Genomic DNA, 55,636 nt, shown 5'->3' on the forward strand with positions numbered 1-55,636 from the left:
GATCACGGCCTCGGGAGCGGGCCTGCTGGGCACGCCCGGCGACGCGCCGTACTCGGTGACGAAACACGCGGCCGTCGGCCTCGCCGAATGGCTGGCCATCACCTACCGGCCGCGCGGGGTGCGGGTCAGCGCGCTGTGCCCGCTCGGCGTGCGGACCGCGCTGCTGGAACCGGGCATCGCCGCCGGGCATCCCGCCGCGCTCGCCATCGCCGCCGCCGCGCCGTTGCTGGAGCCGGAGGAAGTCGCGGAGTCCGTCGTGCGAGGCCTGGCGTCGGAGGAGTTCCTGATCCTGCCGCACGAATCGGTACGGGAGACCTACGCCCGCAAGGCGGCCGGTCTCGACGAATGGATCGACCGCACCATCCTCGAAACCGGCGCGCGGAAGAGGTGACCATGGAATACCGCAGGCTCGGCGCGAGCGGGCTCTCCGTCAGCGAAATCTCCTATGGCAACTGGCTCACGCACCGCGACGGCGCGGAATGCGTCCCGGCCGCGCTCGACGCGGGCATCACGACCTTCCACACCGCCGCGGCCTGGGGCGGCGGCGCCGCCGAAGAAAGCCTCGCCGCGGCACTGAGCCCCGCGCGCCGCGACGATCTCGTCCTCTGCACCGGTGTCTTCTGGCCGGAAGGCCCGGGTGTCAACGACGCCGGCCTCAGCCGCAAACACCTGACCACGTCCCTGCACGGATCGCTGCGGCGGCTGCGCACCGACTACATCGACGTCTACCAGTTGCTGCGGTTCGACTACCGCACACCGCTGGAGGAAACGTTCCTCGCGCTGTCGGATCTGGTGCGGCAGGGAAAGATCCTCTACGCGGGCACCGCGGAATGGACGGCGGAACAGCTGCTCGAGGCACGGCCGATCGCCGAACGGCACGGCGTCCCGCTCATCGCCAACCAACCGCACTACTCCATGCTCTGGCGGGTCGCCGAAGCGCAGGTGATGCCGGTCTGCGAACGCGCCGGGATCGGCCAGTTCGCCTCGATCCCCCTCGCGCAAGGCGTCCTGACCGGCAAGTACCGGCCGGGGGTGCTCCCACCGGACTCCCGGGCCGCCAAGTCCGCCGAAGCGCGGCCGCTGCTCCTGCCGGACCTCCTCGAACGCGTCGGCATGCTGCGCGGCGTCGCCGACGAGGCCGGGCTGACCATGGCCCAGCTGGCACTCGCCTGGACGTTGCAGCACGACACCGTCGCCTCGGTGGTGACCGGCGTGAGCAGCGCCGCCCAGGTGACCGAGAACGCGAAGGCGGCCGGGGTGGTGCTGGACCTCGACACGCTGACCCGGATCGACCAGCTGCTGGGCAGTTTCGTGCAGACGGATCCGCGGCTGACCTGGTCGCCGCCCGCGATCATCTGAGCCAGGGTCTGAGTGGCGATGGGGTTCCATCCGGCTGGACACGCGTGTCGTCCCTCCAGTCACCGATGTCGTCCGTCGAAACACACGTGCTGCCCGCAGGTAGCTATCCCAGGCCCGAATCGCCACGCACGACCACCTGGGCCTGCCGCGCACCTTCACCTCCTCCGGGGTTGGGGAAGCCCCTTTCACACCGCGCTCGCCCCCACTCACGACGCCAAGGCGGTCCGCAAGATGGCCTCGAACCGTTCCGCCGTCGGCGGTTCGTCGCGCAGCAAACCCTGCAGCAGCAACCCGTCCACCAGTCCGACCAGCATCTCGACCCGCACCGGATCGTCGGTGTGGCGGCGGGCGAAGTCCGCCAAGGCGGCCATCCAGCGATCGGTCGCTTCGCGGAGCTTCGGCTCGCGCGCCGCCAGGAGATACAGCTCGTACTCCGCCAGCAGATGTCCGGGCTTGGCGACGACTTCGGCCATCAAGGCGGCGAATCTCCGCAGCGCGTCCATGCCGCCGTCGGCCTCGGCGGCGAGGACGCGCATCCGCTCGGCGTCTTCGTCCATGCACTGGGTGAGCGCGGCCGTCAGCAGGGCTTCGATCCCCCGGAAGTGGTACGCGGCCGCTGTCGCGGGCAGCCCCGCCTCACGGGCGACGGTGCGATGACTGACCCCCGAAACCCCGTCCCGCGCGACGATGCGCAAGGTGGCCTCGATCAGTTCCCGTTTGCGGTGCTCGCCCTTGGCGAGACGGCCATCGGCGCTCGGCGCGTTCACCGTGCCGCCTCCTCACTGATCGTGGTCTTCCTGCTCAGCAGAGGATAGGAGAGCAAGGCGATCAAGATGATCAAGCCACCGGCGGCCACCGCGACGGCGAACCCGCCATCCGGCCCGAAGCGGTCGACGATCTCGCCCGACACCGCGGCGCCGAGCGCGACCCCGATGCTGAGACCGGTGATCGCCCACGTCATCCCCTCGGTCAGCTTCTCCGCCGGAACGATCTTCTCGATCATCCCCATGACGACGATCATCGTGGGAGAGAAGAAAAATCCGGCGACGAACACCACCGCGCACAGGCTCACGACACCGTCCACGACCAGCAACGGCATCACGCTCGCGGCCGTGCCCGCGGTGCCGATCAGCAGCAGCCGAGGCGGTGTCACGGCAAGCTTGAGCGTTCCGAAGACCAGTCCCGAGATCGCGGAACCCACCGCGTAGACCGAAACGACGATGCCCGCGGCCGACGGCGACCCGGCCTGCCGGGCGAACGCCACGCTGACGACGTCGACCGTGCCGACGATGACGCCGCCCGCCACCAGCGTCAGGACCAGCACCCGCACCGCACCCAACCGGATCGCCGAACTCCCGGAAGTTCCACTCGGCGGCAGCACGGGCGGCTCCGTCTCGCGTTGCGCGACGAACAACAGCACTCCGGCGACGAGGAACACCACGGCGACCAGCGGCCCCGCTTCCGGGAACACGGTGGTGCACAACGCGACCGAGAGAGCGGGACCGATGACGAAGGTCAGTTCGTCGACCACCGATTCCAGCGCGAAGGCCGTGTGCAGCCGAGGCGAGCCGCGGTACAGCCGCGACCACCGGGCCCGGACCATCGCCGCCATGCTGGGCATGAAGCCGGCGAGGACCGCGGACACGTACAGCGTCCAGACCGGCGCCCCGGACCGCGCGCAGAGCAGGAGCGCGCCGAGCGCCAGCACACTGATCCCGGTGACGGGCACCAGGATCCGGCTCTGCCCCCGGCGGTCCACCAGCCTCGAGACCTGCGGCCCGAGCAGCGCCGTGGACAGCGTGAACGCCGCCGAGACCAGTCCGGCGAGCCCGTAGTCCCCCCGTGTCTGCGCCAGCATCGTGATGATCCCGATCCCCATCATGGGGACCGGGATCCGCGCGACCAGCCCGGCGGCGGAGAAGGCGAGAGAGCCCTTGGCGGAAAACAGCTCTCGATATCGGCCCGGCACGGCACACCCCACAACTCGAACGATCGTTACATTTTGAACAATCGTTTCACTTTATACCCTCATGGCGCCCGTCCCGCAACGAGCGCGAGCGCTTCGGCCAGCCCTGCCGTCTCGCCGTCCTGCGCGGCCCAGGCGACGTAGCCGTCCGGCCGCATCAGAAAGGCCTGATCGGATTCGGCCTCGACGAACCGCACGCGGCCGTTCGCAACGGCACGGCACTCGTCCGCACGGGCCACCAGGAGCGCGCATCCGTCCTCCGACACCAGCGGCCGCGGGGCGAACCGGCCGACCAGCGGATGCGTGGCGTCCGGCGCGTAGTCGATGTCGTCCCCGTTGCTCATCGCGATGAAGTGCCGTTTGGCCGCCGGGATCGCCAGGGTCTCCGCCATCACCTCTCGGAGCGCGGCGACCTGCGGGCCGGGACGCAGCAACGCGACCTGTGCCCGAGTGTTGCGCAGGACGCGTTCCCCGACCGGATGCCGTTCCGCGGTGTAGGTGTCCAGCAAGGACTCCGGCGCCAGTCCGCGGACGACCAGGCCCAGTTTCCAGCCGAGGTTCATCGCGTCCTGCAACCCCAGGTTCAGCCCCTGTCCACCGATCGGCGAATGCACGTGGGCGGCATCGCCCGCCAGGAGGACACGGCCCCGCCGGTAGGTCGCGGCCTGACGCGTGTTGTCGCTGAAGCGGATCCCACCGTCGAACCGGACGAGTTCGACATCGACCCCCGCGACACGGCTGATGCTCGCCCGCATCTCGCCGGCTGTCAGCGGCGCGTTGCGGTCACCCGGTCCGCCGTCGAACTCCATGGTGGAGATCTCGCCCGGCACCAGTGACGTGTGCACCATCCCGCCGGGTCCGTGCATGGCCGAGTGCACCGCGCCGGGATCGGCCAGCTCCGCCGCGGCGACCCGGCCGGTCATCGTCGCGTCCGTGCCAGGGAACGCGAACCCGGTCCGTTTCCGCACGACACTGCGGCCTCCGTCGCAGCCCACCAGATAGGCGGCCCGCTCGGACCGGCCGTCGGCAAGCACGGCACGGACCCCCGAATGCTCCTGAACGAGGTCGACCACTTCGCGGCCTGTCCGGATCCGAACGCCGAGCTCGGTGGCCCATTCGGCGAGGATCCGTTCCAGGACGTGTTGGTTGAGCACGAACCCGCCAGCCGCTCCCGGAGGGACCTCGTCCTCGACGAGGGGCAAGCCGGCGAAATGCCCCCTAGCGCGGTTCCCTTTCAGCAGCCGGGAAAAGCCGGACGTCTCCTTCTGCGCCTTCGAGAACGCCTCGGTCAGGCCACGCAGCCGCAAGGACTGCGAAGTGCGGCCGTTGATCCCGCGCAGCCCGAAGCTCCGATTCCGGTGGGCCGCCCCGTCTGCCGCCTCCAGGACGAGCGGATCGGCTCCGGCCAGCCGGAGCTCGCCGGCCAGCAGCAGGCCGACCGGTCCCCCGCCCACGATGATCACGTCGTGCACAGCACCCCCTATTTACAGCGTATATTTACGCTGTAAATATGATAGATACACCGTAAACCTGTCAAGCGAAGGGAGCGAGATGACGCGGAGAGAACCGTTGAACCGAGAGAAGGTCTTGGACGCGGCCCTCGCCTTGGCCGGCGAGGAAGGCCTCAAGGGGCTGTCGATGCGCAAGCTCGCCAAGACGCTCGGCGTCGAAGCGATGGCGCTGTACAACCACGTTCGGAACAAGACCGACATCCTCGACGGCATCGCGGAGCGCGTCTACAGCGGAATCGAATCGGCCGACCCCGGCACGCCGTGGCCGGAACGGGTGCGGGTCACCGTGCTCAACCTCTACCGCGCGCTCGCCCGGCATCCGGTCGTGCCGATGGCATTGGCCACCGACGAGGCCAATCCGAATTCGCTGCGAGCCCTGCGGCCGGTCGAGGACCTCGTCGGCGCGCTCTACGAAGCCGGGTTCGAGGACGACGGCGTCCGTCAGACGCTGGGCGCTTTGAACAGCCTCGTCTTCGGCTCACTGCTGCTGACGACCGCCGGTTTCACCACGGCGCGCCGTGGTGAAACCGGGCAAGATCCTTACCTGCGGCGGATCGATCCGGTGGCACTGCCGAACTTCAGCCGCGCCTTACCGGCGCTGGCGGCCGTGGACCCCGAGCGGGACTTCACGCGGGCGCTGGACCTGCTGATCAGCGGCCTCGTCGCGGCCGCGCCGCAGAACGGGTCGTGAGTGGCGATTCAGGTTGGAACGCGATGCCATGCAGCTTGCGTCGATCATGAAGCCCTGTGTTTCACATAGTCTCGCGCGAGGATCGTGAGTGGCGAAGAGGGGTAATGAGAGGTAAGTCGCACCCGTCGTGCTTCAGGGCGTGTGGTCGCTCTCTGTAGGCGGTTTGCTGTTCGTGAAAGCCTCCGTGCCTGCTCTGCAGGCACGGAGGGAGATTCGCCCCCTTAAGATGTGTTCCCCGTTGACAGTGGGACGGCTGTGACGCCGGCGCCGGGTCGTGAAGTCCGCTTGCTCACGAGTGGCGGCGACGCCGGTGATCCCGCGGGCACTTCTCGCGCCTCGAGGCACGCGGCGTGCCGGGCGCGACCACCCGGGCCGATTCCTTCAGCTACCCCTCGGCGGCCTTGAACCACGCGCCGATTCCGGCGAGCGCGCCTGGACCGTAGTCACCCCTGACGTCGTCGGCCAGATTCGCGATGGAGACCGCGCGCAACGCCGCCCGCCACTGGGCTTCGGCGTTCGCCATCGCGCGGCTGATCGCGCACGGCGCGGCGCACACCTCGGGCGGGGTCGCCATCGGGCCGCGCTGCCGGATCTCCGTGCAGACGAAGGCGGGGCCGGGCCCGTCGATGGCCTCCACGACGTCGAGCACCGTGATCTCCGACGGGGGCCGGGTGAGGACGTATCCCCCGGCCTTTCCTTGCACCGAACGGATGAGATCGGCCCGCGAAAGCGCCTGAAGTTGCTTCGCGAGGTAGCTCGGGGAGACGTCGTGCAGCTGCGCCAGGCGCGCGGCGGGCGCGGGTTCGTCGACCGAGGTCAGGACGACGCAGCAGTGCAGGGCCCACTCGACCCCACCGGACATCTTCACCCGGATGACTCTAACCCGTCTCTTGACTCGGACACAATGTATCCGAGTATTATCTCGGACATGAGATGTCCGATTTAGCGGGCACCTACCGAGAAAGGGCGTTGGCTCATGAAATTCGCGATCATCGGCGGGACCGGACTGATCGGTTCGCAGGTCGTACGGAAGCTGAACGAGGCCGGGCACGAGGCGGTGCCGCATTCGCCGTCCACCGGCGTCGATCTCCTCACCGGCCAGGGGCTGGACTCCGCGCTCGACGGCGCCGACGTGGTCGTCAACCTCACGAACTCGCCGACCTTCGACGACGCCTCCCCCGCGTTCTTCCGGACGTCGATGGACAACCTCGTCGCCGCCGCGAAGAAGGCGGGCACCGGGCACTTCGTGATCCTGTCGATCGTCGGCGTCGACCAGGTGCCCGAACTCGACTACTACCAGGCAAAGACCCTGCAGGAAGACATCCTCGAGAACAGCGGCGTCCCCTACTCGATCGTCCGCGCCACCCAGTTCATGGAATTCGTCGACGCGGTGCTGTCCTGGACCGCCGACGAGACCACGGTCCGCCTGCCCAGTACGCCGATCCAGCCGATCGCCGCGGCGGACGTCGCCGCCGCGGTCTCCGAGATCTCGGCCGGGAAGCCGCTGAACGGGATCCTCGACGTGGGCGGCCCGGACGTGTACCCGCTGGCCGAACTGGGCCGGATCACCCTGGCCGCCAAGAAAGACACGCGTTCGGTGACCGCCGACGAGACAGCGGGCATGTTCGCCGCCGTCCAGGGGGACGTGCTCACCACCAAGGACGGTGCCCGCATCGCCGAGACCCGCTATCTCGACTGGCTGGAGTAGAGACAGGCAAGCCAATCTGTGAGGGCCCGTCCGCCGCGGTCCGAGGTCTCCGATGCCGCATCGGAGACCTCGCCCGCTCACGACCGCAGGAGCTCAGCTCGGCAGCAGCGCCGGAGCGGCGAGACGGCGGGCGTTCGCCGCTTCGTCGTCCGGCTGGGTCTGGGCGGAACGTTCCGCTTCGACCCGCGCGAGGTAGTGGGCGACCTCGCGGTCCCGTTCGTGCGAGTCCCAGCCCAGCAGCGGCGCCATCAGCTCCGCCACCACCGGCGCCGCCGTCACGCCGCGGTCACGCTCCTCGATGGAGATCCGCGTGCGCCGCGTCAGGACGTCCTCCAGGTGCAGCGCGCCCTCGTGCGAGACGGCGTAGACGACCTCCGCCTTCAGGTAGTCCGCCGTTCCCGGGATCGGCTCGCCCAGTCCGGGACGCTCCGAGATCGACTCCAGGATGTCCTCGATCGCGGTGCCGTAGCGCTGGAGCAGGTGCTCGATCCGGCCGATCGGCAGCCCCGCGCGCTGGGCGAGCGAATGCCGCGCACCCCACAGCTCGTGATAGCCCGTCGCGCCCACGATCGGCAGCCGCTCGGTCCACGAAGACGGCGCCGGGCGGCCGAGGTCGTCCACCGCGACGTCGACCGCGTCGGCGGCCATCACGCGGTACGTCGTGTACTTGCCACCGGCCACGATCACCAGACCGGGCACCGGATGCGCGACAGCGTGCTCCCGCGACAGTTTCGTCGTCGAGGTCGCCTTCGCCGCCAGGAGCGGCCGAAGCCCGGCGTACACGCCTTCGATGTCTTCGGCGGTGATCGGCGTGCGCAGGACCGCGTTGAGATGATCGAGCACGTAGTCGACGTCCGCCTGGCTGGCCGCCGGGTGTTCGCGGTCGAGGTCCCATTCGGTGTCGGTGGTGCCGACGATCCAGTGCCGTCCCCACGGGATGACGAACAGGACGCTCTTCTCGGTGCGCAGGATCAGCCCGGTGTCCAGGTCGATCTTCTCGCGCGGCACCACCAGGTGGACACCCTTCGACGCGCGCACGGTGAACGGCGCGGGGATGCCCGCCGCTTCGGCCATGTCGTCGCTCCACACGCCGGTGGCCGCGACGACCGTCTTCGCCCGGACCTCGATCTCCGCGCCGCTCTCGCGGTCGACGACCTTGGCGCCGACGACGCGTTCGCCGTCACGGATCAGCGACGTCACCCGAGCGCGGGTGAGGACGGAAGCGCCCTGCTCGGCCGCTGTCCGCGCGATCGTCATCGTGTGGCGGGCGTCGTCGACCTGGGCGTCGTAGTACTGGATGGCGCCGATCAGGGCGTCGTCCGCGAGGCCGGGAGCGACCCTGCCCGCGCCGCGTTTGGACAGATGCCGGTGCCGCGGCAGGGCACGCGCTCCACCGAGGGTGTCGTAGAGCGTGACACCCGCGCCGATGTAGCCGCGCTCCCAGACGCGGTGCTTGAGCGGCACCAGGAACTTCACCGGCCGGACCAGATGCGGCGCGAGAGTCTGCAGCAGCAGGCCCCGTTCCTTCAGCGCCTCACGGACCAGCTTGAAGTCCAGGTTCTCCAGGTAGCGCAGCCCGCCGTGGATCAGCTTCGAAGACCGGCTCGACGTTCCTGCGGCGAAGTCGCGGGCCTCGACGAGCGCGACGGAGAGCCCGCGCGAAGCCGCGTCGAGCGCGACGCCGGCACCGGTCACTCCCCCGCCGACGACGAGGACTTCGACCTCTTCACGAGCCAGCTTGCGCAGCGTCTCGGCACGGTAGACCGGGGAAAGCGGTACGGGTGTCACTGTGTTCCTCCTGTTCGTCGGGCTCACTCGACCTCGACCCAGTCCAGCGTGCGGCCGACGGCCTTCTGCCAGCCCGCGTAGCCCTCGGCACGCTGTTCGTCCGTCCACGACGGCTCCCAGCGCTTGTCCTCGTTCCAGTTCTGTTCCAGCTCGTCGGTGGATTTCCAGAACCCGACCGCCAGGCCCGCCGCGTAGGCGGCGCCGAGCGCGGTGGTCTCGGCGACCACCGGCTTCGACACCGGCACACCGAGGATGTCCGCCTGCAACTGCATGCACAGTTCGTTCGCGGTCACGCCACCGTCCACCCGCACCACGTCGAGCGTCACGCCCGAGTCGTTCTGCATGGCCTCGACGACGTCGCGGGTCTGGTAGCAGATCGCTTCGAGCGTCGCCCGCGCCAGATGCGCGTTGGTGGTCGCCCTGGTGAGCCCGACGATCGCGCCGCGCGCGTCCGAACGCCAGTACGGCGCGAACAGGCCCGAGAACGCGGGGACGAAATAGACGCCGCCGTTGTCCTCGACCTGACGGGCGAGGCTTTCACTCTGCGACGCCCCGCTGATGATGCCGAGCTGGTCGCGCAGCCACTGCACGGCCGAACCGGTGACGGCGATCGAACCTTCCAGCGCGTACACCGGTTTCTCGTCGCCGAACTGGTAAGCCAGCGTCGTGAGCAGACCGTGCTTCGAGCGCACGACCTCGTGGCCGGTGTTGAGGAGGAGGAAGTTGCCGGTGCCGTAGGTGTTCTTGGCTTCACCGGGCCGGAAGCACACCTGGCCGACGGTCGCCGCCTGCTGGTCGCCGAGCACACCGGTGATGGCGACCTCGCCGCCGAGTGGGCCATTCGCGCGGGTGACGCCGAAACGGCCGTCGTTCGACGACGGGGCGATCGACGGCAGCATCTGCTTGGGGATGTCGAAGAACGACAGCAGTTCGTCGTCCCACTCAAGGGTTTCGAGGTTCATCAGCATCGTGCGCGACGCGTTGGTCGGGTCGGTCACGTGCACACCGCCGTCGGGGCCGCCGGTGAGGTTCCAGATGAGCCAGGAGTCGGTGGTGCCGAAGAGCGCGTCGCCCTTTTCGGCGTCCTCGCGGACACCGTCGACGTTCTCCAGGATCCACTGCAGCTTGCCACCGGAGAAGTAGGTCGCGGGCGGCAGCCCGGCCTTCTGCCGGATGACGTCGCCCTTGCCCGCGCGCTCCAGCGCCGAGGCGATCCGGTCGGTGCGGGTGTCCTGCCACACGATGGCGTTGTGGTACGGGCGGCCGGTGCGGCGGTTCCACACGACGGTGGTCTCGCGCTGATTGGTGATGCCGAGCGAAGCGAGGTCGGCGGCGGTGAGCTTCGCCTTGTTGAGCGCGGTCGCGATGACCGAACGGGTCCGCTCCCAGATCTCGGTGGCGTCGTGCTCGACCCAGCCCGGTCTGGGCAGGATCTGCTCGTGCTCGAGCTGGTGGCGGGCGATCTCGCCGCCGCCGTGGTCGAAGATCATGAAGCGCGTGCTGGTGGTGCCCTGGTCGACGGCGCCGATGTAGTCAGGCATGGTTTCTTCCCTTCAGGAAACGCGCTCGACGTCTTGGGCGGGCAGGTGACGCTCGATGAAGAACTTGTAGATCGCGCCGCCGACGACCGCACCGATGACCGGGGCCACGATCGGAATCCACCAGTACGGATAGCCGTATTGATCGGTGAACGCGGTGTCGTAACCGGTGAGCCAGGACATCAGCCGCGGGCCGAAGTCGCGGGCGGGGTTGATCGCGTAGCCGGCGTTGGTGCCCCAGGCCATGCCGATCGCGACCACCAGGAAGCCGACGACGACCGGGGCGAGGTTCGCGGCGGGCGCGGTGTTGCGGAGGTCGGTGATGGCGAAGATCACCAGCGCGAGGATCGCGGTCCCGATGATCTGGTCACGGAAGGCACCCCAGTCACTTACCGGAAGGGTTCCGTTACCCGGAAGGGTGGAGAAGACACCTTGGGTCTTGATCGTCAGTCCGGGGTCGGCGGCGTTCAATACCTCGGTGTAGTTCCAGCGCACCAGCAACGCGGCGACGAACGCCCCGGCGGTCTGCGCCAAGGCGTACGGGGCGACCTTGCGCCACGAGAAGCCTTTGAACACCGCGAGCGCCACCGTGACGGCGGGGTTCAGATGCGCGCCGCTGATCCGTGAAGCCACGTAGATACCGAGCGTGACACCGATTCCCCAAGCCCACGCGATGCTGTCGTGGTCCCCGATGCCCGCGGCGGCGACTTGAGCCACCACCCCGCAGCCGAACAGGATGAGGATCATCGTCCCGACGAACTCCGCCGCCAGTTCGCCCGCCGGCCCGCGAGCTCTGAGGTTTCGCACCATTGCTTCCTCCACAAAGGACACCGTTGCCCTGTTGAGGCCGAAGTTAAGTTCGCGGGAACGCGGGGTCAACGGACGCCGGTCGGCATTGTCGAACGCGCGGAGACGACGTTCGACATTGTCGAATCAGGGCCGGTCGGGCTACGGTGGGGCCGTGCCCGGTCCGATCCAGTCCATCGAGCGCGCCGCCGCGATCCTGCGGTTGCTGGCGCGCGGTTCGGGACGTCTCGGGGTCGGTGAGATCGCCGATTCCCTCGAGCTCGCCAAGGGAACGGCGCACGGGATCCTGCGCACCCTGCAAGGGGTCGGCTTCGTCGAACAGGACCGTGACACCGGGAAATACCAACTGGGTGCGGCACTGCTGCACCTCGGCACCAGCTACCTCGACGTCAACGAACTCCGGTCCCGCGCGATCAACTGGGCCGACGCCCTGGCCGCGCGCAGCGGTGAGGCCGTCCGGATCGGCGCGCCGCTGGAAGGCCGGGTCCTAGTGGTGCACCACGTGTTCCGGCCCGACGACAGTCTGCAGACCCTGGACGTCGGCACGCTTCTGCCGTTGCACGCGACGGCGCTCGGAAAAGTACTCCTGGCCTACGACACCGGTCTCGTGGCATCGTTGCGCAGCGGCGGGCCGGAGGCCTACACCCGCCGGACCCTGGTCACCCAGACGGCGATCAAACGCGCCTGCGGCAAGGTGCGCGAGGCGGGCTGGGCGAGCGAGAACGGCGAGATGATCACCGGGGAGGCCGGGCTGGCGGCGCCGATCCGCGGTCAAGGCGGCATCGTGGTCGGCGCGATCGGGGTGTCCGGCGCGGCGGACCGGATCTGTGAAGCCGACGGCAGCCCGATCCCGCGGCTGCTCGGCCACGTACGCGACGCGGCACGGGCGGTCTCCCGCGATCTCGGCGCGTCCCGATGGTGATGGAGGTGCGCGCGTGGTCCAGCGCTACGTGATGTCGATCGACCAGGGCACCACCTCGACACGGTGCATCCTGTTCGACGCGCGCGGCAGGCTGGTCTCGGTCGCGCAGCGCGAGCACCAGCAGCACTTCCCCCGGCCGGGCTGGGTCGAGCACGACGCGACGGAGATCTGGCGCAACGTCGGCCGGATCGTGCCGCAGGCGCTGGCCGACGCCGGCGTCGAACCGGCGCAGGTGGTCGGCCTCGGCATCGCCAACCAGCGCGAGACGACGGTGCTGTGGGACCGGCACACCGGCAACCCGGTCGGCCGCGCGATCGTCTGGCAGGACACCCGCACCGACGCGATGCTCGAACACCTCGCCCGCGAGCCGGGCGCCGACCGTGTCCGGCGCCTGTGCGGGCTGCCGCTGGCCACGTACTTCTCCGCACCGCGTATCCGGTGGATGCTGGAAAGGACCCCCGGCCTGCGGGAACGCGCCGAACGCGGCGACGTGCTGTTCGGGACGGTCGAGAGCTGGCTGATCTGGAATCTGACCGGCGGCCCCGAGGACGGCGTCCACATCACCGACGTCACCAACGCCTCGCGCACCCTGTTGATGAACCTGCGGACGCTGTCCTGGGACGACGAGCTGCTGGAGTTCTTCGACGTCCCGCGCGCGATGCTGCCGGAGATCCGCCCGTCGGCCGAGGTGTACGGGACGACGTCACGGGTGGTGCCGGGGATTCGGATCGCGGCGGCGCTCGGTGACCAGCAGGCGGCCTTGTTCGGTCAGACCTGCTTCGCGCCCGGCGAGGCGAAGTGCACGTACGGCACGGGAAGCTTCCTGTTGCTGAACACCGGCCCGACGCCGGTGCTCTCGGCGCACGGCATGCTGACCACCGTCGGGTTCAAGATCGGCGACGAGCCCGCCGTGTACGCCCTCGAAGGATCGATCGCGGTCACCGGATCGCTGGTGCAGTGGTTCCGGGACGGGCTGGAGCTGATCGGCAGCGCGCCCGAGATCGAGACGCTGGCGCGCACGGTCGAGGACAACGGCGGCTGCTACATCGTGCCCGCCTTCTCCGGTTTGTTCGCACCGCACTGGCACAGCGAGGCGCGCGGCGTGATCGCCGGGCTGACCTCGTACATCACCAAGGGGCATCTCGCGAGGGCCGTCCTGGAGGCGACGGGCTGGCAGACCCGCGAGGTCGTCGACGCGATGAACGCCGATTCCGGGCTCGCGCTGTCGACGCTCAAAGTGGACGGTGGGATGACCGCCGACAACCTGCTGATGCAGTTCGTCGCCGACGTCCTCGACGTGCCCGTGGTCCGCCCGATGGTCGCCGAGACGGTGTCATTGGGCGCGGCGTACGCGGCCGGATTGTCGGTCGGGTACTGGCCGGATCTGGAGGGGCTGCGCCGGAACTGGCACCGCGCCGGCCAGTGGCTGCCGACGATGGACCCGGCCCGCCGCGACAGCGAATACGGGCACTGGCGGCAGGCCGTGGAACTGACCTTCGGGTGGACGCGCCCGGGTCCGGCGGCCGCTCCCCCCGGCTCCGACCTGGTCGAGGTCGTCCTGGCCGAGCACCGCCGGATCGAGCAACTCTTTCGCGACCTCCGCAACGACGAGGCCGACCGTCCGGCGCTGATCGCGGAACTCTGCGCGGCGCTGGTCGCCCATGCCACCGCGACGGAGCGGATAGTCCGTCCCGATGTGACCGAGAGCGGGCTGGCCGCCGAACTGCTGGCCGTGCTGGATTCCACCGACTCCGAGAAAGCATTGGCGGCACTGGAGAATTCGGTGGACGCGCATATCCGCGCGGAGGAACGCGGCCTGCTGAACGAACTCCGGCGCACACTGTCCACTTCGGACCGTACCGGCCTCGGCCGGGCGTTCGTGGCCGAACGGCAGCGGCAGCTGGATCTCGGCTGCGGCTCGGCCGCGCACATCCGCGAGCAGGGCTCCCGGTTGCGGCTCTCGTGACTGGCGGGTAGGTCGTGCTAGCCTGACGCCGTGCGCCGCTGGACTCGACTGGTAGTCAAGCGCGCCGGCTGAAACCAGGTCGCCGGCGCGCATTCCGGCGACCCCTCGGCACGGGGCATCTCCCGGGACCTGGCCCGCCACGGCCTGCACGTTTCCCGCCCTTGGAGCCCACGATGTCCGCTATCGCGGTTCAGCTTCCCGCACCTCGTACGTCCATGCTGGTCCGCCGCCGGATCGCGACCTACTTCGTCGGCGGCGTCGACCAGATCCCCGGCCTGGTCGAAGCGCTCGGCTGCCTGGTCCACGACCTGTCCGTCGACGTGCGCGACGGAGTCCGCGAAAGCACCATGACCTGCGCCGTGCTGATCGACGCCGCCGAGGTCGAGCCGCTGCTGGAGCGGCTGCGCGGGCTGCCCTCGGTCGTCTCTTCGGAGCTGGTCTGACGCCGGATGCGCGTGGCGATTCGGGTCTGGTGAGGGCAGGACACCTGTGACGTGACCCGCAACGTCGACGACCAGCCCGCCTGGCTCGACGACCGCACCGTCGCCCACACCGAATCACCCGCCGCGCTGCCCTAGGCTGCCGGACATGAAGGCCGCGCTGCTGATCGTCGACCTGCAGGACATGCTCGTTCCCCTGGTGTGGCGCGGCGAGGAACTGGCGGCCCGGATCGCCGCGCTGGCGCGCCGGGCCCGGGCGGCAGGCGTTCCGGTGATCGCCCTGCGGCAGATCGGCGCCCCCGGCACCGACTTCGATCCCGCGTCACCGGCCACCCGGGTCAGCGCGCTGCTCGGTCTCGAACCGGTCGACCTGGTGGTCGACAAGACGGCCACGGATTCGTTCTACCGCACCGGGCTGGCGGGGCTGCTCGCCGACCGGGGCGTCGACACCGTGGTGCTGACCGGGCTGGCCACCGACTACTGCGTCGACGCGACCGCCCGGTCCGCGCAGAGCCACGGTCTGGACGTCGTGCTGGTCGGCGACGGCCACGCGCCGTCCGCCGACGGCGATCCCATCACCGGCCTGACCGCCGAGCAGGTCGTCGCCCGGCACAACCTGCTCCTGAGCACCGCGATCCACCCGGGTGGCAGGCTGCGCGTGGTGCCCTCGGCGGAGGTCGAGTTCACCGGCTGAGTGAGCCCGCTCGTACGATCGGCTCGCCATGATCACGAACTTCCTGCTCGACCACTCCGCCCTCGTGCCGGCGGCGATCGCCCTGGTCGCGCTCGTCTGTGCCGTCCTGGGTCACCTGTTCGCGGGCAGGCGGCGGATCCTGTGGGCCCTCACCGGCGTGTCCTTGGTGCCGGTCTTCGCGCTGACGCTGGTGCCCACCGCGCGCACGATCGACGGGACTTCGTGCACCGTCCAGTTCTCGCTGCCCACGCTCGGTGCGGTGGAACTGCTGGCCAACGTCGCCCTGTTCCTCCCACCGGTGTATTTCGCCACGCTGGCGGCGAAGCGGCCGCTGACCCTGCTCGCGGCGGGCTCGGGACTGTCCGCGGTGATCGAGACACTTCAGGCGTTCGTCCCCGCCGTCGGCCGCGCCTGTGACACCAACGACTGGCTGATGAACACCGTCGGCGCGGTGCTCGGCATGCTCCTCGCGCTCGGCACCGCGTGGCTGGTGAAGCGCCGCGTTCAGTCCGGCAGCTCGATGGGCGCGATGTCGTCGTAGACGTCGCCCGGGCCCGGGTTCGCCGGATCCGTCGTGCCGCCGAAGTGGTGCAGCACGCCCCACACCGCGTTGAGCGCCGTCTGGACGGCGCCTTCGGCCCAGCCCGCCGTCCACGAGACGTCGTCGCCGGCCAGGAAGAGACCGCGGTGGCGCTGCTCGAGCCCGTCCTGCTTGAAGTGGGTGAACAGCCGGTGCTGGTAGCGGTAGTGGCCGGGCAGGTTGGCCTTGAACGCGCCCATGAAATGCGGTTCGGCCTCCCAGGACACGGTCACCGGGTCGCCGATGACGTGCCGGCGGACGTCGACGCCGGGGTAAATCTCCTTCAGCGACTGCAACATCACCTCGACCCGCTCGGAGACCGAAAGCGGCAGCCATTTCAGCGAGTCGTCGGCCCAGGTGTAGGACAGGCAGATCACCGCGGGCGCGTCCGGGTCGTCACCGAGCAGGTAGGCGCCGCGCGGCATGCGGTCGGTCAGCGTCATGCTCATCGTGTCGCGGCCGGTCGCCGGGTCCTTGTCCAGCCAGAAGGGCCGGTCCACCGGGACGAAGACCTTCGAGGACTCCATGTAGTGCGTGCGCTCGATCGCCGTCCAGTGGTCGATCGGGAACAGCGCCTCGTCGCATTCGATCTTCGACAGCAGCATCCAGCTCTGCGCGGTGAACACCGCCGCCGGGTACGTGCGGATGCGGCCTTCGGTGTCGGTCACGGTGATGTTGTCCGGCGCGGTGGGGTGCAGGCGGGCGACGCCGGGGTTCGGGCTTCCGCCGTGCAGTGAGCTCAAACTCGTTCCCGCGGGCCAGAACGCGATGTCGTCGGGCGCGTGTTCCCACAGCCGCAACGGAAGCCGCCTGCTCCCGCCGACGATGCTGCGGTGCTCGTCGTCGGCACCGGTGTAGACCACCCGCAGGATCTCCAGGATCGAGTTCGGGAAGTCGGTGTCCCAGCCGCCGGTGCCGAAGCCGACCTGCCCGAAGATCTCGCGGTCGCGGAACGAGGCGAACGCGGGCGAAGCGCAGAGGAAGCCGTAGAAGGTCTGGTCGTCCAGCCTCGGTACGAGTTCGTTCCACAGCCGCTTGATCGTCTTCACGTCGCGCTCGCGGATCGCCTTCTGCATCTCGGTGAACGCGGCCTGCTCGGACAACGTGCTGTCCCAGGCGGCGGCGACCTTGCCGAAGACGGCGGGCAGTTCGCCGGCTGTCCGCGCGTAGTGACTTTCCCCCTTGAGGTCGACGACGGTGCTCGGCGTTCCCGGCGCCAGCGGGTTCGGGAACGGTGTCGTCTCCAGGCCGACCTTGTCGATGTAGTGGAAGAGCGCGGTGGACGCCGGCGGGAACCGCATCGCGCCCATCTCCGCGACGACGTCGTCCGGGCAGCCGGGAAAGTTCACCGTGCGCAGGCGGCCGCCGATCTCGGCGATCTCGTACACGACCGGGCGCAGGCCGAGTTTCATCAGCTCGTACGCGGTGACGATGCCCGAGAGGCCGCCGCCGATCACCGCCACCTCGATGCCGTGGCGCTCGGCGGGGACCGAGCCGAGTCCGGCGGGGTGGGCGAGGAAATCGTCGTAGGCGAACGGGAAATCGGGGCCGAACATGGTGATCGGGCGGCCGGCGGTTTCGTCGTGGTGGATCGCGGTCGGAAGGGCGGAGGTCATGCGGGAAGTCCTCGGTACAGCTCGGGCCGCCGGTCGGCGAGGTGGGTGTTCTCCAGGCGCGAAGCGACGAGCGCGTCACGGGTGACTTCGGCACTGATCAGCTCGGGACCGGAGCCGGCACGGGCGAGCACTTCGCCGGTCGGGGCGACGACGCAGGACCGGCCGCAGTAGGTCAGTTCCTGTTCGGTGTCGCAGCGATTCGCGTAGGCGACGAACAGCTGGCTTTCGTAGGCGCGGGCGGGCACCACCGTGTCCGCGACCAGTTCGTACGGGCTCATCAGCGCGGTGGGCACCACGAGCAGTTCGGTCCCCGCCAGCGCGTGCGCCCGGACCAGTTCGGGGAACTCGACGTCGTAGCAGATCAGCAGGCCGATCCGGAGACCGTCGAGCTCGGCCTGCACGATCGCCTCGGCGCCCGGCTCGAACCGGTCGCGGTCGAGGTCGCCGAACAGATGGGTCTTGCGGTAATTCGCCAGCCGCTGTCCGCCGGGGCCGATCAGCTGGACGCTGTTGTGGACGTGGGCACCGTCGGACTCGGGGTATCCGTAGGCCAGCGCGACACCGGTTTCCCTTGCCAGCGCGGACATCCGCGCCGCCGTCGGCCCGTCGGCCGGTTCGGCGAGCTCGCGGGAGCGGGCACCGACGTGGTAGCCGGTGGTGATCATCTCGGCGGCGAGCACGAGATCGGCACCCGACGCCGCGACGACGGACGGCAGCTCGGCGTACGAGCCCTGATGGACGGCGATCTTCATGCCGCCGACGATATCCGCCGTTTCGATGCACCGATAAGCGCAATATGTTGCACAGAACACTGGCAGATCGTCGAATCAGTGCAGTGAAATCCAAATTCACGGTGATTTGTTGTCTGGATCACCTCTCCTCAACGTGATCGTCGGCTCACGCCTTCTCTGGAGGGCCGAAGGCTGTGAAGGCCTCCTTGAGGGATTCTGGGTCCCTCAAGGAGGCCTTCACAGCCCATGCGTCCCGGTTCCGGCGGGGGCGCGGGGTCAGGTCGACTTCTGACCGTCGATGCTCTCGCGCAGGATGTCGGCGTGGCCGGCGTGCTGCGCGGTCTCCGCGATGACGTGCGTCAGCACCCGGCGCACACTGCGCACCGCGCCCGGCGGGTTCCAGGGCGCCTCCGGCAGGGGATGCGTGGCGGACAGGTCGGGAATCGTCGAGACGATCTCTTTCGTTCGCGCGGCCACCCGCTCGTAGCGCGCGAGGACGCCCGCGAGGGTGTCTCCGGGCAGCATCCTGAAGTTGTTCTGATGGTCGATCGCCCACTGCGGGAACTCGCGGGCGGTCCCGGCGCCGATGTCGGCCCAGGTGACGCCTTCCGGCAGGTCGTAGCTGATCGCGGACGGGCCCTCGACCACGAAGCGCAGCCACATCTCCTCGATCGCGGCGACGTGCTTGATCAGACCGCCGAGGCTCAGTTCACTGACCGTCGGATGCTCGTCGAGTTGCTCGTCCGTGAGCCCCTGGACGGTGGCGGTCAGCGCGGCGCGGATGGTGTCGAGGGCTTCGAGCAGGTCGGCGCGTTCGGCGTCGAGGATGGTGGTGGTCATCGGGCCCTCCGTGTTGTCGTTCTCTGGCACACGACGACTCTCGCAGGAGTAGAGGACAGGTTGTGGCCTCTACCCGCGGCATCATGGAGACCATGCCGAAGACCTCCGCACGTCTGCTGTCGATGCTCTCTTTGCTGCAGGCCCGCCGCGACTGGCCGGGAGCGCTGCTGGCCGAGCGGCTAAACGTCAGCCCGCGCACCGTGCGCCGCGACGTCGACAGGCTCCGCGAGCTCGGCTACCCCATCGCGACGATCAAAGGCCCCGACGGCGGGTACCGGCTCGACGCCGGATCCGAGCTGCCGCCACTGCTGTTCGACGACGACCAGGCGGTCGCGTTGGCCGTCGCGCTCCAGATCGCCACCACCAGCGGCGCGGGGATCGAAGAGGCGGCGATGCGGGCACTGCACACCGTCCGGCAGGTGCTGCCCTCGCGGTTGCGGCGCCGGATCGACACGCTGCGGGTCACCGCCGTCGAATCACCCGCGAGCCGGGCGGATCCCCGCGTGGACGGCGAAGCCCTGCTCGCGCTCGGCGCGGCGGTGCACGCCCGCGAAATTCTGCGGTTCGACTACGCGGACGCGCCGCGCCGAGCGGAACCGCATCATCTCGTCACCTGGCACGGCCGCTGGTATCTCGTCGCCTGGGATCTCGATCGCGCGGACTGGCGCACCTTCCGGGCCGACCGGATCACCCCGCGCACCCCGAACGGCCCGCGCTTCACGCCACGTGAGCTGCCGGCCCCGGACGTCGCCGCCTTCGTCGCGAGCCGGTTCCGGGGCTCTTCCGAATCCGGTGACTGGCCGTGCCGCGGCGAAGTCGTCCTCGGCCTTCCCGCGGTCACCGTTTCCCACTACGTCCGCGACGGTGTGGTGGAAGGACTCGGGCCGGATCGGTGCCGTCTGGTGCTGGGGTCGTGGTCATGGGCCGGGCTCGCGGCGAGCATCGGCCGCTTCGACGCCGACATCGAAGTGGTCGGGCCTCCCGAACTGCGAGCGGCTTTCGCCGTCTTGGCCCGCCGTTACGCGCAGGCGGCCCGCTGAACACGGATCCGACGCCGGGAACCGTCCGGGGTCCGGGGAACGGTGCCCGGCGTCGTCGACCGCCCGGGGTCCGGAGGCGGTGCCCCTCCGGTGCCGGGACCGCCAGGGTCCGGCACCGAAGCTCGGTGCTCCTCACGCCTTGTGGTTACTTCACCCGCGTCGAGGACCGTTGCATCCTGGTGACGTCGGCGGCGAGGGCCGAGTCGAATCGGCTCAGCCGGGCATCGACCCGAGCCTGCGGCGAGCCCGTCGCCTCGATCCGGCCCACCGTCCGTGTCATGGCCACTCCCCGGCTTCGGCGTCCGGCTGTCTCCCCGATCACACGCCGCGGACGACCGCGACGGCAAGGGTTGCAGCGTGTTGCAGCCGGCTCCTTGGCGCACCTCTACGGCGGACCTATGCTGGTCAGTCGACGCGATGGCGCGGAGGTGACCTGTGGGCGTGCACAGTTCGGTCCCGCCCGGCGTCGACCTGCCGATGCACGCCCGCGACCTGATCCGCATGCACGAAGCCGTGCTCGGCGGCGGCCGTCCACGCGTCCGGCCGAGGCCGCTGGTTTCGCGGTCGTGGTCACGGATGCTGAGCCTCGGGCTCGCCGCCGACGAGCTGAACACCCGGGATTCGGTGCCGCTGGACGAGGTCGCCCGCCGTCGCCGCACCTCTCCGCTGCGGCGGGTGATCGAGGACCTCGGGCAGGTCGTCGAGGCGACGGCCGACACCGCGAACATGTTGCTGGTGGTGACCGACGCCGAGGGCGTCATCCTCTGGCGGATGGGTTCGCCCGCCGTGCGGCGCCGGGCCGACACGCTGGGCTTCGCCGAAGGCGCCGACTGGACCGAAACCAGGGTCGGCACCAACGCGATCGGCACCGCGCTCGCCGAGGCCGCGCCGGTGGAGCTGCTCGCGGGCGAACACTTCGAACAGGGCCAGCATCCTTGGTACTGCACGGCCTCGCCGGTACACGATCCGCGCACCGGCGAACTGCTCGGGGTGATCGACGTCAGCGGTCCCGCGCTGACCCTGCATCCGGCGATCGGCGCGCTCGTGGAGACCGGGCGACGGCTGGTCGAATCCGAACTCTGGCGCCACCACCGACAGGGACTCGACCGGTTACGACGGACCGCCGAACCGGTGGTGACCGGCGTGGGCGGCCCGGTGCTGCTGGTGGACGACGACGGCTGGGTGGCCCACTCCGCCGGGATCGCCTCCGGCACGCGGATCGCCGCGCCGGCGGAAGGGCGGCTCCTCGCCGTTCCCGGACTGGGCTCCTGCCTGCCGGAACGGCTCTCGGAAGGCTGGCTGGTGCGCCCGGCGGACACCGCGCGCCAGGTCCGGCTGGCTCTCGAACTCGGCCACGCGCCGATGCTGCGGGTGACTTCGGGTGACTTCGGCTGGGTCCGCACCGTGACGCCGCGGCACGCGGAGATCCTCGTGCACCTGGACACGGCGGGCCCGTCCGGGCTCTCGGCCGAGGCGCTGAGCCGGGCGCTCTACGGTGACGCGGAACACCTCGTCACCGTCCGCGCCGAGGTTTCCCGGCTGCGACGGCTGCTCGGCGTCATTGTGGACACCCGGCCGTACCGGCTGGCCGCGAGCGTCGGCCTGACAATCCACAAAGGACTCGAATTCGGCGGTTGAACCGTCCCCGGTTGCCGGAGCAGTGAGCCGGGTACTCCGCGCGCATGGAGATACTCCTCGCCGGGGCGGGCGTTCTGGCGCTGTGCGCCGCAGTGCTGCCGAACCTGTTGCACGAACGACCGCTGTCGATGCCGCTGGTCCTGCTGATGGGCGGGCTGCTTTTCGGGCTGCTGCCCTTCGGCCACCCCTATGGCCAGGGCGTACTGGACCCGCGGTCGCATGTGGGAGTCGTCGAAGTGGTCACCGAACTCGGTGTGCTCGTGTCGCTGGTGGGCGCGGGACTGAAATCCGACCGGTTGATCGGCTGGCGGTCGTGGAATTCGACGTGGCGGCTGCTGGCGATCACACTGCCGCTGTCGGTCTGCGCGGTCGCCCTGCTCGGCTGGTGGGCGCTCGCCCTGTCCCCCGCCGCCGCGCTGCTGCTGGGGGCCGTGCTGTCCCCGACCGATCCGGTGCTGGCGAGCGATGTCCAGGTGCCCGCGCCGCATACCGAGGACGGCCGGGGCTCGGACAACGAGATCAGGTTCACACTGACGTCGGAGGCCGGGCTCAACGACGGATTGGCGATGCCGTTCGTGATGCTCGCCCTCGTCCTGGCCGGAACGGCGAGCACGTCGCCCGTGCCGTGGTTGCTGACCGAGGTCCTCGTTCCACTCGCGGTCGCCGTACTGGTCGGGCTCGCCTGTGGCCGGCTGATGGCCTGGCTGATGTTCCGGGTGCGGCACGAGCGGCTGCGCCTCGGCGAATACTCCGACGGACTGGTGGTGCTGGCCATCGCCTTCCTCCCGTTCGCGCTGTGCGAATGGCTGGGCGGCATCGGCTTCGTCGCGGTGTTCACCACCGCCGCGACCATCCGCGCGAGCGAACGGTCGCACGAGTACCACGAGGTGCTGCACACATTCGGCGATCAGCTGGAACGGCTCTTCGTCGCGCTGGCCTTGCTCGGGCTGGGCGTGGTGCTGGGCGACGGGCTCCTTTCCGGGGTGACACTCGCCGAAGTCCTGGTGGCCGTCGTGGCGGTGATGATCGTGCGCCCGCTGTTCGGCGGGCTGGCCTTGCTCGGTAGCGCCACCACACGTCCGGCGGCGACGGCGATCGCGTTCTTCGGCATCCGCGGGATCGGCAGCCTCTATTACCTGTCCTACGCGCTGGGGCACGGCGATTTCCCGATGGCCGACTCGCTGTGGCGGGTCACGGCGCTCACGATCGCGGTGTCGGTCCTCGTGCACGGTCTGCTGTCCGGCCCGGTGATGCGCAAACTGGAGGACCGGGGGATGCAGAACTTCGGGACCGGCTGAGGCTCGATCCCGCCCCGGCTCAGCGACGCCACTCCCGGCCTTCGAGCCGGGCTTTCACCCGTTCCAACGTCGTGGCGATGTTGGCCCGGTTGGTCCCGGCTCGATCCGGCTCGCCGGTGATGAGGATGGCGATCGGGACGAACCACGGCGGCACCCGCAGCCAGTTCGTGACGGTGAGGCGGCTGCCGTCGCCGTCGGGCGCGATGTCGTACTCCCATCGGGAGATCGGCACGAAGAACGGCGTGCGCACCCGGTAGGCGAACCGGCGGCCGGGTTCGGCCTCGGTGATCTGGGCTTGGGTCACCCAGCGCCGCCATCCGTTGCGGTTGCTGCCGGCGAACCAGTTCCCGACGCGTGCCTCGGTCGCACCGCGGAGCCAGCGTGCCTTGCGGAGTTCTTCGGTGCACTCGGCCATCGAGACCGGATCGCAGACGAGCCGGTACACCTTCTCGGGGGCGACGTCGATCATGACCTCGCCGGTCGCGATCGGCTCGCTGTAGGTCAGGCTTTCCCTCGGCTTCGTCACCATCGCGCCTCCAGTCGACTTCGTCACCCCACCAGTACGAGGTCTTCCGGTCAAGAGCGGCGCGGTCAGCTCAGCACGGACGCGGGGATTCGCCGTGCGGCGATGAGTGCCTGCGGAGCACTTTGCTTCATCCGCGTACGGAACCAGGTCAGTTGTCGTGAGGTCTTCTGTCGGAGAGGGGTGCGGCAGCCCCGAGATGGGCGCGAGGTGCGGGACCGGGTGTCCCGATAGCCGTAGTGGAAGGTCGAGGCGTCCTCCGTGAGGACGAGGAGGACGAGGAGGTCAAGTGGCCGGTTCCGCCGGGAAGGTGACTTGGAAGCCCAGCCCCCGCAGCAGCTGCGTGAGCATCGCCTTCGTGTTGGCCTTGGCGCGCTCGATCAGACCGGAGTGTTGTGCGGCTTCACCGATGCGTTTCTCCGCGGCGAGGTAGAACGGCCGCTGGTCCTGAACGGACACCAGTCCGCCGAGCCGGTCGATCAGGCCGCGCTCCTGGCCGAAGACGTAGCTGCGTGCGTTGTCCAAATTGGGTTTCGCCAGTTTGGGTTCGGGCAGCCGCACCTCGACCGAGCGCCGGTCTTCGGACACGGTCAGCGAATTCTCCACCAGCGGGCCGAAATCGACGTACGCGTCGACAGAGCCAGCCGCGACGAACAGGGTGCGCTCCCCTGCGATGCTCGCGGGCACCCATTTGACGTCCTTTTCGATGTCGACGACGACCTGGTAGTCACCGACCGCCGCGTGATACTCGCTCAGGTCCCGGACCGCCTGGAGCACCGCGGGCTGCGAGCGGTCCACAGTGGACGTTCCGAACGGGTCGAGCTTCGGCAGCACGCCGGTGATCTGCAGTGCCGCCGCGACGATCAGGAGCCCGACCAGGCCGAACGCCCCGAGACGCAACCAGCGTTTCTTCACACCCACCACCGCCTTTCCAGCGCGGGGGTACCCGGCGAAAGCGGTCCCGAAGCGTCGCGGCCGGGATCCCGTACGTTCGGCGGAACCGGCTTCCGCACTTGGAGTAGCTTGGCCGCATGCAGAACGTCTTGCCCGCGCCGGAGAAAACCGGGCTGACCAGCTCGGCGTTGCACTGGGCGGGGTTTCTCGGCATCGCCGTGCTGGTGCTGGTCACGTCCGGGATCGGCCTGCCCCCGGTGCTGGTGGTGGCACTGGGCGTCACCGGGATGGCCACCCTGGTGCTGTGCTGGCTGGGCATCGGACGGCTCGCCGCCGGGGTGCCCGAGCGGCGGCTGTACTGGATCGCGGTCTCCTGGTCCGCGCCGCTGCTGGTCGCGCGTCCGCTGTTCAGCGGCGACATCAACAGCTACCTCGCGCAGGGCCTGATCGCGGCCAAGGGGTTCGACACCTATCTCGTGGGACCGGCCGAGGCGCTCGGCGCCGATTCGCCGGTGACGCTCGCGGTCAGCCACTACTGGCGGGACACGCCCGCGCCGTACGGTCCGGCGTTCGTCGCGCTGGCCCGCGCGATCGCCCATCTCGCCGGGGAGGCCTTCGTCCCGACAGTGCTCCTGCACCGGTTGCTGGGACTGATCGGGGTCGTGCTGATGGCGTGGGCGCTCCCCCGGCTCGCCCGGCGCGTCGGGGTTTCGCCGTCGATCGCGCTGTGGCTGGCCCTGCTCAACCCGCTGGTGCTGTGGCACGTGGTGGCGGGCGTGCACAACGACGGGCTCATGGTCGGGCTGATGGTCGCCGGGCTGGAACTCGTCCTCATGGGCGCGGCGAAGACCGGTGCGGCCCGGCCGGCGCTGATCGCGGCAGGCGTGTTCGCGGTGAGCGCCGCCGCGAACATCAAGATCGTGGCCATCGCGGGTCTGTTGTTCGCCGGCGTCGACCTGTTCCGCCGGGCGACGCCCGCGGGCCGGGCGGCGGTGGCACTCGGCCTGCCCGCCGGATTCACCGCCGTCACGGTGGCGATCTCACTCGGCAGTGGGCTCGGCTTCGGCTGGATCCGGGTGCTTTCCGGGGTTTCCGGTCAGGTCCACAGCTGGATGGCGCCCACCAACGAACTCGGTTTCCTCGTCGGCGGGGTGGGCAAGCTCTTCGGGGCGGACCTGACCGACGGCGCGATCAAAGTGTTCTCACTCGCCGGGGCGATCCTCGGTCTCGCCGTCGGTGCCAGGCTCTTGTGGCTCACCTACCGGGAAAAACTGCACCCGCTCCACGGCGCGGGCCTGACCTTCGCCGCGATGCTGGTGCTCGGCCCGGTCGTGCAGCCGTGGTATCTCCTGTGGACGGTCGCGCTGCTGGCCGTCAGCCTCACGGCCGACCGGGGGCGCTGGATCCTCGCCCTCGTCAGCGCGGTGTTCGGTGTTCTGCTCCCGCCCGCGAACGGCGGTGCCGTGTCGTTGGCCCTGGGTTACCTGATCGCCGTCGTGCTCATCGGCGGCACTTTGTTCGCGCTCGGGCGCAAGGGCCTCCTGCCGGAGATCAGGTTCCGCAGGAACCGGACGTAAGGGCTCCATCGCGCGGGCGTCTCGACCGTGCCGGTGAGTTCGCGCTCGGCCCGGTCGAGACAGTCTTCCAGCAGCGCGTCGTGCAGTGGCCGCCACAGCAGCGGATAGGTGAACCACGCCGGATACCGAAGCCGCAGCACCATGAGGTGCGCGAGTTCGGTCTCGCCCTTCTCCGTCACCCGCCAGGTGAATTCGTGGAACCCGTCGAAACCGCGGGGCGCGGTGAACCTGAACCGCACGGACCTTCCGGGTTCGTAGGACTCCACGTGGTACCGCACCGGGCCGTGCCCGCCGTCGGCCCCCACGCCGAGGGGCCGGTCGAACCGCAACGGCGGCCAAGCGCCGACGGGCCAGAGCTTGTCGCCGTCCGCGGACAGAGTGTCGATCAGCGCGCCGACACGCTCCTGCGCCACGTCGACGATCCGGTGATGCCTGTTCCACACGCGCATCGCATCTCCCAGTTCCAGAGACCTTCCCCTGAAACCATAATAGAGGATAGTCTCTGAAAATGGGACGGCCACCGCGGCACACCGCCGACGACTTCCTCGACGCCGCCGTGCGGATCTTCGCCGCCGAAGGGGTCTCCGGGGTGACCATGTCGGCCGTCGCCCGCGAGGTCGGCGCGCCGAGCGGGTCGATCTACCATCGCTTCCCCGGACGTCCGGCGCTGCTCGCCGCCGTCTGGCTCCGCACGGTGACCCGCTTCCAGGAGAGCTATCTCGAAGCCCTCGAACAGGAACCGGTCACCGAAGCCGCCGTCGAAGCCGCGGCGCAGGTCGTCCGCTGGTGCCGCGTCCATCCCGCCGAGGCGAAACTGCTTTACGGGGGCGACAGCGCGCTCCGCGTCGGCGACTGGAGCGCCGAGGATCGCGCCCGCGTCGAAGTCGCCGACCGCCGCCTCGAAACGGCGATCACCAAGGTCGTGCGACGGCTGCGGCCGCTGACCGGCCGGAGCACGGACGAACTGATGCTGGCCCTCGTGGACCTCCCGTACGCGGCGGTGCGGAGACATCTCGACCGCGGCGAGGCACCGCCACCGCGCATCGTGGATCTGGTGGCCAAGACGACCCGGATTCTGCTGACCGGCTGAACTCAGGTTCTGACGGGGAGCACGAGGGAGAACTCCCCTTCGTCGATCAGGTCGATCAGCAGCCGGGCCGCCCGGCCAGGCGCCCGTCCTCCTCGTCGGCGTCGCGCTGATCTGGCTGCCGAGCGCGTGGGCGCTGATCGGCTTTTCGGTGTTCGAACTGGGTTTGCTCGCCTGGTCGGCGCCCAAGATGCCGGCCTGACCGTCCGTGGTGGTGACCCTCGTCAAACCCGCGGGCGCCCGCACGGGCGGTGTGCCATCCTGGCCGTGGAACCTCGTGATCGAGGTCCCCGGACGAGTGGGTGCCGTACCCGGCCAGCGACAAGACGGCGCTCCGGGAGCGCGTCATGTCGTGGCTTGTCCTGCTCGTTTCGGGTGTGCTGGAGGCCGTGTGGGCCACCGCCCTCGGCAAATCCGAAGGGTTGTCCCGGCCGGTACCGTCGGTGGTCTTCGGCGTCGCGCTGGTGGCGAGCATGGTGGGGCTCGCCTACGCGATGAAAGATCTCCCCGTCGGTACCGCCTACGCGGTCTGGGTCGGGATCGGGGCTTCGCTCACCGTCGCCTACGGCATGTGGTCGGGCGCGGAAACCGTTTCGGTGGCCCGGATTCTGCTCATCGTGGGGATCGTGGCCTGTGTGGTGGGCCTGAAAGTCCTGCACTGAGCCGGTCCTGATCCCGGTACCTGAAGGCCCCCTTCCTGTACTCAGGCGCAAGGAAGGGGGCCTTCAGGTACTTCCGGCCGGGCGAAAGGGACCGCCCCCGACGCACGGACGACGTCGGGGGCGGTCGGGTCCGGGCGCACCCCTGCGTGTGGCCCGGACGGCTAGGCGGTCAGGCGCGCGCCCAAAGCGCCGGGACGTTCGGCGGCTCCCAACCTGCCTGTGCGGTGTGCGCCTGAAGGGCCCGGTACGACGCGCCGCCGTAGGTCACCGTCGCGCCGGCGGCGTAGGTGGTGCCTGCCGCCCAGGTGCCACCGGGCGGGTTGTTCGACGTCGTGGTGGTCGGCGTCGTCGTGCTGGACGGCGGGTTCGAGCCCGAGGTCACCAGGCGCAGGTTGTAGACGCTCAGGATCTCCGCGATCGGCTGGAAGTAGAACGTGCCGCCCGAGCTGCAGTTGCCGGAACCACCGGAGGTGACCCCCTGCGCCTGGTCACCCGCGAGCCACGAGCCGCCGGAGTCGCCCGGCTCGGCGCACGCGTTGGTCCGGGTGAGGCCGGAAACGGTGCCCTGCGGGTAGTTCACCGAGGCGTTCTTCTGCTGGATGGTGCCGCAGTGCCAGCCCGTGGTGGACCCGGAACGGCAGACGGACGCACCGATCGCGGCCTCCTGCGAGCCCGCCACCGGCACGGTGCCCGGGTAGCGGTTCACCAGCGGACGCGGGGTGTTGCCCGCGTCCACGCGGACCCATCCGTAGTCGTTGCCGGGGAAGCTGGAGCCCGCGACGCTCCCGCTCGGGTTCGAGGTGCGGGTGCCGGTGGTGCCGCAGTGCCCCGCGGTCACGAAACCGCCCTCGACCGAGAACCCGATCGAACACCGGCCCGAGCCGAAGGTGTAGGCGTTGCCGCCGATGACGTCGATCAGCGGAACCGGGGTTTCGGTGCTGGTCTCGACCCGCACCGCGTCGGCACGCACGCCGGACGCGGTCGCCCACGACTTCGCGGTGGCTTCGGCGCCCGCGTTGGCCAGGACGACGATCGAGTTCGTGGTGGCGTCGACGTACCAGCCGGGCACGTTCTTCGGCGCGCTGGTTCCTCTGGCGTCCAACGACAGCTTCGCCGCGTCGAGCTGGGCGGCACTCCGTGTGACGGTCTTCGGGGTCGCGCCCGCGGCACGCACGGTGCCCTCCAGCGCCGCGTCGGTGACCGCGACGGTCAGCGTGGTCCCGGTCGCGTCCAGCCACGATCCGCCGTAGGAGGAGCCGAGCCGGGTCTTGAGGTCACTGTCGGCGCGGGCCGCCTTCTGCTCGCCGTCGAGCCGGGTCCTCGCCTGATCCGGGCTGATCTTCAGGTCGCGCGACAGGGCGGCGACGATCTCCGACTGGACCTGGTCGGCCGCGGAAACGGCCTGGCCGGCGCTGGCGCTGGGGGTCAGCGCGACGGCCGTGACCAGCCCCGCGCCGGTAAGGGCAGCCGCGGCGGCCGCTACGATCTTTCGGTTCATTTCAGGCGTTTCCTCACCGACGTTCCGGAAGAAGATCTCGTCCAGACCGTACGAGGCACCTGCCGCAAAAGGTACATACCATTTAGGTCATATCCACTTCAGTGGACTGGACCTTTCACCAACTCCGGCGCAGGTCAGCGCACTCCTGCGTCCGTGTAGTCGACGCCATAACCCGGGTTCAACTCCAGATACTTCGAGTAGGTCGGCCGCCGGTCGATCAGCTCGCCGTACACCGCGCGGGACAGCGCGATCATCTCCGCGGCGAAGGGGCCCATCTCCCCTCGCTCCGACCAACCGACGAAATTCCGCCAGCTCAGCGGGTTCCCCGCGATCGGGACCGCGACGATTCCCGGGATCTCGTGGAACAGCGGCTGACACAACACCACCGCGTGTCCCGACTCGACCATCTCGATACAGGTCAGCACATCGGTCTCGTACAACGAACGCGGCGTGAACCCCGACCGCGCGCACGCGGAAGCGAAACAGTCGCCGAAGCAGCCGTCGCCCGGCGTCGCGCACCACCGTTCGTCCGCGAGCGCGCCGAGTTCGACCTCGTTCTGCTGCGCGCGCTCGTCCCGCGCCGACATCAGCACGAACACCGGATGGTGCGCGAGCGTCCGCCAGCGGAGACCGGTTTCCGGTGGCGGCGCGGCGTCCCCGCAGACGCCGACGAAGGCGAAGTCCAGCGCGCCCTCCGCGGTCATGTCCGCGAGTTTGTTGGACGACCACGACGTATGCGTGGCGACATGGATGTCGGGATGGGTGGTGCCGAGACGCTGCAGGAGCGCCCCCAGCATCGGCCCCGTCGCCGAGCCGAGCCGCAGGGTCACCGGCTCACCGGTCCCGGTGTGCTGGGCGAGACGCGCGGCCTCGTCGTGCAAGGACGACACGGCGGGGAGCACCATTTTGGCCCGCTCGAGGACCAGAAGCCCGAGCGCGGTCGGCCGGGTACCCGTGTGATCGCGCAGGAAGAGCTTCCCGCCGAGGGTCCGTTCGATGCGCTTCAGTTGTGCTGTCAGTGCAGGCTGCGCCATTCCGAGCGTGTTCGCCGCCTTGGTGATACTCCCGAGTTCGGCGATCGCGCACATGATACGCAGGTGGCGCAGTTCCAGCTCCATCCCTCTACGTTAGTAGACATAACTGGACTGGACCAGACGAACAAGTGGGCCAAATGGCTTCGTATCGGTTGGTTCGCGGGATGCCATCGATGTCAGCAATCCCGGACAGGGCGGGCAGCGGACCGGTCTCGACGCCGCGGAACGACGACGAAGGGGCTTTCGCCCGTGGTGACGGCCTTCGACATCTGCTCATCGGCCCTTCGATGACCAGGACGGCGCCGGGATCGATCCTCGAAACGGGCGGCAGCGGATCCGCACGACCCCGGACGACCTGACCTCCTCGAAGATCGACTGGAGATCCGGGTGCAACGGACTTCACCTGTCTCGACGTCCCCGGTGAACCGACCGATCTGCGTCCGGCACACGAATACCGCCGTCCGGCGAAGCCTCGCCGGTGCACAGTGGAACCGAGGGACCGGCCGGGGGCGATAACGGTTCGGGAACAGCGCTCGTCGGACTCATTCCTCTCTCATAGAGTGCCTTTTTCGCGCCCAGGGGAGGGTTCGTGCACATCCACGCCAGACGCCGAAGCATCAGTTTCAGCGGCCGGACGGTCACGATCAAAGCCGCCGTCAAAGGACTCGACTACAAGAAGCACTCGTTCACCGTCGAGAAGATCAAAGGCATCAGGAACATCCCGCCGACGGCGTTCAAGCCGGGCAGACTCGTCTTCGAGGTGACCGGTGCCTCCAAGGCCATCGTCGAGGACGTTCCACTGTACGCCGACAAGGTCGACATGAACACCTTCACCTACGGTGGCATGAATTCCAAGCACGTGAAGGAACTCGAAGCGGCGGTCAGGAAGGCGATGAGCGGCTGAGCATTCACGGACCGCCCGCCCTACGACCTCTTCGACTTGCGGTTCAGGAACGCCGAAGCCCCGACACCGTGCGCCGCGACGCTCGCCAGCACCGTCACCGCCATGACGCTCAAAGCGATGTCCGCCGCGTCCCCGTCGAGCGAGTTGAAGGCCAGCAGACCGAACACGATCGACGCCGCGCCGCGCGGGGCCAGCAGGCCGATGGTCATCCGGTCCCGCCACCGGAAGTCCGTCCGCAGCAAGGTGATCAGCACCGGGACCAGCCGGGCGACGGTCAGCGCGACGACGCTGACGAGCACCACCCCCCAGGTGAGGCCGAAGGACAGCACCAGCACCGCCGTACTGCCGAAGACGAACCACATCAGCAGCCCGCACAGCGAACTGACGTCCTCGGCCAGCCCGAGTTCGTCTTCGCTCGGGTGCCGGGCGGTCTTGTAGGCGATCCCGCAGATGAACGCGGCGACGAAGCCGTTGCCGCCGATCGCGACGGCGGCCGTGTAGGTCAGCAGCGGCAGCGCGACGGCCGCGACCCGCGCGGAATGCCGCGTCGACCAGCCGTGCCTGCCGGTCACGTTCATCGCCACCGCGGCCGCCGCACCGATGACGGAGCCCACCAGCACGGCCAGCAGCGCCGCCGGAATCGCGGTTTGCAACGCCTCGCCGGGGGTGTTCGCCTGGTGATGGCTCCCCGCCAGGGTGAGCGCGAAGATGAACACCGGGGCGACGACGCCGTCGTTGTAGCCGCTTTCGACGTTCAGCAGATGCCGTACGCGTTCGGGCACCCGGACGTCGTGCACCACCGAGGTCGCGGGCGCGAAATCCGTGGGGGCGATGATGCAGGCGATCAGCAGCACCACCGTCCAGCCGACGCCCGGCAGCACCAGCAGGCCGACGCCCATGACGATCAGGATCGTCAGCGGGAGCGCGATCAGCAGCAGCCGCACCGCGGTCTTGGCGTCATGACCGAGATAGCCGCCCTTGACCGCGGTGGCGTCCACGAACAGCAGCAGGGCGAGGATCAGTTCCGCCGCGTTGAGCGCGATCTCGGTGTTGAGCCCGGTGCCGAGATCGTTGCGGGTGCTGAACCCGATCGCCAGCCCGGCCGCGACCATCGCCATCGGCGCGGTGATCTGCCACCGCTCCAGCCGGGCCGCGGTCATCGTCCAGGCCAGCACGACGACCGCGCCGACGAGCACGCTCTGGATCATCCACCCACCCTCGTTCCCGGTGGACTCCCCTGCCACCGGGAACGAGCATAGAGGCCGGGCGCGGCGCGGCGGTCCACAAAGGAACGTCGATCACACCACCGCGCCGTTGTCTTCGCGCGACCGTGTCCGCGGCGTCTTCCTGAGGGGACGTCCGGCCCCGGGCCACCGCTTGTCGAGCAGGATCGTGACGGGACCGGCGGTGGCCACTGTGGACACTGTGCCCGCGACGAGACCGAGCAGGAGCGCGAGGGCGAAGTCCGCCAGCGACCCGTCCCCGAGGAACAGCAGCGCCCCGAGGACGAACAGCACCCCGATCCCGGTGTTGATCGTCCGGGGCAGCGTCTGGAGCACCGCCGTGCCGACGACGCGGGCGAACGGCTCTTCGCGGCGTTGCCCGCGCACTTCGCGGACCCGGTCGAAGACCACCACCGAGTCGTTGACCGAGTATCCGATCACCGTCAGCAACGCGGCGAGGAAGACGCCGTCCATGGATCTGCCCAGCCAGGCGAAGATCCCCAGGATGAGCAGGACGTCCTGGGCGAGCGCGGCCACCGTGGCCACCCCGAGCCGCCAATCGAACCGCACCGCCAGATAGATCAGCTGCGCCAGCACCGCGAGACAGAGCGCGATGACCGCCTTGGCGCGCAGTTCGGCGCCGAGGCTCGGGCCGATCCGCTCGTCGCGGATCTCGGTGGCGTCACCCGCGATCGACGCGACGGCGGTTCTGATCCGTTCGGTGGCGCCGTCGTCGATCGGTTCGGTGCGGACCGAGATGTCCTTCTCTCCGGACGTCTGCACGACGGCGCGAGGGAATCCGGCGTCGGAGACGGCCTCCCGCACCCGCTCGACGTCGGCGGGCGCCGAAGTGCTGTATTCGACGACCCTGCCGCCGGTGAACTCGACGCCGAGGTTCGGCCCGGCCACGAACAGCCCGGCGATCGCGGCGATGACGACCGCTCCCGCCACCATCAGCCAGCGCCGCGGCCTGGCGAGGAACCCGGGGTCGCGGCGGTTCACCCACTGGCGGATCCGGCCCTCGTGGGTGAGCCCGGAAAGCCGCGGTCTGCGCGCGACCAAGCCCCGCATCGTCAGGTGCAGCAGCAAGCGGGTGAACACGAGCGAAATGAACAACGCGACGACGACACCGATCGACAACGTCACCCCGAATCCGCGCACCGGGCCGGACGCCAGCCAGAACAGCAGTCCCGCGGCGAGCAGTGTCGTCACGTTCGAATCGACGATCGCCGACAACGCGCCGCTGAACCCGCGACTGACCGACCGCGGCAGTGCACCTCCCCGATCGACCGAGTGTTCCTCTCTCGCCCTTTCGAAGACGAGCACGGTGGCGTCGACGGCCATGCCGATCGCCAGGACGAATCCGGCGAGCCCCGGCAAGGTGAGCGTCGCGCCGGCGGCGAGCAGCGCGGCGTAGGAGACGGCGGCGTAGGTCACCAGCGCGCCCACGGCGATGAGCCCGGCCAGTCGGTACACCGCGAGCAGGAACAGCGCGGTCAGCGTCAGGCCGATCACGGCGGCACGCGCGCTCGCGTCGATGGCGGCGGCACCGAGCGTGGGTCCGACGGTGCGCTGCTCGATGATCTCGACCGGCGTCGGCAGCGCGCCGGCGTTGATCAGCAGCGCCAGATCCTTCGCCTCGGCCGGGGAGAACTGCCCGGTGATCTGCGTGCTCCCGCCGACGATCCCGACCCCGCAGGCGATCTGCGGGCTCACCTGCGGCGACGAGATCACCTTGTCGTCGAGCGCGATCGCCACCCGGCGGGCCGGGTCGCCGGGTGGCGAACAGGCGGCCTGCCCGGTCAGCCGCTCCCAGGCCCGGCCGGCCTCCCCCTTGAACGCGACGGAAACGAGCCAGCCGCCACCTTGGGAATCGATCGACGAAAGTGCTTCGTCGACACCTTCACCGGTCAGCGCGGCGGGTCCGAGCGTGATCGGACGGCCGCTCTCGTCGGGAAGGACCCGGGAGTCACCGGAGGCGGCACCGGTGCCGAGCACGGGGTGGAAGGACAGTTGCGCGGTGCGGCCGATCACTTCGACGGCTTCGCGCGGATCCCGTACTCCGGGCAGTTCGACGATGATCCGGTCGTCCCCCGAGCGGGCCAGCATGGGCTCGGCGACGCCCAGCGCGTCGACCCGGCGGCGCAGCACCTCGAGCGTCCGGTCGGTGGTTTCCGCGTCGGCGGTGACGGTGGGCGAATCCTTGGTCTCCAGCACGATCTGCGTCCCACCACGCAGATCGAGCCCCAGCCGAGGGGCGGTGGTCAGCAACAGGTACCCGGTCGCGGCGAGGACGACCAGCGAGACGACGGCTCGCCCGGTCATGCCTCGCCGCGCGGTTTCGCGCGGCACGAAGGTTTCTCCTCGATGAGTTCCCGGTTCGGGCACGCGGAAGACGCGCCCGTGTGCTTCAGACGGCTACCGGGACCGGAGGAGCGCGTTCCCCTGGCGCGAGGCGATCCGCTGTGCGCGGGGAACGGAGGACGTCGTCGTCGAGTCCGCCGAGGCGGAGCAACGTCGTCGACGCAGGACCGTGCGGGACGGTCCCGAAGAGCGGCAGGTCACCGTGACCGTGCACACCCAGCAGTGAAGGTTCGGCGGCGAGCCTGCCCGCGGCACGCACCGGCGCCACGGCCTTGGAGACCGAGGAGTCGACCGCCGCGTTCGCACGGCGCGACTCGTCCGCCGAAGCGGAATCGGCCGACTGGAGCGCGAGGAACAGCCCGAGCGCGGTCAGCACGGCGGCGAGCAGCGCCGGCACGGCCTGCCTGGCCGTCCGGTCCCTCCTGCTCTCCAGCCCCTGCGCTGTCATCGACACGCTCCCTGGTCCTCGCCGACACCCTACTGCTCGAACGCGCCCACCCCCACGCGCGTCTTCGACCTGAGTTCGTCGTCGGGGGTTCCTTCCGGTCGTGCCCGGCCGCTGGGGTCGGGCCGGGCACCGCGGCTCGGTCCGGACTCCCCGGCGCCGGCGGTGTCGCCTGGATGGACCTGTCGAGTGGCCCCGAAATCTCCGGACGGTGATGATTCGCGGGCCACCGTCCACAACGGACGAAAACGAAGAGGCTGGCGTTTTCACGCGAAAACTGCCATCGTCGAACACGTGATCGATCTTCCTTACCGTGGCTCCGGCCCTTATTGCTACGCCCACTCCCTCGCGATGATGCTGGGCTCCGACGCGCCGGAAATCGACGTGCTCGAAACCGTCACCGGCAGCCCGTTCGGCATGCAGCTGATCGGCGGATCGCTGCCGTTCTTCGACGCCTTCGGCTGGGATCCCGACCTCGGCATCGGTGAGGCTCTCGACGCCCTCGGCTGGAGCGCGGAAACAGTCAGCGAACCGGATCCGGACACCGCCTTCGCCCGGCTCGTCGAAAGCCTCGCCGCCGGCCCGGTCCTGATCGGACCGGTCGAGATGGGGCATCTGCGTCACCAGCCGGGGATGACCGGCCCGATCGGCGCCGACCACTTCCTGGTCGCGCTCGCCGTGGACGACGAGTCCGTCATCGCCCACGACCCGCAGGGATATCCGTACGCGCGAATCCCCCAGCGGGAGTTCGCCGCCGCTTGGCTGGCCGAAACCGTCGCCTACGGGAAACCGCATACGATGCGCACGAATTTCGTCCGGCACACCGTCGTCGACGACGAAGCCGCGATCGTCGCGTCGCTTCCCCGTGCCATCGGGCGGCTCGGTGGCGAAACCGCCGGTGGTCTGCCGCCCGGCAGTCTCGGCAACGGCGAAGCGGCACTCGCACTGGCCACCCGGATCGAGGCCGGTCGCGACCCGGACCTGCGCGGACCCCTCGTGCACTTCGCGATCCGCGTCGGCGCGCGGAGGCAGGCCGACGCGGCGGCGTGCCTGCGCCGGATCGGCCGCGAAGACGCCGCAGCCGTCCTCACCGCGCAGTCGCGAATGGTCGGTTCGCTGCAGTACGACCTCGTCACCGAAGACGACACGCGTGCCGCCGAGACACTTCGGAAGCTCGCCCCGACCTATGAAGAACTCAGGCGGACGCTGACGTCGTCCTGACGATCTCGCGGACGATCACCTCGGGTTCGGTCTTCGGGACGACGATCGAACAAGGACCGAGACCGGCGTGCCTGAGCGACGATGGGGGAACCGGGACACTCAACGTCCCGTATCCTTCACCGTCAGTCCTTCGAGCCGCTCCTCGGTCAGGACGGTCCGCGACGGCAGCCCCAGTTTGCGCAGCGCCCGTCCGATGTGGATTTCGACCGTCCGCGGCGAGAGGAACAGCCGCTCGCCGATCTCCCGGTTCGTGAGGGTCCGGGCGGCGAGCCGGGCGACCTCGAGTTCCCTCGGCGACAACGCTTCGCCGTAACCCTTGCGGCCGCGCCGGGGCATCTCCGGATCACAGCGGCGCAGGGACCGGCGGCAGCGGAGCGCGTCCACGGCGGCGCCGAGGCTCGCGTACGCCGTTTCCGCGGTGGTGAAGGAAGCGACGGCCCGCACCAGGTCTCCAGCTTCGGCGAAACATCCGGCAGCGAGTTCGTCGGCGTAGGCGGCGAAATACGGGAGGGGCAGCGCGTGATACGCCTGCGCGGCACCGAGCAGCAGCTCACCGGCGGGCAGCGTCTCGCCCCGCGCCCGGGTGAGCAGCCCCCGGCACAGCAGCGCGGACGCGTTCGCGACCGGGGCGTCCTTGCCGTCGATGCCTTGCCGGTATTCGCCGAGCAGCTCTCGCGCCTCGACGTGCTGCCCCAGCCCGAGCATGGTGCGCACGGCGAACGGCATCAGTTCGGCCGCCCACACCCAATTGTTCTTGCGGCGCACGGTTTCCAGCCCGTACTCGGCCAGCCGTAGCGCCGCATGGAGATCTTTGCCCGCCTGATGGACCGCGACGCGACCCGCGTAGGCCGACGCCTGCACCGGAACGCTGCCGGCGGATAGCGCGAACGCCGCGTCGAAGCTGCGCAGTGCCGCCGCCGGCCGGTGCTGCCCGTACTCGTACCAGCCGAGCACGAGCAGCGGCTCGGCCGCCAGCGAACTGTCCTTGTCGACCCGGGTCAGCATCGCCCGTGCCTTCTCCGCGACGCTCGCCCACTGCCCCATCGCGAGGTCCAGACGCAGTTCCGTGCCGTCGGCCAGCGCGTCGAGATAGGGCTGGTGATCGTCGCGGATCAGCCGTCGCGCGGTCGCGAGGTACGCCCGCGCGACCGGGTGATACCCGTTCCACGCCACCGCGTCGGCCAGGTTGATGTAGGTGCGGGCCACCTGGCGGCAGACCTCGGCCGACTCCGGCACGGGTGGCAGGTCGGCGATGTCCTGCCACACCCCGGGGTCGGCGATCTGCATCCGCGCGGAAAGCCGGTTGGCGGCGATCGCGGCGAGCACTCCCGCGTCGTGTTCCCCCTTGCTCACCTGCTCGGCCTCGGCGAGCCAGCGGAGGTTCTCCTCCACCGGCACGGTCCCGATATGCGGTAGCGCCAGGGTGACCAATCCCCTGGCGAGCAGCGCCTGCCGCCTGCCGAGGTCGGCCGCGCCCAGTTCGATTTCGAGCCTGCCCGCGTCGACCTTGCCCACCTGATTGATCAGCACCTGACCGAGATTGACCCGGATCTCGCCTCGCGCGGCCTTGCTCAGCGGCCATTCGCGCAAGATCTCCCGCAGCAGCCGGACCGTGTCCGCGTGGGCGATGCTGCGCGGAAGTTCCCTGCCGAGCCGGACAGCGAACGATTCGCGTGCGGCCCGCGGCAGCTCCGCGTCCCGCAAAGCCGCTTCGAGCAGACGGCCCGCTTCCTCCGTCCGGCCGTCTTCGATGGCATCGTCGACCGCGGTGCCGGTCCACTGTGTCCACCCGGCGAGGTCGCCCGCCAGCCGCGCGTGGCGGGCGACGAGCGACGCGAGCGGTTCGTCGTCCGCGGCGAGCCGCTCGGCGGCGCGTCCGTGCATCGCGCACCGATGAGGCCCGGGAAGCAAGGCGTAGACCGCTTCACCGATCAGCGGACTTCCCGGGACGTACCGGCCGCGGCCGAGATCGCACAGCAGTCCCGTTTCCACCGCTTCGGCGACCGCGCCGGAGATCTCCCCGCACGACGGCGCCGCGACCGCGCCGAGCTCCGCTTCCCCGGCAGGCGATCCCAGCACCGCGGCCGCGCGGACGACGTCCCGAGCGGCCGGGCCGATCGCCGCCAAGAGCCCGGCGACACGGCTTCGGACGGCCGGCGGCACGGTCGCCGGGAGCGCCTCACCGGAGCCTTGGACCAGAGCCGTCAGATCGACGGCGATCCCGGACGTCCGCCGATGCGCCGCCTTGGCGAACTCCGGGGCACAGCGGCCGAAGGACGCGTCCAGCAGCGTCCGCACCTGTACGGCACTGAACGCCCGCAAGGACAGCTGCGCGGCGGTGCCCGGCAGCGGCGGGAACCGCCGCGGTCCACCCGAAACCGCGCTGACCACCACGCTCAGCGACGGCGCCGGAGAAGCCGCGAGCCCGCGCAGGAATTCCCACGTGTCGTCGTCGGCGGCGTGGACGTCGTCGAGGACCAGGACCGCCGGACCGCACCCGGTCAGCACTTCGCGCACGGCCCGGAACTCCTGCTGCCGGACGGTGCCGTCGTCGGCGTTTTCGGGGAACGGCGGCAGCCACGCCGACCATTCGGGGATCAGCCGCCGCAGAACGCCGGTCACCGGGGAGAACCCCGCCGCGTGGGTGGCGGCCACGTCGCCGCTCCCCAGCAACGCGTCGACCAAGGGCGCCAGCCGGCACGGGCGGGTGAAGGGAACACACCGGGCGGACCAGACCACGCGCGCAGCGATCCCGGGGTGGGCGACCAGTTCTTCGAGCAGACGGCTCCGGCCCACACCCGGTTCACCCTCGACGACGGCGACCGACGGCGGGCGCGAGGCGACGCGCACCAGTTCGGCCAATTCGATGTCGCGGGCCACGAACACCGATGCCGCACCGCTCGTCGGCATGCTCGGGACCATACCGACCGGACACCCGCCGAAAGGCGGGAACACGAACAGTGACCACGGGCCGCACGCTTTCCGCTGGTCCACACCGCCGCAGTCACCAGCCTCCCGCGCCGTTAACTCGATCGGGTGACGAAGCCCCGCGGTGGCCCGATCCGCGCGGCGGTAATACGGACCCTTAGGTATTGCCGTGCGCCTTGCCACGAGTCCCACCAGAGGGTGAATCTCACTCTGTTCGCAGTGCCCCTCTGTCACTTCTTCACAGCGCAAGTCCCCGCTCGCGCCGGTCGGCCACCCAGACGGGTAGCCGAAGTCCCCACTTGTTCCGTCGGGTAGCCGCCCGCGCGTTCGTGTTCGACCATCCAGTTAGGAGTGTTCCGACGGTGAAAACCTCATTCAGGCGCGGGCTGGCCACGGCCTGCGCCGGTGTCGCCGCGATGGTCGCCTTGCAGGCGCCCGCCGCCGCGGCGCCCGCCGGCACGGCCGCCACCACGGTCCCGATCAAGATGCAGGCACAGGAGAAGAGCAACTGGTGCTGGGACGCCAGCGGCAACACCATCGCCGCCTGGTGGGGGCACAGCCTGACGCAGACGAAGTTCTGTCAGATCGCGCACGACGAGTCCGGCACGGACTGTGCGAACAACCAGGGCTACCTCAGTGACCAGCAGCGCGTGTTCCGCTGGCTGGGGTTCAGCAGTGTCGGCAGCTACAGCTCCTCCGGCCAGACGTTGAGCTTCGCCTCCGTCAAGGGGCAGGTCGACGCGCGGCAGCCGATCGGTACCCGGATCGGGTGGCGCAACGGCGGCGGCCACATGCACGTGCTCTACGGCTACGACAACACGAACGGCGCGACGACGGTCTACTACGGCGACCCGTGGGGCTCGAGCCCCCGCTACAACCAGATGAGTTACAACGCCTACCGGTCCAACAATTCGTTCACCTGGACCCACACCGTCTACGGGATCAAGGACTGAAACCATGAAGCGAACCTTCCTCGGCGCCACGATCCTCGCCCTCGGACTGTCACTGGCACTCGGCGGCCATGCCTCCGCCGCCGACGCCCCCGGCGGCGCGCCCACCGCCGCCGACCTCGCCGTGGTGTCCACTGTGGTCACCAGTGACGCGACCACCCAACGGCTCGCCAAGGCGGTGTTCCCCGGCGCCGCCAAGGCCGATACCGCCGTTGCGGCCAGGACCGCGAAGGCGGATCCGCGGACACCGGTGGCGGTCTACCAGCCGACCGCGGCGTTCATCGCCGGCACGTCCGCCGTGCCCGCCGAACTCGCCTACGTCGCCACACCCGCCACCCTCGGCAACGGTGACGCGGCGACCGTGTGGTCGCAGCGCGAGGGCTCGGGCTGGTCGGTCTACAACGTCGCCTCGGGTGACGTCGAAAAGCGCCTCGCGGCGCAGGTCAACAAGGGCTACCTCCTGAGCGAACCGCAGGCGGGCGCCTGGTATGCCGTCGACGGGGACACCGTGACCGTCCTCGACGGCTCCTCGGTCGCGAAGACCGGCGAGAAGATGACGCTCGCCGCCTATCGCGAGGCACTGCAGAGCCGCTACGCCGACAAGCTCCCCGGCTCGACCTACGACCGCACCGGCGCCGCCGGCGGTTACGGCGCCTCCCCGGTGAGCGACACCTCGGTGCCGTGGTGGCCCTACGCCCTCGGCGCGGTCTTCCTCGCCGCGGCGGGCGCGGCCGTCACGCTCCGGCTCCGCAGGCAGTGAGCGCGACGGGTGCCGGGACCGCGCGGAGTCCCGGCACCCGTCGTCCGCTAGGCGAAGGTGTAGTCCTCGAGCGGGAAACTCCCCGCCTCCTTGACGGCGTTCAGCGTGGAGGACGGACGGAGCAGGGTCGCCTCCCCGTGCGGGTTGAAGTAGTAGCTGTTCGCCGGGGCACAGTTCCCGAGAGCGAAGATCGAATTACCGAGGCGTTCGGTCATCCGGTCGAGGAACGCGTCGTTGGCCTCCTGCGTGACCTCGAACTCGGTGGCGCCGCGCCGCCGCATCGCGCCGAAGAGCCGGTCCATATGCCGCATCTGCGTCTCGATGGTGGTGAAATAGGACAGTCCCGAGTAGGAATACGGGCTGTTGAGCGAAACGAAGTTCGGGAACTTGGGGATCGCGACCCCCTCGTAGGCCTGGAACCGGTTCTCCCGCCACCACTTCCCGAGATTCCGGCCGTCGCGCCCGATGATCTCGATCGCCGGGAAGTTCGCCTCCCACAGATCGAATCCGGTGGCCAGCACCAGGACGTCGATCTCCCGCCGCCGGCCGTCGGTGGTCTCGATCCCGGTCTCGTCGATCTTCGCGATGGACGTCGTCTCCAGGTGTACGTGGTCCTTGGTGAACGCCGGGTAGTACTCGTTGGAGAACGTCGGACGCTTGCAGCCGAAGGAATAGCGCGGCGTCAGTTCCGCGCGCAGCCCCGGATCCCGCACCTGGCGGCGGAGATGCGCGTGGCACCACAGCTTGCCGAGCCGGTTCGCCATCGGCAGCTGCTTGTAGTGCAGGACACCGGAGACCATCATCAGTTCCAGCAGCGCGGTCCCGGTGAGCCGGGCGGCCCGCTGGGTGAACGGGAGGGCGGCGAAAGCGCGCCGGACGGCCTTGGGCACCGGGAAGTCCAATTTCGGGCTCACCCAGATCGGCGTCCGCTGGTACACGGTCAGTTCCCGGGCGATCTTCGCGAGCTCGGGAATCAACTGGACCGCCGTCGCACCGGTGCCGATCACCGCCACCCGCTTGCCCGCGAGGTCGTAGCCGTCGTCCCAGGCGGTGGTGTGGACGACCTTGCCGCCGAAGGTGTCGATCCCGGCGATGTCGGGTTTCTTCGGCTGGGAAAGGAACCCTGTCGCGGTGAGGAGGTACTTGGCGGTGACCGGCTCGCCCTCGGCGAGGGAGACCGTCCAGTGCGCGTTCGCCTCGTCCCAGACCGCGCCGGTGACCACCGCACCGAACCGCATGTATCGCCGCAGCCGGTACTCGTCCGCGACGTGTTCGGCGTACCGCTTGAGTTCCGCGCCCGGTGCGAAGAGGCGCGACCAGTGCGGGTTGGGCTCGAACGAATACGAGTAGGTGGCCGACGGGATGTCGACGGCCAGGCCGGGATAGCGGTTCACATGCCAGGTGCCGCCGAGGTCGGACTCGCGGTCGAGGATGAGCAGGTTGTCGTAGCCGAGACGGTTGAGCTGGATCGCCGCGCCCATCCCGCCGAAACCGGCCCCGACGACGACGGCGTCGTACTGCGCGTTCATGCGTTTTCCTCCCGGTGGATGTCCTGGTGGAGGCGGGCGCGGTAGCCGTCCCGCTCGGGTGAATCGGGGCGCAGGGCCCGGTCGTCCCGGATCAGCCGCCGGAAGGCGTTGAGCACCGGCTCGGGAGTGACGGCCGCGAGGGTGGCGAGCGCGCCGACGTAGCCGGGTACGGCGATCTCCGCGGCCCTGGTGCGGACGGAAGCCACGACGGCGTCGGCGATCCTGCCCGGCTTCACCTTCGGGATCGGCCGCATGTCGAGCCCGGACGCGAGGGCGGTGTCGACCGCCGACGGCAACACGGCGGAGACGCTCACGCCGTGCGGCGCGTACTCCAGCCGCGTCGCCGCGGTCAGCCCGACGACGGCGAACTTGCCGGCGTTGTAGATCGCCAGCCCTTTGACGGGGAACTTCCCGGCCAGCGACGCGACGTTGACGATGTGCCCGCGTCCGCGCTCCAGCATGCCGGGCAGGGCCAGCCGCATACCGTGGACGACGCCGAAGAAGTTCACCTCCATGGTCGCCCGGTTCAGGGCGTCGGAGAGGTCGAGGAAGCCGCCGTTGGGCATGATCCCCGCGTTGTTGACGAGCACCGCCAGCGGCCCGTTCGCCTGTTCGGCGTCATCGAGAAAAGCGGCGAAGGACGCCGGGTCGGCGACGTCGAGGTGATGCGCTGTCCCGCCGATGTCGGCGGCGGTGCGCTTCGCGGCTTCGCGGTCGAGATCGCCGATGGACACGCGCGCGCCGAGGGCGGCCATGCGTTCCGCGGTCGCCCGGCCGATGCCCCGGCCCGCGCCGGTGATCGCCACGTGTGCCCCGTGGAGGCCGAGCTCCGGGTACTTGCTCATGCGCGCACTCCCTCTCGTCCGAAGGCGCTGGCGACCAGACCGGGCGCCGTCCGCAACGCGGTGGTGAGCACGTGCTCCCGCCGCCGTCCGTCCATGAAGTTGGCGCCCATGGCGGCGAGATCGGCCCGTCCCGGTTCGATCCGGACCACCCGGACCCCGGCCGCGCGCAGCCGTCGCGTCTCGTCGTCCACGCGCCGGGTCATCACCGCCCGCAGCAGGCGTTCCAGCCTGGCCGGACCCCGTGCCGGAGCCCCGCCTTCGCTGCTCATCGGCGCGACGAGCACGACTTCGCCGACGTCGTGCCCCAGCAGGAGATCGGCCGACGTCGGGGAAACCGTCCCGCCATCGAGCAGCGGTCGTCCATCCACCGTGGACGGGGGGAACCAGCCGGGGATCGCCCACGAAGCGGCGATCGCCTCGCCGAGCCGGGCGGGCGGCGCGTGCGGGGAACCGAGCGCGACCCGCTCACCCGCCGGATCCGCGGCCACCAGCCAGGTCGCGGGATGCGGGACCCAGCCGCCGGGTGCCAGCGCGTCCCCGAGTTCGCGGAACCGGCCTGCGTCTCCACTGCCCCGAGGCAGAAGACCCGCGAGACCGGCGAGCGTGTCGACGTCCCGGCGCAGCGCGGCCCGGGCCAGCCCGGCCGCGGGCCAGCGCGGAGACGGCAGCGACGGGAACCGGTTCGGCACCCGCCGTACGTGCGCCGCGACGACGGCGTCTCCACCGGGAGCGCCTGCCACCGCGTCGAGGATCGCTTTCGCCGGGATGCCCGCCCCGAGCATCGCCGCCGCCTCGGCGCCCGCCGAAGTCCCGACCAGGAGGTCCGCCTCGCGGGGATCCCAGCCTGCCACGGCGTGCAACGCGTCGAGCACCGCTGCCGTCCAGGCGAACCCCAAGGTCCCACCGCAGCCGAGTACCAGCGCTCTCGCGGAATGACGTGTCATTTTCGGAACGGTATGTCATTCGAACGTGGTGGGCAATAAGCTGACGGAATGACGACGGAGACCCCGGTCAGCAGGGCCGCGCGGAAGAAGCAGGAACTACGGCGCGAGATCGTGGAGACCGCGTTCGACTGCTTCGCCGAACGCGGCTACCACGCGACGGGGATCGCCGACATCGCCGCCCGGCTGGGCATCGGGCACGGCACCTTCTACCGGTACTTCCAGAACAAGCGGGACATCGTCGACCACGTCATCACGGACCTGGTCGAGAAGGTGGTCGGCGCGCTGGCGGCGGACAACGCTCCGGACGCGGTCAACAGCCTCGCCGAGTATCGCAAGCAGAGCGCGCGGATCGGTGACGCGCTCGCCCGGATCTTCGGCGGCGATCCGCGGATGGCCCGCTTCCTCCTGCTCGAAGCGGCGGGCATCGACGCCGAGATGCGCGAACGGGTGCTGGACTTCCACGAGACCGCGGCCGAGCTGACCGCCGGCTACCTGCATCACGGTGTCCGCCTCGGCTATCTGCACGAGGATCTGGACGTCGACTGCACCGCCCGCGCGATCACCGGGATGATCCTCGCGTCCATCCTGGCCGAACTGCGCGACCCGTCACCGGAGCGGCAGGCCGCGATGAGCCGGGCGATCCGGCGGGTCATGTACGACGGGATCGCGGCACGTCAGTGACCGTCGCGCTTCCGCGGCGAGTGGCCCTCGGGCCGGCTCGGACGACCGAACAGGAGAAGGATGACCACGCTCCCCCGCCTCGACCACGCCGCCGCCGCCGACGGCACCCGGCTGGCCTACCAGTGGCACGGCACGGGCAGGCCGCTCGTGCTGCTGGCCGGGCAGGCGAACGACCACACGTGGTGGGACCGCACCCGTGGGGACTTCCCGAGCACGATCACCATGGACTACCGGGGCACCGGAGCCAGTGACGCACCCGATTCCGCTTACTCCACACCGGGCTTCGCGGACGACGTGCTCGCGGTCCTCGACGCGCTCGAGATCTCCGAAGTGGACGTCTACGGCACCTCGATGGGCGGCCGGGTCGCGCAGTGGGTCGCCGCGCGGTATCCCGGCCGGGTGCGGCGGCTCGTCCTGGGCTGCACCTCGCCGGGCGGCGCGCACGGTGTCGAGCGGTCGAACGACGTCCGGCTCGCGCTGGCCCGGCGGTCCTCCGTGGAGGCACGGGAAACGCTGGAGGATCTCATGTACACGCCGGCCTGGCGAGCGGCGAATCCCGGCCCGTACCGGGTGCTGGGCGCCCACGACATGCCGCCGCACGCGGTGCGCGGGCATCTCGTCGCGAGCAAGACCCACGACGCCTGGGACGTGCTGCCCGAGATCACCGCACCTACGCTGGTCCTCCACGGCGACGACGACCTGCTCGCGCCCGTGGCGAACGCGCCGTTGCTGACGGAACGGATTCCCGGCGCGCGAATGCACCTCTTCGCCGGCGCACGGCACGCCTACTTCGACGAGTGCCGCCCCGAATCGAGCGAGCTGGTGCGCGACTTCCTGAGCTAGACCGTTCCGGCCGGGTAGGTGTCCATCGCGGCGAAGGAGCACGTGGCCCGTGGTGACCGTCGCAGCCAGGGCGCGGCACGTGGGATCCCGCTTCGCGGGGAGCCGTGTTCTGGCGACGGATGCCTGGTTCGGGACGCTGTCGCGTTGGCAGCTCACCGGGAGACCCGGACCGTGGCCGGATTTCGGCGACGCGACAGGAGCGCGGTAAGCCGGACGTATCAAGGGTGCTGCACACGGCAGTGAAGCTGTGGTCCGAAGAGTGAGTCGTGGCCGCATTTCGGCAACGACTTGCCCGGTCTTGGGTTGCCGTCGCGTTGGCGGCACACGTCGAGGCCTGGTTCGTAGCCGAATCTCGGCAACGAGGCTGAACCGTCACAGCCAGACGCGCGGGGCGATTCGTGCTGGACATTCCGGCGCTCACCCGGGGCAGGCAGGGTCCGCGGAAGGACGTCGAACGGATCTTCGACCTGCTCACGGACGGCTGGCGCTAGCGCTCTTCGGGACGTGAGCCGCGCAGCGAGCCCGGATGTGCCTTGGCGGAGGGATCCTTGCGGGTCTTGAGCAGGCTCGCCACCGTCACCACCACGAGGATGCCGATGATCACCGCGAGGCTCACCGGCGTGGAGATCTCCGGGACGCTTTCGTCGATGTCCACATGGGCCCAGTGCAGGATCAGCTTGATCCCGATGAACCCGAGGATGATCGCGAGCCCGGCGGACAGGTACACCAGCCGATCGAGCAGGCCCTTCACCAGGAAGTACAGCGCACGCAGGCCCAGCAGGGCGAAGGCGTTGGCCGCGAAGACCAGGTACGGCTCGTCGGTGACCCCGAAGACCGCGGGGATCGAGTCCAGCGCGAACAACAGGTCGATTCCGCCGATCGCGAGCAGCACCACCACCAGCGGCGTGCCCACGCGCTTTCCCTCGACGCGCGTGAGCAGCCTGCCGCCGTCGTATTCGGTGGACAGCGGCAGCAGGCGGCGCGCGGTCCGCACCACCACGTTGTTTTCGACGTCCGGATCCTCGTCGCGGTGCCGGAACAGCTGGACACCGGTGTAGATCAGCAGCAGGCCGAACAGCAGGAACATGAAGGAGAACAACGAAAGCAGCGTGGCGCCGAGCGCGATGAAGATCGCGCGCATGACCAGCGCGACGACGATGCCGAACGTGAGCACCTTGTGCTGGTGTTCCTCGGGTACCGCGAAGGTCGTCATGATGATCACGAAGACGAAGAGGTTGTCGACCGACAGGCTCTTCTCCACGATGTAACCCGCGAAGTACTGCTGTCCGAAGTCGCCGCCGTGCGCGAGCGTCAGCCAGACGCCGAACGCCACCGCGACCAGGATGTAGCCGACCGACCAGGCCACCGCCTCGCCGAAGCCGACCTTGTGCGGCCGCACGGCCGCGAGGACGAGGTCGAGGGCCAGAAGCCCGAGCACCAGCCCGATCGTGACGATCCAGGTGAGGCCATCGATCTGGAGCATCCGCACCCTGTCTTTCCTTCGACGGCAGGTGAGGAGGATCTTAAGTGCGGTTCGCCCGGCCCGCATTCGCATGACCGGGCGCGGCGTCCAGCAACGCGGAGAGCACGGTCTCGAGCAGCGGATGGTCCGCGCTCCCCCGCCGGACGGCGGCGAACACGCGGCGCAGTGGCGGCTCGCCGCGCAGCGGGACGGCGACCGCGCCGGGAACAGCGGTGAAGGCGTTGCGCGGCACCAAAGCCACCCCCTCGCCCGCGGCGACCAGGGTGGTGATCGCGTGGAAATCGTCGGAGACGTGCCGGATCCCCGGATTGGCGCACGCGATCATCAGCACGTCACGGCAGGGATTGCCGGGTTTCGGCGCGATCCAGTCGTCATCGGCGAGTTCGTCGATGTCCACTTCGGACGCTTCGGCGAGCCGGTGCGCGGTGGGCAGCACGGCGTCGAACGGCTCCACGTACAACGGGAACCGGGTGAGCCTGCTTTCGTCCGTCCGTGGCGAGAGCCGGTACTCCTCGGTGATCGCCAGGTCGATCTCGCCGTCGAGCAGCAGCGGGATGCTCGCGTGCCCCTCGACGTCCTGCACCTGGATGGACACCCCTGGCGAACCGGCGCGCAACGAGGCGATCGCCGGCGCGACGACCATCGTGATCGCGGAGGCGAAACTCGCCAGCCGCACCAAGCCCTGGACACCGGAGTCGAGCGCGGCCAACGTGGCCCGCGCCCGCTCCAGCTCGGCGGCGACGGCGTTGGCATGCCCCACCATCAGGTCACCGGCGGGAGTCAGCGAAACCCGGCGGCCCCGGCGGTGAAGCAGCTGCCGGCCGCACTCGGCTTCGAGGGCGGCCAGCTGCTGGGAGACCGCGGACGGCGTCAGGTGCAGTGCCTGGCCCGCCGCCGTCACGGTGCCGTGGTCGGCGAGGGCGCGCAGCACGCGCAGCCGTCGCGGATCGATCATTCGTCCATCATGGACCTTGCTGTCACGAACGCGTCGACGGCCCGGTCGACGTCTTCGGTCGAATGCGCCGCCGACATCTGCGTCCGGATCCGGGCCTTACCGTGCGGCACCACCGGGTACGAGAACCCGATCACGTAGATGCCCTGGTCGAGCAGCAGATCCGCCATCTTCCCCGCCTTGGCGGCGTCGCCGATCATCACCGGGATGATGGGGTGCTCGCCGGGGAGCAGGTCGAAACCGGCCTCGGTCATCCGCCGCCGGAACAGCTCGGTGTTGGCGCGCAGCTTGCCCAGCAGTTCACTCGACTCCTCCAGCAGTTCCAGCGTGGCGAGCGCGGCCGCGGTGATCGACGGCGCGAGCGAGTTCGAGAACAGGTACGGCCGCGAGCGCTGCCGCAGCATCTCGACGATCTCCGCGCGACCCGAGGTGTAGCCGCCGCTCGCACCGCCGAGGGCCTTGCCGAGGGTGCCGGTGAGCACGTCGACCTTGTCCTGGACGCCGAACAGCTCGGGCGTGCCGCGCCCGGTCGGACCGGTGAAGCCGACCGCGTGCGAGTCGTCCACCATCACCAGGGCGTCGTAGCGCTCGGCCAGTTCGCAGATCTCGTCGAGCGGCGCGAGGTAGCCGTCCATCGAGAACACGCCGTCGGTGGCGATCATCCGGTACCGCGCGCCGGACGCCTCCTTCAGCCGGGCCTCCAGATCCGCGACGTCGCGGTTGCGATAACGCATCCGCTTCGCCTTGCAGAGCCGGACGCCGTCGATGATCGACGCGTGGTTGAGCTCGTCGGAGATGATGACGTCCTGGTCGGTCAGCAACGTCTCGAAGAGCCCGGCGTTGGCGTCGAAACAGGAGCTGTAGAGGATCGTGTCCTCGGTGCCGAGGAACTCCGAGAGCTTCGCTTCGAGTTCCTTGTGCGGCTGCTGGGTCCCGCAGATGAACCGCACCGACGCCATGCCGAAACCCCAGCGGTCCAGCGCCTCTTGGGCGGCGTTGATCAGCTTGGGGTGGTCGGCGAGGCCGAGGTAGTTGTTGGCACAGAAGTTGAGGACGTCGCCGCCTGCGACACTGACCGAAGCCCGCTGCGGCCCTTGGATCACCCGCTCGCCCTTGTACAGCCCCGCTTCCCGGATCTCGGCGAGCCCGGCCTTGAGGTCGTCGCGTATCGCGCCGTACATCAGTTCTCCGTCCAATCCAGAATGACCTTGCCGCAGCGGCCTTCCCTGGCCGTCGCGAACGCCTTCTCGTACTCGGTGTAGCCGAACCGGTGGGTGACCACCGGCGAGATGTCCAGCCCTGCCTGCAACAGCACGGACATCGAGTACCACGTTTCGAACATCTCGCGGCCGTAGATCCCCTTGATCTGGATCATCTTCAGCACCACGGAGGCGATGTCGACCGACACGTCGGAAGCGGGCAGGCCCAGCAGCGCGACGCGGCCGCCGTGGGACATGTTCGCGATCATGTCGCGCAGCGCTTCGGGCCGTCCGCTCATCTCCATGCCGACGTCGAAGCCTTCGGCCATGCCGAGCCGCTCCTGCGCGTCGGCGATGGTCGAGGCGGAGACGTCCAGGGCGAGGTCGACGCCGACCTTGCGGGCCAGTTCCAGGCGGTGCTCGCTGACGTCGGTGACGACGACGTTGCGCGCGCCCGCGTGGCGCGCGATCGCGGCGGCCATGATCCCGATCGGGCCGGCGCCGGTGACCAGCACGTCCTCGCCGATGACCGGGAAGGACAGCGCGGTGTGCACGGCGTTGCCGAGCGGGTCGAAGATCGCGGCGATGTCGAGATCGACCTCGGTGCGGTGCACCCAGGCGTTCTGCTCGGGCAGGACGGCGTACTGCGCGAAGGCACCATCGGTGTGCACGCCGAGGCCCTTGGTCCTGGCGCACAGATGCCGTCGCCCGGCCTTGCAGTTGCGGCAGCTTCCGCAGACGAGGTGCCCCTCGCCGCTGACCAGGTCGCCCACCTCGACCGTCGTCACCGACCGGCCGATCTCGACCACCTCGCCGACGAACTCGTGCCCGACGACCAGTGGCGCGGCGATGGTGCGCGCCGCCCAGTCGTCCCAGGAGTCGATGTGCAGATCGGTGCCGCAGATCCCGGCCCGCAGCACGCGGACGGCGACGTCGCCGGGGCCGACGGCGGGGTCCGGAACGTCGACGAGTTCCAGCCCCGGTGCTCGGTCGGCTTTGACCAATGCCTTCATGGCGCGAAGTCTGGTCCGCCCGTGCTGTTCGGTCCATCGCGAGTTTCTGAAATCCCTCGTTAGCGTGTCTTCACAAGGAGCCCGCCCGCTCACCGATCAGCGTGGCCACCCCTTCGAGTAGCCGGGCCAGCCCGAAGGCGTAGGCGTGCTCGGGGTTGTGGGCTCCTCGGTGCACCTCCCCCGCTGCCCGACCAACGCGCGCCGCGAGCGGAAACCGGGCCGGATCGAAGACTTCGGCTAGCGAGGGCCCGACCTTCTCCCACCACTGTTCGTCGTTCATCCCGGTGCGGCGGACCGCGCGATCGGCCTCGATCCGGCGGCGGGCGACTCCTTCGACATGGTCGTGCACCAGCGTGATGACCGAGTCCATCTCGACGTCGGTGAGGCCAAGGCCCTCGACCACGGCGAGTTCGCGTTCGTACTTGGCGATCGACCGCGGCCCGAGCGACGGGCGTCCGGTGAACACCTGCAGTACCCACGGATGCCGGAGACAGAGGTCCCAGTTCACCCTCGCGACCTCGCGCAGTCCGTCCTCCCAGCCTTGGTCGCCTGGTTCGCCCAGATCCTCCACGGCTTCTGCGCAGACGTGGTCGAGCATCGCTTCGAGGAGTTCCTCCCGCGAGGCGATGTAGGTGTAGAGCGACATCGTGCCCACGCCCAGCGACTCCGCGACCCGGCGCATCGACAGCGTGGCGAGGTCCTGGCCACCGTCGGCGAGCCCGACCGCGGCCGCGACAACCTGCCCGGTGGTCAGCGTGTGCTTGGGCCCGCGCCGCGGGAGCTTCCGGGTTCCCCACAACGTGGCGATCGTGCGCCCCGGATCGCCACCGGTGATCTCCCTCATGGGGCCATCATAGAAAACCTACTCCGTACCCCATACGAAGTTAATGCTACGCTTCTCCGTATGCCATACGAAGAAGCAGCGCTCGAAGTCGTCGACCTGCGCAAGCGGTATCGGGACAAGGTCGCATTGGACGGCTTCAGCCTGCGAGTCGAAGCGGGCACGGTGTGCGGTCTGCTCGGCCCGAACGGAGCGGGGAAGACCACGGCCGTGCGAATTCTGTGCACCCTGTTGCGCCCGGACGGCGGTGAGGCACGCGTCGCGGGGTACGACGTGCTCACCGACCCCAAAGCGGTGCGCTACCGGATCGGCCTGGCAGGACAGAACGCCTCCGTGGACGAGATCCTCACCGGCCGCCAGAACCTCGTACTGTTCGGCAGGCTCTCGCACCTGAACCTCGCCGCGGCGAAACGCCGGGCGGACGAACTCCTGGAACGGTTCAACCTGTCCGATGCGGCGGGCAAAGCGGTCGCGACCTACTCCGGCGGGATGCGACGACGGCTGGACCTGGCCACCAGCCTGATCCTCTCGCCGCCGGTGCTGTTCCTCGACGAGCCGACCACCGGACTGGATCCCCGCGCCCGCATCGAGGTCTGGGCGTCGATCAAGGATCTGGTCGGCTCCGGCACGACGGTGCTGCTGACCACCCAGTACCTCGAAGAAGCCGATCAACTGGCCGACCGGATCGCCGTCATCGACGCCGGCCGCGTCGTCGCCGCCGGGACCCCCGACGAACTCAAGGCGAAGGTCGGCCCGGACCGGGTCGAGACCATCACCCGCAAACCCACCCTGGACGAGGTCTTCCTGCACCTCACCGGGCACGCCACCACCACCGAGGAGTCCGCATGACCGCGATCCTGGACGCCACCGCGCTCACCGGCCGGATCCTGCTGCACTGGCGGCAGCGGCCCGGCTCGATCCTGGTCGGGTTCCTGTTCCCGGTGCTGATGGTGCTGATGTTCGGTTACCTCTTCGGCGGTGCCATGGCCGTGCCGGACGGGCAGTACCTTGACTTCCTGATTCCCGGGATGCTGGCGATGACCATGCTCTTCGGACTGGAGGCCATGGTCGTGGCCGTCACCACCGACACCGCGAAGGGCGTCACCGAACGAATCCGTGCCATGCCGGTCACCACGACGGCGATCCTCGCCGGGCGCGGTGCGGCCGATCTGCTCAACGCCGTCGCCGGCCTCGCCGTCATGGTCTTGACCGGGCTGCTGGTGGGCTGGACGCCCGAACGCGGTCTGCTCCCGGCGCTGGCCGCGTTCGGGCTGCTGCTCTGGCTGCGGTTCGCCTTCATCTGGGTGGGTATTTACCTCGGCCTGCTGCTGAAGACCCCGGAGTCGGCGGCCGCCGTGCAGATCCTGGTGTGGCCCACGGGTTTCCTCTCCAGCGCGTTCGTCTCGCCCGCGACCATGCCGGACTGGCTCGGTGCCGTCAGCGCCTGGAATCCGTTGTCCGCCACCGCGACCGCGATCCGGGACCTGTTCGGCAACCCCACCTGGGGCGCGACCGACTGGGCGAGCACGCACGCGGTACCGCTGGCACTGCTCTGGCCCGCCGCGCTCACCGCGATCTTCCTGCCCCTCGCGGCCAGGCAGTACCGCGCGCTGGGCCGGTGAGCGCGCTACCGGCCCAGCGCGAGCTCGGCGTCTGGCTCCGTTCCCGCGATCCGTAACGCCTCCACCAGTTCCCGGTACAGCGTGTCGGTGGCGAGCAGCCGCTCGTGACTGCCGCTGGCCCGCACGCGGCCGTCCTCCATCACCACGATGGTGTCCGCGTCGATCACCGTGGACAGCCGGTGCGCCACGGTGACCACGGCGCCCTCGCGGGCCCGCCGCCGGATGCAGTCGTGGATCGCGCTGCTCCGGCTCATCGAACGCGGACACCGCGAAGGGTCGATCGACCGGCGATGGCGAAGGAATGGTTGCTGCAACTGCTGTGGAGCCTGCTCTACACCGCCTGGGAGATGGTCCAGGAGAAGAAAGCCCCGAAGCACGATGCGCTCGGCTTGTGCCTGCGCAGCCTGGAGAAGATCATCGCGGTCGACTGGAGTCCTACGAAGTGATGACGCGGACTCGTGCCGCTTCGAAGATCCTTGCCCGGTGATGGAACAAACCGACGCGCGCCCGAACGTCGCCAGGGTCGCCCTCATCGGCGGACTCCTGGTCTTCGTCGCGGTGCCCGCGCTGCTGCTGGTGACCGGGCACGACACGATCAAACCGTCCACGGACTCGGAAAAGCGGCTTTCCCTCTGGGGCGCGGTGATTCCCGCGCTGGCGGGGATCCTGCTGGTCCGCGCGATACCGCCCCGCGCTCCGTCGTTTCTCGTCGACGTCCGCGACCGCCGCGTACTGGGCCGTCAGGCGAGCGCCTTGGCGCTCATCGCATTCCTGTGGCCACTCGCGCTGTTCGTCGTCGCCATCGTGGGAGATCAGGCTCGGCTGGTCCGCGACATTTGGGGTCTCGTCAAACCGGTCATGTACCTGATCCTGCCGCTGATCGCCCTGCGCCTGCTGCGGTCGCGGCAGGAACCGGATCCGTTCCGGCTCCGGACCACCTGGTGGCCGAGGGAAGGCTGGCGATGGCTCGCGCCGATCCCGGCGGTGGTGGCGTTCGGCTGGCTCCACGTGCTGGGCCCGTTTTCCGCCGCCCTCCCCACCACCGCCGACTACCCGGATCCGGTCTATCTCGTGGTCGTCGCGACGCTGACGTTCTTCACCGCGAACGTGCTCGAAGAGGTCTTCTTCCGCGGCATGCTGCAAAGCCGGCTCGAGGCGCTTTTCGGGCGTTGGCCCGGAATCCTGCTGACGTCGCTGTTGTTCGCCTGGCTGCATCTGCCCACACACGGCCAGACCGGCTCACCTTGGACCGGGCTTCCGCTGACCCTGGGCGCGATCATCGCCTTCCAGGGGGTGCACGGGTTGTTCCTCGGCTACCTGTGGTCGCGCTACCGCAACCTGTGGGCTCAGGTGGCCGCGCACACCGCGATCAACACCTTGCCACTGCTGCTGATGTGAAGCGACGGCCGGTCTTCCTCCGCGAGGAAGGCCGGCCGCCACAAGGATTTACGCGCCGATGGTCGCCGCGTCGATGACGAACCGGTAGCGGACGTCGCTGTTCTCGACCCGGTCGTAGGCCACGTTCACCTGGTCGGCGGAGATCGTCTCGATCTCGGCGCCGATGCCGTGCTCGGCGCAGAAGTCGAGCATCTCCTGGGTCTCGGCGATGCCGCCGATCATCGAACCGGCGAGCACCTTGTTCCCGCCGAGCAGTGAGAAGGCGTTGTAGGACAGCGGTTCGCCGGGCGCGCCGACGTTGACCATGGCCCCGCCGACCCGCAGCATGCCGAGGTAGGAGTCGATGGGCAGCGTCGCGGAAACGGTGTTGAGAATCAGATCGAAGCGGCCGCGCAGCGTCTGGAAGGTCGACGCGTCTCCAGTCGCGAAATAGTCCTTCGCGCCCAGCTTCAGGCCGTCCTCCTGCTTCTTCAGGCTCTGGCTGAGCACGGTGACGTCGGCGCCCATGGCGACCGCGATCTTGACCGCCATGTGGCCGAGCCCGCCGAGACCGACGACGGCGACCTTCTTGCCCGGTCCGGCGCCCCAGCGGTTCAGCGGAGAGTAGGTGGTGATGCCCGCGCACAGCAGCGGGGCGGCGACGTCGAGGCCGATTCCTTCCGGGATCCGGCAGACGAAGCCGTCCTTCACGACGATCTGGCGGCTGTAGCCGCCGTAGGTGTTCTCGCCGTCGAAGCCGACTCCGTTGTAGGTCTGGATGTTGCCCTCGCGGCAGAACTGCTCGGTGCCCGCGAGGCAGTACTCGCACTCGCCACAGGAGTCGACCATGCAGCCGACCCCGACCCGAGCTCCGACCTGGTACTTCGTGACGCCGGAGCCGACCGCGGCGACGACGCCGGCGATCTCGTGGCCGGGCACCATCGGGAAGATCGCGCTGCCCCAGTCCTCCTTCACCTGGTGGATGTCGCTGTGGCAGATCCCCGCGTACGCGATGTCGATCAGCACGTCGTCCGGACGCAGGTCGCGACGCTCGATCGTCGTCGGCGACAGAGCGGCGCCCGGGGACGGCGCGGCGATGGCGTG

Annotated in this window: 54 protein-coding genes, 1 pseudogene and 1 riboswitch (2 of these 56 running past the window's edge); of the genes and pseudogenes, 25 read left to right on the forward strand and 30 right to left on the reverse strand. The window is 69.7% G+C overall.

What is annotated here, in order from left to right; translation table 11 throughout:
* Both P3102_RS23205 and P3102_RS23210 read left to right on the forward strand, forming a co-directional pair.
* Window positions 1–391: the 3' portion of an SDR family oxidoreductase gene (locus tag P3102_RS23205; RefSeq protein ID WP_276361719.1), read on the forward strand. Its footprint begins 410 nt before the window's first position; 391 of the gene's 801 nt are visible here — the last part of the coding sequence; its start codon lies beyond the left edge, outside the window; it ends in the stop codon at window positions 389–391.
* Window positions 392–393: 2 nt separating this feature from the next.
* Window positions 394–1,359 (forward strand): aldo/keto reductase, encoded by a 966-nt coding sequence (locus tag P3102_RS23210; protein ID WP_276361721.1) that lies wholly within the window; start codon window positions 394–396, stop codon window positions 1,357–1,359.
* 206 nt (window positions 1,360–1,565) lie between these two features.
* Here P3102_RS23210 and P3102_RS23215 read toward each other — a convergent pair whose 3' ends face one another.
* Genes P3102_RS23215 through P3102_RS23225 form a run of 3 tightly spaced genes read right to left on the reverse strand, consistent with a single transcriptional unit; the run spans window position 1,566 to window position 4,797 of the window.
* Entirely contained in the window at window positions 1,566–2,126 is a 561-nt protein-coding gene (locus P3102_RS23215; protein WP_276361722.1) for a TetR family transcriptional regulator, read from the reverse strand.
* Entirely contained in the window at window positions 2,123–3,328 is a 1,206-nt protein-coding gene (locus P3102_RS23220) for an MFS transporter (RefSeq protein WP_276361724.1), read from the reverse strand. The genes P3102_RS23215 and P3102_RS23220 overlap by 4 nt, the downstream gene beginning before the upstream one ends.
* Window positions 3,329–3,387: 59 nt before the next feature.
* Entirely contained in the window at window positions 3,388–4,797 is a 1,410-nt protein-coding gene (locus P3102_RS23225) for an FAD-dependent monooxygenase (RefSeq protein WP_276361725.1), read from the reverse strand.
* A 97-nt stretch (window positions 4,798–4,894) separates the two neighbouring features.
* Here P3102_RS23225 and P3102_RS23230 point away from each other — a divergent pair, with 97 nt between their 5' ends.
* Window positions 4,895–5,527 (forward strand): TetR/AcrR family transcriptional regulator C-terminal domain-containing protein, encoded by a 633-nt coding sequence (locus P3102_RS23230; RefSeq protein WP_276361726.1) that lies wholly within the window; start codon window positions 4,895–4,897, stop codon window positions 5,525–5,527.
* A gap of 385 nt (window positions 5,528–5,912) precedes the next feature.
* Here P3102_RS23230 and P3102_RS23235 read toward each other — a convergent pair whose 3' ends face one another.
* On the reverse strand, window positions 5,913–6,389 hold the full coding sequence (locus P3102_RS23235; protein WP_276371308.1) for an Rrf2 family transcriptional regulator: 477 nt from the start codon (window positions 6,387–6,389) through the stop codon (window positions 5,913–5,915).
* A 114-nt stretch (window positions 6,390–6,503) separates the two neighbouring features.
* Between P3102_RS23235 and P3102_RS23240 the strand changes: the two genes are divergently transcribed.
* A complete protein-coding gene (locus P3102_RS23240; RefSeq protein ID WP_276361728.1) occupies window positions 6,504–7,235 on the forward strand; it encodes an NAD(P)H-binding protein in 732 nt (243 codons plus the stop codon).
* Window positions 7,236–7,328: 93 nt separating this feature from the next.
* Here P3102_RS23240 and glpD read toward each other — a convergent pair whose 3' ends face one another.
* The 3 genes from glpD to P3102_RS23255 are packed head-to-tail and all read right to left on the reverse strand — an operon-like array spanning window position 7,329 to window position 11,371.
* Window positions 7,329–9,023, reverse strand: a complete 1,695-nt coding sequence (glpD, locus tag P3102_RS23245) for a glycerol-3-phosphate dehydrogenase (protein WP_276361729.1) — start codon at window positions 9,021–9,023, stop codon at window positions 7,329–7,331.
* A 23-nt stretch (window positions 9,024–9,046) separates the two neighbouring features.
* The gene (gene glpK / locus P3102_RS23250) at window positions 9,047–10,564 is read right to left on the reverse strand and encodes a glycerol kinase GlpK (protein WP_276361731.1); all 1,518 of its coding nucleotides are present in this window, start codon (window positions 10,562–10,564) and stop codon (window positions 9,047–9,049) included.
* Between the two features lie 12 nt (window positions 10,565–10,576).
* Entirely contained in the window at window positions 10,577–11,371 is a 795-nt protein-coding gene (locus tag P3102_RS23255) for an MIP/aquaporin family protein (RefSeq protein WP_276361732.1), read from the reverse strand.
* Between the two features lie 151 nt (window positions 11,372–11,522).
* Here P3102_RS23255 and P3102_RS23260 point away from each other — a divergent pair, with 151 nt between their 5' ends.
* The 5 genes from P3102_RS23260 to P3102_RS23280 all read left to right on the forward strand — a co-directional run bounded on the left by P3102_RS23260 (window position 11,523) and on the right by P3102_RS23280 (window position 15,931).
* The gene (locus P3102_RS23260; protein WP_276361734.1) at window positions 11,523–12,290 is read left to right on the forward strand and encodes an IclR family transcriptional regulator; all 768 of its coding nucleotides are present in this window, start codon (window positions 11,523–11,525) and stop codon (window positions 12,288–12,290) included.
* A 13-nt stretch (window positions 12,291–12,303) separates the two neighbouring features.
* Window positions 12,304–14,256, forward strand: a complete 1,953-nt coding sequence (gene glpK / locus P3102_RS23265; protein WP_276361735.1) for a glycerol kinase GlpK — start codon at window positions 12,304–12,306, stop codon at window positions 14,254–14,256.
* Window positions 14,257–14,429: 173 nt separating this feature from the next.
* A complete protein-coding gene (locus P3102_RS23270; protein WP_276361737.1) occupies window positions 14,430–14,699 on the forward strand; it encodes a hypothetical protein in 270 nt (89 codons plus the stop codon).
* Between the two features lie 145 nt (window positions 14,700–14,844).
* Complete coding sequence (locus P3102_RS23275; RefSeq protein WP_276361738.1) at window positions 14,845–15,390, forward strand: isochorismatase family cysteine hydrolase; 546 nt, start codon at window positions 14,845–14,847, stop codon at window positions 15,388–15,390.
* 28 nt (window positions 15,391–15,418) lie between these two features.
* On the forward strand, window positions 15,419–15,931 hold the full coding sequence (locus P3102_RS23280) for a VanZ family protein (protein ID WP_276361740.1): 513 nt from the start codon (window positions 15,419–15,421) through the stop codon (window positions 15,929–15,931).
* On the opposite strand, the gene P3102_RS23285 is transcribed toward P3102_RS23280, so the two are convergent.
* The 3 genes from P3102_RS23285 to P3102_RS23295 all read right to left on the reverse strand — a co-directional run bounded on the left by P3102_RS23285 (window position 15,895) and on the right by P3102_RS23295 (window position 19,157).
* Window positions 15,895–17,586, reverse strand: a complete 1,692-nt coding sequence (locus tag P3102_RS23285; protein ID WP_276361741.1) for an NAD(P)/FAD-dependent oxidoreductase — start codon at window positions 17,584–17,586, stop codon at window positions 15,895–15,897. The two genes, P3102_RS23280 and P3102_RS23285, sit on opposite strands and share 37 nt — an antisense overlap.
* Window positions 17,583–18,338, reverse strand: a complete 756-nt coding sequence (locus P3102_RS23290; protein WP_276361743.1) for a carbon-nitrogen hydrolase family protein — start codon at window positions 18,336–18,338, stop codon at window positions 17,583–17,585. The genes P3102_RS23285 and P3102_RS23290 overlap by 4 nt, the downstream gene beginning before the upstream one ends.
* 255 nt (window positions 18,339–18,593) lie before the next feature.
* Window positions 18,594–19,157 carry a DinB family protein gene (locus P3102_RS23295; protein WP_276361744.1) on the reverse strand — a complete coding sequence of 188 codons (564 nt, stop codon included), beginning with the start codon at window positions 19,155–19,157 and terminating at the stop codon, window positions 18,594–18,596.
* Window positions 19,158–19,249: 92 nt separating this feature from the next.
* Here P3102_RS23295 and P3102_RS23300 point away from each other — a divergent pair, with 92 nt between their 5' ends.
* Window positions 19,250–20,197 carry a WYL domain-containing protein gene (locus P3102_RS23300; RefSeq protein ID WP_276361746.1) on the forward strand — a complete coding sequence of 316 codons (948 nt, stop codon included), beginning with the start codon at window positions 19,250–19,252 and terminating at the stop codon, window positions 20,195–20,197.
* Window positions 20,198–20,342: 145 nt separating this feature from the next.
* Here the strand turns inward: P3102_RS23300 and P3102_RS23305 are convergent, their stop codons facing one another.
* Complete coding sequence (locus tag P3102_RS23305; RefSeq protein ID WP_276361747.1) at window positions 20,343–20,477, reverse strand: hypothetical protein; 135 nt, start codon at window positions 20,475–20,477, stop codon at window positions 20,343–20,345.
* A gap of 155 nt (window positions 20,478–20,632) precedes the next feature.
* On the opposite strand from P3102_RS23305, the gene P3102_RS23310 reads away from it, so the two are divergent.
* Window positions 20,633–21,835: a transcriptional regulator gene (locus tag P3102_RS23310; RefSeq protein ID WP_346660142.1), complete on the forward strand. Its 1,203-nt coding sequence runs from the start codon at window positions 20,633–20,635 to the stop codon at window positions 21,833–21,835.
* Between the two features lie 44 nt (window positions 21,836–21,879).
* Window positions 21,880–23,133 carry a cation:proton antiporter gene (locus tag P3102_RS23315; RefSeq protein ID WP_276361750.1) on the forward strand — a complete coding sequence of 418 codons (1,254 nt, stop codon included), beginning with the start codon at window positions 21,880–21,882 and terminating at the stop codon, window positions 23,131–23,133.
* 19 nt (window positions 23,134–23,152) lie between these two features.
* Here P3102_RS23315 and P3102_RS23320 read toward each other — a convergent pair whose 3' ends face one another.
* Window positions 23,153–23,662: an SRPBCC family protein gene (locus P3102_RS23320; RefSeq protein ID WP_276361752.1), complete on the reverse strand. Its 510-nt coding sequence runs from the start codon at window positions 23,660–23,662 to the stop codon at window positions 23,153–23,155.
* A 279-nt stretch (window positions 23,663–23,941) separates the two neighbouring features.
* Window positions 23,942–24,577 carry a DUF4230 domain-containing protein gene (locus P3102_RS23325; protein ID WP_276371310.1) on the reverse strand — a complete coding sequence of 212 codons (636 nt, stop codon included), beginning with the start codon at window positions 24,575–24,577 and terminating at the stop codon, window positions 23,942–23,944.
* 110 nt (window positions 24,578–24,687) lie between these two features.
* Between P3102_RS23325 and mptB the strand changes: the two genes are divergently transcribed.
* Window positions 24,688–26,127, forward strand: coding sequence for a polyprenol phosphomannose-dependent alpha 1,6 mannosyltransferase MptB (gene mptB, locus P3102_RS23330; protein WP_276361753.1), 1,440 nt, complete (start codon window positions 24,688–24,690; stop codon window positions 26,125–26,127).
* On the opposite strand, the gene P3102_RS23335 is transcribed toward mptB, so the two are convergent.
* Window positions 26,031–26,576 carry an SRPBCC family protein gene (locus P3102_RS23335; protein ID WP_276361755.1) on the reverse strand — a complete coding sequence of 182 codons (546 nt, stop codon included), beginning with the start codon at window positions 26,574–26,576 and terminating at the stop codon, window positions 26,031–26,033. The genes mptB and P3102_RS23335 overlap by 97 nt on opposite strands.
* A 59-nt stretch (window positions 26,577–26,635) precedes the next feature.
* Between P3102_RS23335 and P3102_RS23340 the strand changes: the two genes are divergently transcribed.
* Together P3102_RS23340 and P3102_RS23345 are read left to right on the forward strand one after the other, a co-directional pair.
* Window positions 26,636–27,217: a TetR/AcrR family transcriptional regulator gene (locus P3102_RS23340; protein WP_276361756.1), complete on the forward strand. Its 582-nt coding sequence runs from the start codon at window positions 26,636–26,638 to the stop codon at window positions 27,215–27,217.
* A 264-nt stretch (window positions 27,218–27,481) separates the two neighbouring features.
* Window positions 27,482–27,550: riboswitch (guanidine-III (ykkC-III) riboswitch) on the forward strand.
* Between the two features lie 11 nt (window positions 27,551–27,561).
* Window positions 27,562–27,876, forward strand: a complete 315-nt coding sequence (locus P3102_RS23345) for a multidrug efflux SMR transporter (RefSeq protein WP_276361758.1) — start codon at window positions 27,562–27,564, stop codon at window positions 27,874–27,876.
* Window positions 27,877–28,045: 169 nt separating this feature from the next.
* Here the strand turns inward: P3102_RS23345 and P3102_RS23350 are convergent, their stop codons facing one another.
* Both P3102_RS23350 and P3102_RS23355 read right to left on the reverse strand, forming a co-directional pair.
* Window positions 28,046–29,374 (reverse strand): carbohydrate-binding protein, encoded by a 1,329-nt coding sequence (locus tag P3102_RS23350; RefSeq protein WP_276361760.1) that lies wholly within the window; start codon window positions 29,372–29,374, stop codon window positions 28,046–28,048.
* 134 nt (window positions 29,375–29,508) lie between these two features.
* Window positions 29,509–30,492 carry a LysR family transcriptional regulator gene (locus tag P3102_RS23355; protein WP_276361761.1) on the reverse strand — a complete coding sequence of 328 codons (984 nt, stop codon included), beginning with the start codon at window positions 30,490–30,492 and terminating at the stop codon, window positions 29,509–29,511.
* Window positions 30,493–30,997: 505 nt separating this feature from the next.
* Between P3102_RS23355 and P3102_RS23360 the strand changes: the two genes are divergently transcribed.
* The gene (locus tag P3102_RS23360; protein WP_276361763.1) at window positions 30,998–31,312 is read left to right on the forward strand and encodes a hypothetical protein; all 315 of its coding nucleotides are present in this window, start codon (window positions 30,998–31,000) and stop codon (window positions 31,310–31,312) included.
* A gap of 20 nt (window positions 31,313–31,332) precedes the next feature.
* Here the strand turns inward: P3102_RS23360 and P3102_RS23365 are convergent, their stop codons facing one another.
* The 3 genes from P3102_RS23365 to P3102_RS23375 form a co-directional block, all read right to left on the reverse strand.
* Window positions 31,333–32,520: a cation:proton antiporter gene (locus P3102_RS23365; protein WP_276361764.1), complete on the reverse strand. Its 1,188-nt coding sequence runs from the start codon at window positions 32,518–32,520 to the stop codon at window positions 31,333–31,335.
* A 90-nt stretch (window positions 32,521–32,610) separates the two neighbouring features.
* Window positions 32,611–34,887, reverse strand: coding sequence for a protein translocase subunit SecD (secD, locus tag P3102_RS23370; RefSeq protein ID WP_276361766.1), 2,277 nt, complete (start codon window positions 34,885–34,887; stop codon window positions 32,611–32,613).
* A 58-nt stretch (window positions 34,888–34,945) separates the two neighbouring features.
* On the reverse strand, window positions 34,946–35,347 hold the full coding sequence (locus tag P3102_RS23375) for a hypothetical protein (protein ID WP_276361767.1): 402 nt from the start codon (window positions 35,345–35,347) through the stop codon (window positions 34,946–34,948).
* Between the two features lie 291 nt (window positions 35,348–35,638).
* On the opposite strand from P3102_RS23375, the gene P3102_RS23380 reads away from it, so the two are divergent.
* Entirely contained in the window at window positions 35,639–36,565 is a 927-nt protein-coding gene (locus tag P3102_RS23380) for a hypothetical protein (protein WP_276361769.1), read from the forward strand.
* A gap of 99 nt (window positions 36,566–36,664) precedes the next feature.
* Here the strand turns inward: P3102_RS23380 and P3102_RS23385 are convergent, their stop codons facing one another.
* Window positions 36,665–39,475: a LuxR family transcriptional regulator gene (locus P3102_RS23385; RefSeq protein WP_276361770.1), complete on the reverse strand. Its 2,811-nt coding sequence runs from the start codon at window positions 39,473–39,475 to the stop codon at window positions 36,665–36,667.
* Window positions 39,476–39,855: 380 nt separating this feature from the next.
* Here P3102_RS23385 and P3102_RS23390 point away from each other — a divergent pair, with 380 nt between their 5' ends.
* Together P3102_RS23390 and P3102_RS23395 are read left to right on the forward strand one after the other, a co-directional pair.
* Window positions 39,856–40,446, forward strand: a complete 591-nt coding sequence (locus P3102_RS23390) for a papain-like cysteine protease family protein (protein ID WP_276361772.1) — start codon at window positions 39,856–39,858, stop codon at window positions 40,444–40,446.
* 4 nt (window positions 40,447–40,450) lie between these two features.
* On the forward strand, window positions 40,451–41,203 hold the full coding sequence (locus P3102_RS23395) for a hypothetical protein (protein WP_276361773.1): 753 nt from the start codon (window positions 40,451–40,453) through the stop codon (window positions 41,201–41,203).
* 47 nt (window positions 41,204–41,250) lie between these two features.
* Here the strand turns inward: P3102_RS23395 and P3102_RS23400 are convergent, their stop codons facing one another.
* The 3 genes from P3102_RS23400 to P3102_RS23410 are packed head-to-tail and all read right to left on the reverse strand — an operon-like array spanning window position 41,251 to window position 44,521.
* On the reverse strand, window positions 41,251–42,732 hold the full coding sequence (locus P3102_RS23400) for an NAD(P)/FAD-dependent oxidoreductase (protein ID WP_276361775.1): 1,482 nt from the start codon (window positions 42,730–42,732) through the stop codon (window positions 41,251–41,253).
* On the reverse strand, window positions 42,729–43,577 hold the full coding sequence (locus P3102_RS23405; protein ID WP_276361776.1) for an SDR family oxidoreductase: 849 nt from the start codon (window positions 43,575–43,577) through the stop codon (window positions 42,729–42,731). The genes P3102_RS23400 and P3102_RS23405 overlap by 4 nt, the downstream gene beginning before the upstream one ends.
* Entirely contained in the window at window positions 43,574–44,521 is a 948-nt protein-coding gene (locus P3102_RS23410; protein ID WP_276361778.1) for a patatin-like phospholipase family protein, read from the reverse strand. The genes P3102_RS23405 and P3102_RS23410 overlap by 4 nt, the downstream gene beginning before the upstream one ends.
* A gap of 48 nt (window positions 44,522–44,569) precedes the next feature.
* Here P3102_RS23410 and P3102_RS23415 point away from each other — a divergent pair, with 48 nt between their 5' ends.
* Together P3102_RS23415 and P3102_RS23420 are read left to right on the forward strand one after the other, a co-directional pair.
* Window positions 44,570–45,202: a TetR/AcrR family transcriptional regulator gene (locus P3102_RS23415; protein ID WP_276361779.1), complete on the forward strand. Its 633-nt coding sequence runs from the start codon at window positions 44,570–44,572 to the stop codon at window positions 45,200–45,202.
* Between the two features lie 60 nt (window positions 45,203–45,262).
* On the forward strand, window positions 45,263–46,045 hold the full coding sequence (locus P3102_RS23420) for an alpha/beta fold hydrolase (protein ID WP_276361781.1): 783 nt from the start codon (window positions 45,263–45,265) through the stop codon (window positions 46,043–46,045).
* Between the two features lie 487 nt (window positions 46,046–46,532).
* On the opposite strand, the gene P3102_RS23425 is transcribed toward P3102_RS23420, so the two are convergent.
* The 5 genes from P3102_RS23425 to P3102_RS23445 form a co-directional block, all read right to left on the reverse strand.
* Window positions 46,533–47,528, reverse strand: a complete 996-nt coding sequence (locus P3102_RS23425) for a TerC/Alx family metal homeostasis membrane protein (RefSeq protein WP_276361783.1) — start codon at window positions 47,526–47,528, stop codon at window positions 46,533–46,535.
* 40 nt (window positions 47,529–47,568) lie between these two features.
* Window positions 47,569–48,483: a LysR family transcriptional regulator gene (locus P3102_RS23430; RefSeq protein ID WP_276361784.1), complete on the reverse strand. Its 915-nt coding sequence runs from the start codon at window positions 48,481–48,483 to the stop codon at window positions 47,569–47,571.
* Entirely contained in the window at window positions 48,480–49,661 is a 1,182-nt protein-coding gene (locus P3102_RS23435) for a glycine C-acetyltransferase (protein ID WP_276361786.1), read from the reverse strand. The genes P3102_RS23430 and P3102_RS23435 overlap by 4 nt, the downstream gene beginning before the upstream one ends.
* Window positions 49,661–50,692, reverse strand: coding sequence for an L-threonine 3-dehydrogenase (gene tdh / locus P3102_RS23440; RefSeq protein WP_276361787.1), 1,032 nt, complete (start codon window positions 50,690–50,692; stop codon window positions 49,661–49,663). Before tdh ends, P3102_RS23435 begins: the two co-directional genes overlap by 1 nt.
* A 70-nt stretch (window positions 50,693–50,762) precedes the next feature.
* The gene (locus P3102_RS23445; RefSeq protein WP_276361789.1) at window positions 50,763–51,536 is read right to left on the reverse strand and encodes a TetR/AcrR family transcriptional regulator; all 774 of its coding nucleotides are present in this window, start codon (window positions 51,534–51,536) and stop codon (window positions 50,763–50,765) included.
* 60 nt (window positions 51,537–51,596) lie between these two features.
* Here P3102_RS23445 and P3102_RS23450 point away from each other — a divergent pair, with 60 nt between their 5' ends.
* Both P3102_RS23450 and P3102_RS23455 read left to right on the forward strand, forming a co-directional pair.
* On the forward strand, window positions 51,597–52,382 hold the full coding sequence (locus tag P3102_RS23450) for an ATP-binding cassette domain-containing protein (RefSeq protein WP_276361790.1): 786 nt from the start codon (window positions 51,597–51,599) through the stop codon (window positions 52,380–52,382).
* Window positions 52,379–53,155, forward strand: coding sequence for an ABC transporter permease (locus P3102_RS23455; RefSeq protein ID WP_276361792.1), 777 nt, complete (start codon window positions 52,379–52,381; stop codon window positions 53,153–53,155). Before P3102_RS23450 ends, P3102_RS23455 begins: the two co-directional genes overlap by 4 nt.
* Window positions 53,156–53,160: 5 nt before the next feature.
* Here the strand turns inward: P3102_RS23455 and P3102_RS23460 are convergent.
* A pseudogene (locus P3102_RS23460) lies at window positions 53,161–53,397 on the reverse strand (ABC transporter ATP-binding protein); the annotation flags it as partial.
* 48 nt (window positions 53,398–53,445) lie between these two features.
* Here P3102_RS23460 and P3102_RS23465 point away from each other — a divergent pair.
* A complete protein-coding gene (locus tag P3102_RS23465; protein ID WP_276361793.1) occupies window positions 53,446–53,601 on the forward strand; it encodes a hypothetical protein in 156 nt (51 codons plus the stop codon).
* Between the two features lie 40 nt (window positions 53,602–53,641).
* A complete protein-coding gene (locus P3102_RS23470; protein ID WP_276371311.1) occupies window positions 53,642–54,553 on the forward strand; it encodes a type II CAAX endopeptidase family protein in 912 nt (303 codons plus the stop codon).
* Between the two features lie 48 nt (window positions 54,554–54,601).
* Here the strand turns inward: P3102_RS23470 and P3102_RS23475 are convergent, their stop codons facing one another.
* Window positions 54,602–55,636, reverse strand: the 3' portion of a protein-coding gene (locus tag P3102_RS23475) for an NAD(P)-dependent alcohol dehydrogenase (protein WP_276361795.1). The gene runs 15 nt beyond the window's last position; the window shows 1,035 of its 1,050 coding nt (coding positions 16–1,050); its start codon lies beyond the right edge, outside the window; it ends in the stop codon at window positions 54,602–54,604.

The organism is Amycolatopsis sp. QT-25, from assembly GCF_029369745.1.
Lineage (GTDB): Bacteria > Actinomycetota > Actinomycetes > Mycobacteriales > Pseudonocardiaceae > Amycolatopsis.

Excerpts from the sequence above, each read along its gene's own strand:
- P3102_RS23210 (WP_276361721.1), top strand. The coding sequence starts at position 394 with ATGGAATACCGCAGGCTCGGCGCGAGCGGGCTCTCCGTCAGCGAAATC.
- P3102_RS23235 (WP_276371308.1), bottom strand. The coding sequence starts at position 6,389 with ATGTCCGGTGGGGTCGAGTGGGCCCTGCACTGCTGCGTCGTCCTGACC.
- P3102_RS23240 (WP_276361728.1), top strand. The coding sequence starts at position 6,504 with ATGAAATTCGCGATCATCGGCGGGACCGGACTGATCGGTTCGCAGGTC.
- glpK (WP_276361731.1), bottom strand. The coding sequence starts at position 10,564 with ATGCCTGACTACATCGGCGCCGTCGACCAGGGCACCACCAGCACGCGC.
- P3102_RS23255 (WP_276361732.1), bottom strand. The coding sequence starts at position 11,371 with ATGGTGCGAAACCTCAGAGCTCGCGGGCCGGCGGGCGAACTGGCGGCG.
- P3102_RS23270 (WP_276361737.1), top strand. The coding sequence starts at position 14,430 with ATGTCCGCTATCGCGGTTCAGCTTCCCGCACCTCGTACGTCCATGCTG.
- P3102_RS23275 (WP_276361738.1), top strand. The coding sequence starts at position 14,845 with ATGAAGGCCGCGCTGCTGATCGTCGACCTGCAGGACATGCTCGTTCCC.
- P3102_RS23280 (WP_276361740.1), top strand. The coding sequence starts at position 15,419 with ATGATCACGAACTTCCTGCTCGACCACTCCGCCCTCGTGCCGGCGGCG.
- P3102_RS23285 (WP_276361741.1), bottom strand. The coding sequence starts at position 17,586 with ATGACCTCCGCCCTTCCGACCGCGATCCACCACGACGAAACCGCCGGC.
- P3102_RS23290 (WP_276361743.1), bottom strand. The coding sequence starts at position 18,338 with ATGAAGATCGCCGTCCATCAGGGCTCGTACGCCGAGCTGCCGTCCGTC.
- P3102_RS23295 (WP_276361744.1), bottom strand. The coding sequence starts at position 19,157 with ATGACCACCACCATCCTCGACGCCGAACGCGCCGACCTGCTCGAAGCC.
- P3102_RS23300 (WP_276361746.1), top strand. The coding sequence starts at position 19,250 with ATGCCGAAGACCTCCGCACGTCTGCTGTCGATGCTCTCTTTGCTGCAG.
- P3102_RS23305 (WP_276361747.1), bottom strand. The coding sequence starts at position 20,477 with ATGACACGGACGGTGGGCCGGATCGAGGCGACGGGCTCGCCGCAGGCT.
- P3102_RS23315 (WP_276361750.1), top strand. The coding sequence starts at position 21,880 with ATGGAGATACTCCTCGCCGGGGCGGGCGTTCTGGCGCTGTGCGCCGCA.
- P3102_RS23320 (WP_276361752.1), bottom strand. The coding sequence starts at position 23,662 with ATGGTGACGAAGCCGAGGGAAAGCCTGACCTACAGCGAGCCGATCGCG.
- mptB (WP_276361753.1), top strand. The coding sequence starts at position 24,688 with ATGCAGAACGTCTTGCCCGCGCCGGAGAAAACCGGGCTGACCAGCTCG.
- P3102_RS23335 (WP_276361755.1), bottom strand. The coding sequence starts at position 26,576 with ATGCGCGTGTGGAACAGGCATCACCGGATCGTCGACGTGGCGCAGGAG.
- P3102_RS23340 (WP_276361756.1), top strand. The coding sequence starts at position 26,636 with ATGGGACGGCCACCGCGGCACACCGCCGACGACTTCCTCGACGCCGCC.
- P3102_RS23345 (WP_276361758.1), top strand. The coding sequence starts at position 27,562 with ATGTCGTGGCTTGTCCTGCTCGTTTCGGGTGTGCTGGAGGCCGTGTGG.
- P3102_RS23350 (WP_276361760.1), bottom strand. The coding sequence starts at position 29,374 with ATGAACCGAAAGATCGTAGCGGCCGCCGCGGCTGCCCTTACCGGCGCG.
- P3102_RS23355 (WP_276361761.1), bottom strand. The coding sequence starts at position 30,492 with ATGGAGCTGGAACTGCGCCACCTGCGTATCATGTGCGCGATCGCCGAA.
- P3102_RS23365 (WP_276361764.1), bottom strand. The coding sequence starts at position 32,520 with ATGATCCAGAGCGTGCTCGTCGGCGCGGTCGTCGTGCTGGCCTGGACG.
- P3102_RS23375 (WP_276361767.1), bottom strand. The coding sequence starts at position 35,347 with ATGACAGCGCAGGGGCTGGAGAGCAGGAGGGACCGGACGGCCAGGCAG.
- P3102_RS23385 (WP_276361770.1), bottom strand. The coding sequence starts at position 39,475 with ATGCCGACGAGCGGTGCGGCATCGGTGTTCGTGGCCCGCGACATCGAA.
- P3102_RS23395 (WP_276361773.1), top strand. The coding sequence starts at position 40,451 with ATGAAGCGAACCTTCCTCGGCGCCACGATCCTCGCCCTCGGACTGTCA.
- P3102_RS23400 (WP_276361775.1), bottom strand. The coding sequence starts at position 42,732 with ATGAACGCGCAGTACGACGCCGTCGTCGTCGGGGCCGGTTTCGGCGGG.
- P3102_RS23405 (WP_276361776.1), bottom strand. The coding sequence starts at position 43,577 with ATGAGCAAGTACCCGGAGCTCGGCCTCCACGGGGCACACGTGGCGATC.
- P3102_RS23410 (WP_276361778.1), bottom strand. The coding sequence starts at position 44,521 with ATGACACGTCATTCCGCGAGAGCGCTGGTACTCGGCTGCGGTGGGACC.
- P3102_RS23415 (WP_276361779.1), top strand. The coding sequence starts at position 44,570 with ATGACGACGGAGACCCCGGTCAGCAGGGCCGCGCGGAAGAAGCAGGAA.
- P3102_RS23420 (WP_276361781.1), top strand. The coding sequence starts at position 45,263 with ATGACCACGCTCCCCCGCCTCGACCACGCCGCCGCCGCCGACGGCACC.
- P3102_RS23425 (WP_276361783.1), bottom strand. The coding sequence starts at position 47,528 with ATGCTCCAGATCGATGGCCTCACCTGGATCGTCACGATCGGGCTGGTG.
- P3102_RS23430 (WP_276361784.1), bottom strand. The coding sequence starts at position 48,483 with ATGATCGATCCGCGACGGCTGCGCGTGCTGCGCGCCCTCGCCGACCAC.
- P3102_RS23435 (WP_276361786.1), bottom strand. The coding sequence starts at position 49,661 with ATGTACGGCGCGATACGCGACGACCTCAAGGCCGGGCTCGCCGAGATC.
- tdh (WP_276361787.1), bottom strand. The coding sequence starts at position 50,692 with ATGAAGGCATTGGTCAAAGCCGACCGAGCACCGGGGCTGGAACTCGTC.
- P3102_RS23445 (WP_276361789.1), bottom strand. The coding sequence starts at position 51,536 with ATGAGGGAGATCACCGGTGGCGATCCGGGGCGCACGATCGCCACGTTG.
- P3102_RS23450 (WP_276361790.1), top strand. The coding sequence starts at position 51,597 with ATGCCATACGAAGAAGCAGCGCTCGAAGTCGTCGACCTGCGCAAGCGG.
- P3102_RS23455 (WP_276361792.1), top strand. The coding sequence starts at position 52,379 with ATGACCGCGATCCTGGACGCCACCGCGCTCACCGGCCGGATCCTGCTG.
- P3102_RS23465 (WP_276361793.1), top strand. The coding sequence starts at position 53,446 with ATGGCGAAGGAATGGTTGCTGCAACTGCTGTGGAGCCTGCTCTACACC.
- P3102_RS23470 (WP_276371311.1), top strand. The coding sequence starts at position 53,642 with ATGGAACAAACCGACGCGCGCCCGAACGTCGCCAGGGTCGCCCTCATC.